Genomic DNA, 48,980 nt, shown 5'->3' on the forward strand with positions numbered 1-48,980 from the left:
GCGCGCGTCCTGCGGCCGCCGCCCGATCCGCCCCGCACCCGCGAGGGGCCCGGGCGGCCCGTGCCGCCCCGGCCGGGCCGCTCCGCCACGAGGGGGGGCCGTCCGCCTGCCTGCCTGCCCATGCGCCTCCGCTCCTGACCGGCCGGAGCCGGTACGCGAAACGCGGGGACCATACCGGTCCCGTGCGGGCTTGTCGAACGGCGAGCGACCCGGTCGGCATTTTCCTTCTGCCGAAGAAACAGGCATGTGCCCCGATTTGTGCATTTCCTCTGGGATTCTGCCGCAACTCCCCGTGCAGGTGGGGCGCTCCCGACTTGCCGCCGGGGCAGGCGGGGCGCCTTCTCGGCTCGACAGATCCCGGCAGGGCCGGCCGGGGGCGAGGGATTGCATGCAGGGGCCGCGAGGACAGGCCGAAAGGAAGGGGACGTGAAACTCATCATCGCAGCGATCAAGCCGTTCAAGCTCGAGGAGGTGCGCGAGGCGCTCACCGCCCAGGGCGTGCGCGGCATGATGGTGACGGAGATCAAGGGCTTCGGCGCGCAGTCGGGGCATACGGAAATCTACCGGGGCGCCGAATACGCCGTGGCCTTCGTGCCCAAGGTGAAGCTCGAGATCGTGGTGCCCGATGCCCTGGCCGAGGCGGTCGTGACGACCATCGCGCGCACGGCGCGCACCGACAAGATCGGCGACGGCAAGATCTTCGTGCTGGATGTCGAGTCGGCGCTGCGGGTGCGCACGGGAGAGACCGGAGAGGACGCGCTGTGATCGGGACATCAGGAGGACAGGGGATGAGGATGGGGCGGGGTGCGACCGTCGCGCTGGGCCTGGCGCTGGCGGCCTGGCTGCTGCCGGACACGGGCTGGGCTCAGGCCGTCGAGGGGGCGGTGGAGGGCGGTGCGATCGACCCCGCGGCCGTCGCCGCGGCGGAGCCCGCCGCGCCGGGCTTCGACGAGATCGGGCCCTTCATCATGACGACGCTGCTGTTCCTGATCGGCGGCTTTCTGGTCATGTGGATGGCGGCGGGCTTCGCCATGCTGGAGGCGGGCCTGGTGCGGTCCAAGAACGTGACCACGCAGCTGACCAAGAATGTCGGCCTGTTCGCCATCGCGGCCGTGATGTACTGGCTGCTGGGCTACAACCTGATGTATCCGGGCGACGGCTGGACGATCGGGGGCTGGCTCGGCTCGCTCTTCAGTCCCGCCGTGCTCGAGCCCGTGGGCCTCGCCCCGCAGGCGGCCGATCTGGGCTATGCGGCCAAGGCGTCGGATTTTTTCTTCCAGCTGATGTTCTGCGCCACCACCGCCTCCATCGTGTCGGGGGCGCTGGCCGAGCGCATCAAGCTGTGGCCGTTTCTCCTGTTCACCGTGGTGCTCACGGGGCTGATCTACCCGATCGAGGCGTCCTGGCAGTGGGGCGGCGGCTGGCTGTCGGAGGCGGGCTTCTCCGACTTTGCGGGCTCGACGCTGGTTCACGCGGCGGGAGGCTTTGCCGCGCTGGCCGGGGCGATCGTGCTCGGGCCGCGCCTCGGGCGCTATGTGGGCGGACGCGTGGTCCCCTATCCGGGCTCCAACCTCGCGCTCGCCACGCTGGGGACGTTCATCCTGTGGCTGGGCTGGTTCGGCTTCAACGGCGGCTCGCAGCTTGCGGCCGGGACGGTCGGCGACATCGCGGACGTGGCGCGCATCTTCGCCAACACCAACATGGCGGCCGCCGCAGGCGCGCTCGCGGCGATGATCCTGACGCAGGCCCTCTACGGCAAGGTGGACCTGACCATGGTGCTCAACGGCGCGCTGGGGGGGCTCGTCTCCATCACGGCCGGGCCGCTCGACCCGTCGCTGTTCGGCGCGCTGTGGATCGGCGCGGTGGGCGGCGTGCTGGTGGTCCTCGCCGTGCCGATGCTCGACCGGATGCGCATCGACGATGTGGTGGGCGCCATTCCCGTCCACCTCGTCTGCGGGTTCTGGGGGACGATGGTGGTGCCGGTCTACACGGCCGACGCCGCCTTCGGCACGCAGCTTCTGGGCTTCCTCGCGATCGGCGCCTTCGTCTTCGTGGCGAGCCTCCTCGTCTGGCTGCTGCTGCGCGCCACGGTGGGCCTGCGCGTGACCCCCGAGGCGGAGACGACGGGGCTGGATGCGACCGAACTCGGCATGGAGGCCTATCCCGAATTCGCCCGCGCCTGAGACGCGCCCGGGGGCGGGCCTCCTCCCCCCGCCCCCGGGCACCGGCGGCCCGCGCGGTCCTCCCCCGCGCGGGCCGATCCCGTTCTCAGAGCCCCGTCTCGACCATCGCGCGCGCGAGGACGGGGACGGTCGCGGGGTTGAGGCCCGCGATGTTCACGCGCCCGTCGCCCACCATGTAGATCCCGTGATCCTCGCGCATCCGCGCCACCTGCTCGGGCGTGGCGCCCAGCCGCGAGAACATCCCCCGGTGGCGGCGCAGGAAGTCGAACCGGTCGTCGTTGGTCAGCCGCCGCAGCTCGGCCGCGAGCGCGCTCCGCAGCGCGGCCATGCCGTCGCGGATCCCGGCCAGCTCCGCCTCCCACTCCGCGCGCAGGGCGGCGTCGCCGAGCACGGTCGAGACGATCCGCGCGCCATGGTCGGGCGGAAAGGAATAGGTCTGGCGGTTGAGATGGGCGAGCGCCCCCTGCGCGCGGCGCGCAGCCTCCCCGCTTGCGCCCACGGCCATCAGCAGGCCCGCGCGCTCGCGGTAGATGCCGAAGTTCTTGGAGCAGGACAGCGCGATCAGGCATTCGCCCGAGGCGGCAAGGCGGCGCGTGGCGGCGGCATCGGCCTCGAGACCCTCGCCGAAGCCGAGATAGGCCAGATCCACGAGCGGCAGGGCGCCGCGCCGCCGCAGCAGCGCGTCGATCTCGGCCCAGGTCTCCGCGTCCGGGTCCGCGCCGGTGGGGTTGTGGCAGCAGCCGTGCAGCAGCACCGCATCCCCCTCCGCCACCCCCCCGAGATCGGCGAGCATGCCCCCGGCATCCACGCCGCGCGTTTCCGGGTCGAAGTAGCGGAAGGGCCGGGCCGGGATGCCGAGATGGCGCAGGATCGACAGGTGGTTGGGCCAGGTCGGGTCCGGCACCCAGACCGTGAGATCCGGCCGGGCCATGCGCGCCAGTTCGAAGGCGAGGCGCACCGCCCCCGTGCCGCCGGGCGTCGCCGCCGCCGCGATGTGCGCGCGGGGCGCCGCCCCGTCCAGCACCAGCGGGATCAGCGCGTCGGCAAAGGCCGGATCGCCCGCGAGCGCGGTATAGGTCTTGGTCGTCTCGCCCTCCCAGATGCGCCGCTCGGCCTCGCGCACGGCACGCATGATGGGCGTTCGCCCCTCGGCGTCGCGATAGACCCCCACCCCGAGGTCGATCTTGTCCGCGCGCGGATCGGCGCGAAAGGCCGCCATGAGCGAGAGGATGGCGTCGGGGGGCTGCTCCGGCAGGCGGTCGAGCATGATGTCTCCTTCAGGGTCCGGTGGCCACGGGCCGGGCAGGGTCCGCGCCCCATTCCGCCCAGGACCCGTCATAGAGCGCGTGCGGCCGGCCCAGCCGCTCGAGCGCGAGCGCGAGGATCGCCGCCGTGATGCCCGAGCCGCAGGTCACCACGGCCTCCTGCCCCTCCCAGGGCGCGAGGAGCCGGGCCAGCGCCTCGGGCGGCTTCATCCGCCCGTCGGGGCCGAGAAGGGCGGCATAGTGGAGGTTCGCGGCACCCGGCATGTGGCCGGGGCGGATGCCGGGGCGCGGCTCGGCCTCCTCGCCGCGGAAGCGCGCGGGCGAGCGCGCGTCGAGCACGGCCCCCCCGGCGGCGAGGGTGCGGGCGACGTCCCCGGCCTCGGCGCGGCGCACGAGGGGGGCGCCCGCGCGAAAGGCGCCGGGCGCGACGGGGGCGGGATCGCCGCTTTCGACCGGACGCCCCCCGGCGCGCCAGAGCGGCAGGCCCCCGTCGAGCACGGCGACCCGCCGGTGGCCCATCAGGCGGAAGGTCCACCAGGCGCGCGCCGCCGAGAAGAGCCCGACGGAGTCGTAGCAGACCACCTGGGTCTCGGGGCCGAGGCCGGCCGCGCGGGCCCAGGCCTCGAACACGGCCGGGGGCGGGGCGGTGTGCGGCAGGGGCGAGGCCGGGTCGGCCACCGCATCGAGGTCGAGCCGCCGCGCGCCGGGGATGCGGGCCGCGCGGAACTCCGCCTCCGCGTCGCGCCCCGTCCCCGGCAGGTGCCAGGATGCGTCCACGGGCACCGCGCCGCCCAAGCCGAGCCGTGCGGCCAGCCAGTCGGGAGAGACGAGGGTCTGCGGGTCGTCCTGCATGGGCCCTCCCCTACGGTCGCCATCCGTCCGGCGCAAGCGCGGCAGGAACCCCGCCCCCCGGCTCGCGTTGGGGTCCGGCCAGAGCCCACCCGGCCAGCCGACGGGGAGATGCCCGATGAAGGACGGACGCGAGGCCCGCCAGAGGTCCGACACCCCCCATTACGAGCATCCCTCCGGCGGATGGGGCTCGCTGCGCGGCATCGCCTCGGTGCTGGCGGACGAGAGGCCCACGCCCGGCGCGCTGCGCACGCTGGCGCGGCAGAACAAGCCCGGCGGGCACATGTGCACCTCCTGCGCCTGGACCAAGCCCGCCCAGCCGCACCTGGCCGAGTTCTGCGAGAACGGCGCCAAGGCGACGATCTGGGACCTGACGGCGGCGCGCTGCGGACCGGACTTCTTTGCCGCCCACACGCTGGCCGAGCTGCGCGGCTGGTCGGACCACGAACTCGAGCGCGCCGGGCGGCTCACCCATCCGATGCGCTACGACGCCGGCAGCGACCGCTACGTGCCCTGCGCGTGGGAGGATGCCTTCCGCGAGATCGGCGCGATCCTGAAGCGCACTGACCCCAAGGCCACCGTGTTCTACACCTCGGGCCGCGCAAGCCTCGAGACCTCCTACCTGATCGCGCTGTTCGCGCGGGCCTTCGGGCACATCAACCTGCCCGACAGTTCCAACATGTGCCACGAGACCACGAGCGTCGGTCTCAAGAAGGTGACGGGCTCGCCCGTCGGAACCTGCGTGCACGAGGACTTCTCGCATTGCGACCTGATGCTGTTCTTCGGGCAGAACACGGGCACCAACTCGCCGCGCTTTCTCCACGACCTGCAGAAGGCCAAGAAGCGCGGCTGCCGGATCGTGACCTTCAATCCCATCCGCGAGCGCGGCCTCGTGGAGTTCACGAACCCCCAGAACCCGGCCGAGATGACCGTGGCCCCGCCCACGCCGATCTCGGACATCTATCTCCAGCTGCGCCCCGGCGGCGACGTGGCCGCCTTGTCGGGCCTGATCAAGCGCGTCCTCGAACTCGAGGCCGAGAAGGGCGGCGTGCTCGACCGCGTGTTCATCGCGGCGCACACGACCGGCTTCGAGGAGATGCGCGCGCGGATTGCGGCGCTGTCCTGGGACGACATCGAGCGCGAATCGGGCCTGCGCCGCCGCGAACTCGAGGAAGTGGCCGAGCTTTACGCCCGCTCCCGGCGCGTGATCGGCCTCTACGGCATGGGGCTCACCCAGCACGTCAAGGGCTGGCTCAACATCGCCATGCTGGTGAACCTGCTGCTGCTGCGCGGCAATATCGGGCGCAAGGGGACCGGCATCTCGCCCGTCCGCGGCCATTCCAACGTGCAGGGGCAGCGCACGGTGGGCATCACGGAAAAGCCCGAACTGGTCCCGAACGACAGGCTGCGCGACCTCTTCGGCATCGAGCCCCCCATGGAGGAGGGGATGACCACCGTGAAGGTGGTCGAGGGGGTGCTCGACGGCACGGTGAAGGCCTTTGTGGCCTTCGGCGGCAACTTCGCCCGGGCCATTCCCGACAACCGCCGGGCCGAGCCCGCCTGGGCGGGGCTCGATCTCAACGTGCAGATCGCGACCAAGCTCAACCGCTCGCACCTCCTGCCGGGGCGGGCGACCTGGCTGCTGCCCTGCCTCGTGCGGGCCGAGGAGGACCGGCAGGCAACGGGCCCGCAGGTCGTCACGATCGAGGATTCGCTGAGCTGCATCCACGGCTCTCTCGGCAAGCGGCGCCCGGCCTCCGAGCACCTGCGCTCGGAGGTGGCGATCGTCTGCGGGCTGGCCAAGGCCACGCTCGAGCCCAACCCGCGGCTCCGCTGGGACGAATGGACCGGCGATTACGGCCTGATCCGCGACCTGATCGAGCGGACCTACCCGGATCAGTTCCGCGACTTCAACGCGCGGCTCTTCGTGCCGGGGGGCTTCCACAAGGGCAATGCCGCGCGCGAACGCCGCTGGGAGACCGAGTCCGGCCGGGCCGAGTTCACGGCGCCCGACACGCTCTCGGCCTTGCCGGGGCCCCTGCCCGAGGAGGCGCTGACCCTGATCACGCTGCGCTCGAACGACCAGTTCAACACGACCGTGTACGGCTTCCGCGACCGGCTGCGGGGCCTGTCGGGGCCGCGCGACATCGTGCTCCTGAACCCCGAGGAGATCGCGCGGCGCGGCCTGCGCGAGGGGCAGAGCGTGCGCGTGGAATGCGCGACCGGGGACGGCGAGGACCGGGCGGTGGAGCTGCGCGTGACCGCCTACGACCTGCCCGACGGCTGCGCCGCGGCCTACTACCCCGAGGCCAATCCGCTGATCCCGCTCGGCCTCTATGACGAGCTGTCGCACACCCCGGCCTACAAGGGCGTGCCGGTCCGCATCCGGGCCTGACGCTCAGAGCGCGTCGAGCAGCGCCCGCGTGGGCCAGGCATCGGCGGGCAGGCCCAGCCGGGCCTGCTCGGCCTGGACGGCGTCGCGCGTGCGGGCCCCGAGGATGCCGTCGATGGCGCCCACGTCATGGCCGCGCGCGGCGAGCCGCTCCTGCAGGAGGCGCATCTCCTCGCCCGACAGGCCCGGTTCGGGCTCGCCGGCGAGATAGCGCGGCGCCCCCTCGATGCGGGTCGCGAAATAGGCGGCCGTCAGGACATAGGTCAGGCTCTGGTTCCAGGCGGTCAGGACCGGCAGGTTCGGATAGGCGAGAAAGGCCGGTCCCTTGCGGCCCACGGGCAGGAGCAGCGAGGCGGGCAGGTCCGGCAGGGTCCCTTCGCGCGGGCTGACGCCCATTGCGGCCCAGTCCGAGGCCGGCCGCTCGCGGCCCAGTCCAGTCAGGGACCAGTCGAGGTCCCCGGGCACGACGACCTCCTGCAGCCAGGGCTCGTCCGGGCGCCAGCCCAGGCCCCGCAGCATCTGCGCCGCCGAGAGCAGCGCATCGGGCGCCGAGCCCTTCAGATCCACCCGGCCGTCCCCGTCGCCGTCCGCGCCGAATTCGAGGATGTCGCGCGGCAGCATCTGGACCTGTCCGATCTCGCCCGCCCAGGCGCCGGTCACGTCCCGGTCCCATTCCCCCCGCGCGGCCAGTTCCATCGCGGCAAGGACCTGGGGCCGGAAGAGCTCGGGCCGGCGGCAATCGTGCGCGAGCGTCAGCAGCGCGTCCGTCGTGTCGAAATCGCCTTGGACGGCGCCGAAATCCGTCTCGAAGGCCCAGAAGGCCAGAAGGATGCCGCGCGGCACGCCCAGTTCCGCCTCGATGCGGTCGAAGAGGGCCCGGTGGCGCTCCTCCATCGCGGCGGCGCGGTTGACGCGATCCTGGCTGATGAGGCGTTGCGAGAAGGTCAGGAAATCCTGCTGGAGATGGGTCTGGCCGCGGTCGCGCGCGAGGACGCGCTCGTCCTGCCGGGCCCCGCGCAGCACCGCCTCGGCGGCCTCGGGCGGAATGCCGGCCGCGACGGCCTCGGCGCGCAGGCCCTCGAGGAAATCCCCCCAGGGGCCGCCGCAGGGCACCTCCTGCGCAGCGAGCGGCAGGGCGCAGACGGCGAGGGCGAGGGCCGGGAGGGCGCGGGGCACGAGGGGCATGGGGTCTCTCCGGGTCAGATGATGAGCTGCTGGCCGAGCTCGATCACGCGGTTCGTGGGCAGGCGGTAGAAGTCGGTGGCATTGGCGGCCGAACGCGACAGCGAGATGAACAGCGATTCCTGCCAGGCGGGCAGCCCCCTGGTCTTGGAGGGGCGGAAGGTCCGGCGGTTGAGGAAGAAGGAGGTGGACATGATGTCGAACTTCTCCCCCTGCTTGCGCGCCAGCGCGAGGGCCTTGGGCACGTTCGTCTCCTCCATGTAGCCGAAGCACAGGTCGATGCGCACGAACCGCTCGCTCAGCCGGTGGATCGTGATGCGCTCGGCATCCGGCACATAAGGCCGCGTCGCCACCGAGACGCAGACGATCATGTTGCGCTCGTGCAGGACATGGTTGTGCTTGATGTTGTGCATCAGCGCGGCCGGCGCGATCTCGGGGTCGGAGGTCAGGAACACGGCCGTCCCGGGAACCACCTGGATCGAGCGGGACTTCTCCAGCATGGCGATCAGCGCCTCGAGGGAGGTGGCGTTGCGCCGGGCCTGCGCCTGGACGTGCTGCGTGCCCCTCACCCAGGTCCACATCACCGTGACCGCTCCGGCCGCGAACAGGATGGGCACCCAGCCCCCCTGCGGCACCTTGAGCAGGTTGGCGGCGAAGAAGGCGATCTCGAAGGCGGCAAAGGGGAGCACCGCCAGCGCGACCAGGCCCGCCGGCCAGCGCCAGGTGAGCCGGAACACGAGCACCGCCAGCACCGTCGTGATGAGCATGACGCCCGACACGGCCACCCCGTAGACCGAGGCCAGGGCCGACGAGGACCCGAAGGCCAGCACGAGCACCACGACGCCCGCGAAATGGATGGCGTTCACGCGCGGCAGGTAGATCTGCCCCTCCTGCGACTCGGAGGTGTGCAGGATCTCGAGCCGCGGAAACAGCCCCATCCGCACGGCCTGCTTCATCGCCGAATAGGTGCCGGAGATGACCGCCTGCGAGGCGATCACGGTGGCCAGCGTGGCGAGGATCACGAAGGGCAGAAGAAGCGCGGGCGGCGCAAGCAGGAACAACGGGTTGACGGCCGCGGCGGGATTGGACAGCACGAGCGCCCCCTGGCCGAGATAGTTGAGCACGAGAGCCGGGAAGATGAAGCCGAACCAGGCGAGCCGCAGCGGCCGGCGGCCGAAATGGCCCAGATCGGCGTAGAGCGATTCGGCTCCCGTGACGGCCAGGAAGACCGAACCCAGGACGATCATCGACGCCCAGCCGTGGCTGACGAGAAAGCCCGCCGCATAGGCCGGGTTGAAGGCCCACAGGATGGACAGGTCGTCGAACAGGTGCCAGCCCCCCAGCGCGGCCAGCGTCACGAACCAGACGATCATGATCGGGCTGAACAGCCGCGACACCGCCCCCGTGCCCCAGCGCTGGAGCAGGAACAGCCCGGTGACGATGGCAAGGACCACGGGGATCACGAAGGGCTCGAAGGCCGGCGTCACGAGGCTCAGCGCCTCCACGGCCGAGAGCACCGAGATGGCCGGCGTGATCATCGCATCGCCCAGAAAGAGCGCCAGCCCCACCATGCCGAGCCCCAGAAGCCAGACCGGTCGGCGGTCGAGCGAGCCCTGGACCAGGGCCACGAGGCTGAGCGTGCCGCCCTCGCCGCGGTTGTCGGCCCTGAGCACGAGGGTGACGTACTTGAACGCCACCACCACGATCAGCGACCACAGCAGCAGCGAGATGACCCCGATCACCTCGTGGCGCTGCACGCCCGCCTCGGTCGCGTCGCTCAGGGCGTGCAGCGATTCGCGCATGGCATAGATGGGGGAGGTGCCGATGTCGCCATAGACCACGCCGACCGAGCCCAGCGCGAGGGCCCAGACGCTGGCGGTGCGGTGCTGCGAGGGCGCCGGGTGGGCCGGCATCTGCTGGGCCGCGGCCGCGCTTTCGGCGGGGGTCCGGCCGTCGGCCGGCGGCGGAGCGTTGCCGCCCGTCGCGCCCCGATCGCGCCTGTCGCCGTCGCTCATTGCCACGCCCCGGGGCTGCTTCCGACGGCGGGAGGCTTAGCGCGGGCCGGTCGGGGCCGCAACGCGCGCCCCTGGATCAGGGGGCCAGCAGCCGCCGGAACAGGGTCTCGAGAAAGGGTCCGGCCTCGGCATAGGGGTCGCGCCCGGCGCCCAGCACCGCCCGCACCTGGACGTCGAAATCCGCATAATGCTGCGTGAGCGCCCAGATCGAGAAGATCAGATGCTCGGGCGGCAGGCGCGCGAGGCGGCCCTGATCCATCCAGCCCCGGAGCACGGCCGCCTTGTCGGCCACCAGGGTGGCCAGCCGCCCGCCCAGCACGGGACCCAGATGCGGGGCGCCGCGCAGGATCTCGCCGGCGAACAGGCGGCTCTCGCGCGGGTAGTCGCGCGACAGGGCGAGCTTGCGGCGCAGGTAGAGCAGGACCTCCTCCACCGGGTCGCCCGCAGGGTCGAGCGCCACCAGCGGCGCGAGCCAGGCGTCGAGCAGGTTCTCGAGCAGCGCCAGATGCACCGCCTCCTTGGACGGGTAGTAGTAGAGCAGGTTCGGCTTGGAGAGCCGGGCCCGCCGCGCGATCTCCTCCAGCGTGGCGCCGCGGAAGCCCTTTTCGGAGAACACCTCGAGGCCCGCCTCCAGGATGGCCGCGCGGTTGCGCGTCTGAGTCCGCGTGCGTGGGGCCGCTCCTGCGTCCTGCGCCATGCCGTCCCTCCCGCGGCGGCCCTGCCGCCCTGCCTTCTTGACTGGCCTTGCTGCTTTGGTAGCGTGCCTTTGACCATCCGGTCAAATCGCGCAAGCCAAGGGACGGCCGGAGCACGGCCCCCGCCAGCAGGGAGACGACACGCATGGCCACCCCCGGGGCCAATCTCAGGGTTTCGTCCGACCGGCTGTGGGACAGCCTGATGGAGATGGCGCGGATCGGCCCCGGCGTGGCGGGCGGCAACAACCGCCAGGCGCTGACGGACGCGGACGGCGAGGGGCGCCACCTGTTCCGCCGCTGGTGCGAGGAGGCGGGCCTGTCCGTCGCCGTGGACCGCATGGGCACGATGTTCGCCACCCGGCCGGGCGAGGACCCGTCGCTGGCGCCCGTCTACATGGGCTCGCATCTCGACACCCAGCCCACGGGGGGCAAGTTCGACGGCGTCCTCGGCGTCCTCGGCGGGCTCGAGGTGGTGCGCACGCTCAACGATGCGGGCATCCGCACGCGCCGGCCCATCGTCGTGACCAACTGGACCAACGAGGAGGGCACCCGCTTCGCCCCGGCGATGCTGGCCTCGGGCGTGTTCGCGGGCGTGCACGATCTCGACTATGCCTATGCGCGGCAGGATGCCGAGGGGCGGCGCTTCGGCGACGAACTGGCCCGGATCGGCTGGGCAGGCGAGGAGGAGGTCGGTGCACGCCCGATCCACGCCATGTTCGAGCTCCACATCGAGCAGGGCCCCATCCTCGAGGCCGAGGGGGTGGAGATCGGCGTCGTCACGCACGGGCAGGGCCTGTGGTGGCTCGAGATGCGGCTCGAGGGGCGAGAGGCCCATACGGGCTCGACCCCGATGCCGATGCGGGTCGATGCGGGGCTGGGGGCCGCACGGATCGTCGAGGCGGTCCACCGGATCGCGATGGCCCATGCGCCCGACGCCGTGGGGGCGGTGGGCCACCTGGTGCAATGGCCCAACTCGCGCAACGTGATCGCGGGGCGCGCCGTGCTCACGGCCGACATCCGCTCGCCCGACCGGGCCGTGCTGGATGCGATGCGAGAGGCCGTCGAGCGCGAGGCACGGGCCATCGCGGAGGATCTGGGCCTCTCGCTCGCGATCGAGCCGGTGGGGCATTTCGATCCCGTGACCTTTGATGCGGATCTGGCCCGGTCGCTGCGGGCGGTCTGCGACCGGCTGGGCTATTCCCGGCGCGACATCGTCTCGGGCGCGGGGCACGACGCCTGCTGGATCGCCCGCGTGGCGCCGACGGTGATGATCATGGTGCCTTGCAAGGGCGGGCTGTCGCACAACGAGGCCGAGGACATCACGGCCGACTGGGCGCGCGCGGGCACCGACGTGCTCCTTCATGCCGTGCTCGAGGCGGCGGAGGTGGTCGCGTGAGCGCGCGGACGGAGGCCTGTCGTCCGGCGGCGGGCCGCGCTAGGCTCGGCGCCGCGGACCCGGTGCGGGTCTGTCAGACCGGAGGCTTCATGCGACCCGTCCTTGCCCTTTCGCTGCTGCCGCTTCTGGCGGCCTGCGCGGTTCCCCAGCAGGATGCGGACCCCCCCGCCGCACCCCTCCCGGCGCCGCTCGCGACCGCCTTTCCCACCCTGTTCCCGGAGCCCGAGCCGCCGGCACCCCCGCCCGTGCCGGCGCGGGTCCTGGCGGCGCTGCCGCCCGGCATTCCCGAATCCATCGTCCTGCGCAACACGGACGGCTGCTATCTCTACTCGGTCGAGGTGACGGACCCGCCCTCGGGCTATCCGGTGCGCGATGCGGCCGGCAATCCGATCTGCGACGAGGGGGCCGGGCCGCTTCCGGCGGCGGCGCCGCTGCCGGGTCCGGCAGCGGGTGCGCCGCCGCCGCCCCCGCCGGGCGGAGGCTCGATCGACATCACCCCCATCCTGACCGCGCCGCGCGACGGCAGCGCCGCGCCGGTCGCCCCGCCGCCCTCTCCGCCGCCCGCCGCGCCGGGGCGGCCGGTCGAGGGTTCCATCACGCCGCCTGCGCCCATCGTCCAGCCCTCGGGCGGCTGAGGGCGGGGCCGCCACACGAGGGAGACAGCCATGGCGAGCACGGTCATCAGGGGCGGCACGGTCGTCACGCACGACCTCACCTATCGCGCCGACATCCTCCTGGAGGGCGGCCGGATCGCCGAGATCGGCGAGGGGCTGCGGGGGGACCGGACGCTCGACGCCTCGGGCTGCCTCGTGATGCCGGGGGGAATCGACCCCCACACCCATCTCGAGATGCCCTTCATGGGCACCTATTCGGCCGACGACTTCGATTCGGGCACCCGCGCCGCGCTTGCGGGGGGGACGACCATGGTCGTGGACTTCGTCCTGCCCTCGCCGGGGCAGGGGCTGATCGACGGGCTGGGGATGTGGCACAACAAGTCCACCCGCGCCCATTGCGACTACTCGTTCCACATGGCCGTGACCTGGTGGGGCGAGCAGGTCTGGGACGAGATGCCCGCGGTGATCGACCGCGGCATCACGACCTTCAAGCACTTCATGGCCTACAAGGGCGCCCTGATGGTCAACGACGACGAGCTCTTCGCGTCGTTCACCCGGCTTGCGGAGCTGGGCGGCATCGCCCTTGTCCACGCCGAGAACGGCGACGTCGTGGCCGAGCTGCAGCGCAAGCTGCTCGAGGGGGGCAATACCGGCCCCGAGGCCCATGCCTATTCCCGCCCGCCCCAGGTCGAGGGCGAGGCCACCAACCGCGCCGTCATGATCGCCGACATGGCCGGCGTGCCGCTCTATGTGGTCCACGTCTCGTCCGAGGATGCGCACGAGGCGATCCGGCGCGCGCGCGCGGCGGGCAGGCGCGTCTGGGGCGAGCCGCTGATCCAGCACCTCGTGCTCGACGAGAGCGAATACCACCATCCCGACTGGGACCATGCCGCCCGCCGCGTCATGAGCCCACCCTTCCGCGACCGGCGCCACCAGGACAGCCTCTGGGCGGGGCTGCAATCGGGCTCCCTGTCGGTCGTGGCGACGGACCATTGCGCCTTCACCACCGAGCAGAAGCGGATGGGGCGGGGCGACTTCACCAAGATCCCGAACGGGACCGGGGGCCTCGAGGACCGGATGCCGCTCCTGTGGACCCACGGCGTGGGCACGGGCCGCCTGACGCCCGAGGAGTTCGTGGCCGTGACCTCGACCAACATCGCCAAGATCCTGGGCTGCTACCCGCGCAAGGGGGCGGTGGCGGTCGGGGCGGATGCGGACCTGGTCGTGTGGGACCCCGAGCGCGAAAAGACCATCAGCGCCGCCAGCCAGCAGAGCGCCATCGACTACAACGTGTTCGAGGGCCAGCGGGTGAAGGGCCTGCCGCGCTTCACGCTGACGCGCGGGCGCGTCGCCGTCGAGGAGGGCCGGGTCGAGGGGCAGGAGGGCTGGGGCGAGTTCGTCGCCCGCGACCGCCACCAGCCGGTGGCCAGGGCGCTCTCCACCTGGAAGGCCCTGACCGCGCCCAGGCCGGTGGAGCGGACCGGCATTCCGGCGAGCGGGGTGTGAGCATGAGGCCGGCGCCCGGACGGGGAGGGCGGCGATGACGGGGCGCGTGGCCGTGCTGACGGCCGCGGGCTCGGGGATCGGGGCCGCGGCGGCGCGCGAGCTGGCGCGGCAGGGCTGGGGCGTCGCGATCCTGTCGCCATCCGGCAAGGCCGAGGCGCTGGCGGCCGAGCTGGACGGGATCGGCGTCACGGGGTCCTACGAATCGGCCGACGACCTGGCGCGGCTGCGCGATGCGGCGCTGGCCCATTGGGGGCGGATCGATGCGCTGGTCTGCTCGGCCGGGCACGGGCCGAAGGGGGGCATGCTCGATCTCTCGGACGCGGACTGGCACCGCGCGTTCGAGGTGTATTTCCTGTCGGCGCTGCGCCCCATCCGCCTGATCGCGCCCCATCTGCCGCCGGGCGGCAGCATCGTCGCCGTCACCAGCTATGTCGCGCAGGAGCCGTCCGCGCTCTATCCCACATCTTCCGCGCTCCGGGCGGGGCTGCATGCGGCGCTCAAGCTCGTGGCCGACGAGCTGGGCCCCAGGGGCATCCGGGTCAACAGCGTCCTGCCCGGCTTCATCGATTCGATCCCGCAGCCGCCCGAGCGCTATGCGGGCGCGGCCCTCCGGCGGCAGGGTCGGGCAGAGGAGGCCGCGGCCGCCATCGCCTTTCTCTGTTCGGAGGCGGCCTCCTATGTGACCGGCACCACGCTGCGCGTGGATGGCGGCCTGTCGAGGCTGCCGTGAGACGGGCCCCGGCTCCCCCCCGCCTAGCGTCCCGCGAGGACGAGGCGGCCCGTGGCAGGGTCCCAGTCATGGGCGACGCGCGCCGCGGGCGCGAGCGCCGAGAGGTCCGGCGCGCTCCCATCGGCCCAGGGCGGCGCGGCGGCGGAGCCGAGCAGACGCTCGGCCAGGTGGCGGGCACGCTCCCCCGTGAGCGTGACCGTGACCGGCGCGCGCAATCCGGCGCGGCCGGAGGGTGTCGTCCCCATGGGAAGCCCCCGATCTTGGCGCGGTCGGCAGCCCGCGCGAATCACCTTCTAGCAGGCAAAGGTGAAGATTCGGTTAAGGCCGGAGGCGCCTCACGGCACCAGCGCGTCGAGATCGGGCAGGAGCACGACGCTTTCCTGCTCGTGCGGGTCCGTGCGCGCGATCACCGCGGTGCAGGGTTCGGGGCCGGGATTCCAGGGCAGGTGGGGCATGCCGGCCGGAATGTAGAGCATCTCGCCCGCGACGACCTCCAGCCGGTGCTGGAGCCGGTCGCCCCAGGCCATGACCGCGCGGCCCGACAGCACCAAGATGGCCGTCTCGTGCCCGTCATGACGGTGCGCGCGCGCCCGGCCGCCCGGCGGGATGGTCAGATGGTGCATGCAGAGCCCGCGGCTGCCCACGCTCTCGCGCGAGAGGCCCTCGTCGTAGGTGAAGCCCTGCCGGCCGCCATAGCGGACGAGACCGGGCGAGACCTTGCGGCAGGCCGGTTCCGCCGCCCCGTCCGTTGTCGCTGCGCATGAGGTCATGACATGTCTCCTGCTGCCGGAGCCGCGCTGATGGCCGACCATGCCGCCAGGATGCCACGCGCCGCCGCGCCCGTCATCGCCGCCGAGGGGCTCGACCTCGTCTACCGGACCGCCGACGGGCCGGTGCATGCGCTGCGCGACGTGACGCTCACCGTGAACCGGGGCGAGTTCGTGAGCTTCATCGGCCCTTCGGGCTGCGGCAAGACGACCTTCCTGCGCTGCGTCGCCGCGCTGGAGACGCCCACGGGCGGGCGGCTGTCGGTCAACGGGATGAGCCCGGACGAGGCGCGCCGCGCGCGCGCCTACGGCTATGTCTTCCAGGCCGCGGGCCTCTATCCGTGGCGCACGATCGAGGGCAACGTGCGGCTGCCGCTCGAGATCATGGGCTATCCGCGGGCCGAGGCGCGCGAGCGCGTGGCCCGGGTGCTCGATCTGGTGGAGCTGGGGGGGTTCGCGCGCAAGTATCCCTGGCAGCTCTCGGGGGGGATGCAGCAGCGCGCCTCCATCGCCCGCGCGCTCGCCTTCGATGCCGACATCCTGCTGATGGACGAGCCCTTCGGCGCGCTGGACGAGATCGTGCGCGACCGTCTCAACGAGGAGCTGCTGCGGCTGTGGGACCGGACGGGCAAGACGACGCTGTTCGTGACCCATTCGATCCCCGAGGCGGTCTATCTCTCCACCCGCATCGTGGTCATGTCGCCGCGGCCGGGCCGGATCACCGACGTGATCGAGAGCCCCCTGCCGCGCGAGCGCCCGCTGGAGATCCGCGAGAGCCCGGACTTCCTGGCCGTCGCCCATCGCGTGCGCGAGGGGCTGCGGGCCGGGCATGGGGACCTCTAGGATGGCCGCGCTGGCGGAGGCGGCAGCGGCCCCCCCGCGCGCCGGGGCGGGGCGGCTGCGCGCGGTGCTGCCGGTCCTGTCGGTGGTGCTGGCGCTGATGGCGGTCTGGTATCTGGCCGCGATCCCCATGAACGCGCGCGAGGCGCTGACGGCGGCCGAGCGGGCAGGGGCGGAGATCCGCGGAGGATCGGCGGCCGAGCGGGCGGGGCGCTCGGCGCTCGTGCTCGCCGCGCTCAATCCCGGACCGGCGGTCGCGGGGGCGTGGACGCAGGAGCGGCCCCGCCTGCCCGCCCCCCATCAGGTCCTGGCCGAGTTCTGGGCAAGCACGGTCGGCGAGGAGGTCTGGGGACGGCGGGGCCTGGTGCAATCGGGCAGCTTCTCGAACCGCAGCCTGATCTATCACGCGGGCATCACGCTGGGCGCGACCCTGGGCGGGTTCCTGATCGGCTCGGCGCTGGGCGTGCTGCTGGCGGCCGGGATCGTGCACAACCGCGCCATGGACCTGTCGGTGATGCCTTGGGCGATCGTGAGCCAGACCATCCCCATCGTCGCGCTGGCGCCGATGATCGTGGTGGTCATGAACTCGGTGGGGGTGGGGGGGTTCTGGCCCAAGGCGGTGATCTCGGCCTATCTGTCGTTCTTTCCGGTCGTGGTGGGCATGGTGAAGGGGTTCCGCACGCCGGACCGCGAGGGGCTCGACCTGATGCGGACCTGGAACGCGACGCGGGCGCAGGTGTTCTGGCGGCTGCGGGTGCCGTCCTCGGTGCCCTATCTCTTCGCCTCGCTGAAGATCGCGGTGGCGGCGGCGCTGGTGGGCACGATCGTGGGCGAGCTGCCGGTGCAGCGCGGTGGCCTCGGCGCGCGGATGCTGGCCGGCAGCTATTACGGCCAGACGGTGCAGATCTGGGCCGCGCTGCTGATGGCGGCGCTGCTGGCGGCGCTGCTGGTCTGGGCGATCGGCGCGCTGGAGCGGCGGGTGCTGCGGGCGATGGGGACGCGGCCGTGACGCTCGTGGCGCTGGCGGTGGCGGTCTGGCTGGGGGCCTGGGCGCTCAATGCCTGGCTGTCGGCGGGCGAGCGGGGGCGCAGCGCACCCGTCCGCGCGGCGGTGCCGCTGATCTTCGGGGCGACGATCCTGCTCGTCTGGGAGCTGGTCGTGCGCGGGCTTGCGGTGCCGCTCGCCATCCTGCCGCCGCCCTCGCGCATCGCCGCGACCTTTGCCGCGAACCTGCCGCTGCTCTGGGGCGATTTCGTGCAGACGATCGTGCGCGGCGCGCTGTCGGGCCTCGCGATCGGGGTGGCGGCGGCGCTGGTGGTGGCGGTGCTGGTGGACCGCTTCGACTGGCTGCGCCGGGGCCTGCTGCCGGTGGCGGGCTTCATGGCGGCGCTGCCCATCGTGGGCGTGGCGCCGATCATGGTGATGTGGTTCGGCTTTGGCCCCGCCTCCAAGGCGGCGGTCGTGGTGCTGATGGTGTTCTTTCCGATGCTGGTGAACGCGACCGCCGGGCTTCAGGACACCACGGCGATGCAGCGCGACCTGATGCGGACCTATGCGGCGGGCTACTGGCAGACGCTGTGGCGGCTGCGCCTGCCCGCGGCAATGCCCTTCCTGTTCAACGGGCTCAAGATCGCCTCCACGCTCGCCATGATCGGGGCCATCGTCGCCGAATTCTTCGGCAGCCCGACGCAAGGGGTGGGGTTCCGCATCTCGGCGGCCAACGGGGCGCTGCAGATGGACATGGTCTGGTCCGCGATCCTGGTGGGCGCCCTTGCGGGCAGCGCGATCTACGGCATGATCGCGCTGGCGGAGCGGGCGGCGACCTTCTGGCATCCCTCTCAACGTCGATAACAACAGGGAGACACCGAATGACGAGACATCTCTCCATGGCTTCGGCCCTGGCCGTGGTGCTGGCCGCCCCCGCCCTGGCGCAGGACCCGGTCACGCTGCAGCTCAAATGGGTGACGCAGGCGCAGTTCGCGGGCTATTACGCCGCGCTCGACCAGGGCTTCTACGAGGAGGAGGGGCTCGATGTCACGATCCTGCCCGGCGGGCCCGACATCGCGCCGCCGCAGGTGATCGCCGGCGGGGGGGCGGACGTGATCGTGGAATGGATGCCCGCCGCGCTGGCCGCGCGCGAGGCGGGCGTGCCGCTCGTCAACATCGCGCAGCCCTTCCAGAATTCGGGGATGCAGCTGACCTGCTGGGCCGACACGGGCATCCAGTCGCCCGAGGACCTGGCCAACCGCACGCTGGGCGTCTGGTTCTTCGGCAACGAATATCCGTTCCTGTCCTGGATGAGCCAGCTCGGCCTGTCGACCGACGGGCGCTCGGAGACGGGGGTGGAGGTCCTCAAGCAGGGCTTCAACGTGGACCCGCTCCTGCAGCGGCAGGCGGACTGCATCTCGACCATGACCTACAACGAGTACTGGCAGGTCATCGACGCGGGCGTGTCGCCCGAGGAACTCGTCAACTTCCGCTACGAGGACCAGGGCGTGGCCACGCTCGAGGACGGGCTCTATGTGCTCGAGCCCAACCTCGAGGACCCGGCCTTCGTGGACAAGATGGCCCGCTTCGTGCGCGCCTCCATGCGCGGCTGGCAATGGGCCATGGAGAACCCCGAGGAGGCGGCCGAGATCGTGCTCGAATACGACGAGACGGGCGCGCAGACGCTCGAGCATCAGGTGCGGATGATGGAGGAGGTGGCCAAGCTGATCGGCGAGTCGACCGGCGCGCTGGACCCCGCTGATGCCGAGCGCACGGTGGACACGCTGCTTGCGGGCGGGTCGGACCCGGTGATCACCGCCCGGCCGGAGGGGGCCTGGACCTCCGTCGTCACGGATGCGGCGCTGAACTGATCCCCCTCGCGGCGGCCTCCGGTCGGGGCCGCCGCGTCTGCTGCTGCGGGTGATGCCATGAATGTCCTGCTGGGGATCGATACCGGCGGGACCTATACGGATGCCGCGATCCTCGATGCCGCCGAGACGCGCGTCCTGGCCAAGGCCAAGGCGCTGACCACGCGGCCGGACCTGTCGGGCGGGGTGGGCGCGGCCATCGACGCGGCCCTGCGCGCGGCCGGCGTCGCGCCGGAGGCGGTGGGCATGGTCTCGCTCTCGACGACGCTGGCCACCAACGCGCTGGTCGAGGGGCAGGGGGGGTGCGCGGCGCTGGTGGCGATCGGCTTCGACGCGGGCGACCTCGGGCGGGACGGCCTGCCCGAGGCACTGGGCGCGGACCCGCTGATCGCGGTGGCGGGCGGGCACGACCATGCGGGGGCCGAGCGTGCGCCGCTCGACCGCGAGGGGCTGGCCGCGGCGCTGGCGCGGCTGCCCGCGGGGCTGACGGGGGTGGCGGTCGCGGCGCGCTTTGCCACGCGCAACCCCGCCCACGAGGAGGCCGCGCGCGAGATGGTGCGCGCGGCCACGGGCCTGCCCGTCACCTGCTCGCACGAGCTCTCGGCCTCGCTCGGGGGGCCGCGGCGGGCGCTGACGGCGCTGCTCAACGCGCGGCTCGTGGGGCTGATCGCGCGGCTGCTGCACGCCGTCGAGGGGCACATGGCCCGGCGCGGCATCCGCGCGCCGCTGATGGTGGTGCGCGGGGACGGCGCGCTGATGGCGGCCGCGGTCGCGCATGAGCGGCCCGTCGAGACGATCCTGTCGGGTCCTGCCGCCTCGGCCGCCGGCGCGGCCTGGCTCGCGCGCGAGCCGCTCGCGCTCGTCTCGGATATCGGCGGGACGACGACGGACATCTGCCTGCTGCGCGATGGCCGGCCGGCCATCGACCCCGAGGGGGCGCGGGTGGGCCCGTGGCGCACCATGGTCGAGGCGGTCGCCATGCGCACCCATGGCCTCGGCGGGGACAGCGAGGTGGGGGTGGAGGGGGGGCTCTCGGGCGCGCTGCGTCTGGGGCCGCGCCGCCTCGTGCCCGTGGCGCTGCTCGCGCGCGACCATCCGGGCCCGGTCCATGCGGCGCTCGACGCCGCACTTGCGCAGGCGGCCGTGCCGGACGGGGCGGGCCGCTTCGTCCTGCCGCTCTGGGAGGCGCCGCCCGAGGGGCTGGACCCGCGCGAGGCGGCCGTGGCGGCACGGCTGGGCGGGGGGCCCCTGCCGCTGGGGGAGGTGCTGCGCAGCCGCGCGGAGGCCCCGGCGCTGCGGCGGCTGGTGGCGCGCGGGCTCGTGGCCGAGGCGGGGGCGACGCCCACGGATGCCGCGCATGTGCTGGGCCTGCAGCGCGACTTCGACGCGGAGGCGGCCGGCAAGGCGCTGGCGCTTCTGGCGCGGCGGCGCGCGGGATCGGGCGAGGCCCTGGCCCCGGATGCCGGCGCGATGGCGCGCCGCATCCTGGACGCGCTGGCCGGGCGCAGCGCCGAGGCCCTGCTGGAAGCGGCCCTGGCCGAGGAGGGGGGCTGGGAGGAGCCCGCGGCGCTCGCGCGGCACCCGCTCGCGCAGGCGGGGCTGCGGGGGCACGAGGGGCTGGTGCGGGCGCGGCTCGCGCTCGGCGTGCCGGTGATCGCGCTGGGCGCCTCGGCTGGGACGCACTACCCGGCGGTGGGCGCGCGTCTGGGCACGCGGGCGGTCGTGCCCGAGCATGCCGAGGTCGCCAATGCCGTGGGCGCGGTGGTCGGGCGCGTGACCGCCGCGGCCGAGGGGACGGTGACGATCCCCGCGCCGGGCCTGGCGGTCGCGCACGGGCCCGGCGGCCCGCGCCGCTTCGCCGATCCCGAGGCGGCGCTGGCCGCGCTGCGCGAGGCGCTGCGGGCCGAGGCGCGGGCGCGCGCCGCGCGGGCCGGGGCGGAGGAGACGGAATTCCTCGAGACCGAGACGCGGCAGGAGGCCGAGGTGGAGGGGCGCCGCGTGCCGGTGGAGCTGCGGCTGCGGGTCGTGGCGCAGGGCCGCGCCCGGCTGGGCCGCGAGGCGGCGGGCTGAGACTGCGCGGGGGCTTGATCCCGCCGGGCCCCGGCCCGACAAGGCCGCGGGCCTGGCGGAGGGTTAGGATGCGGGTTCTGGTCACGGGCGGGGCAGGCTATCTGGGCAGCCACACGCTTCTGGAACTGCTGGGGCAGGGCCACGAGGCCCTCGTGGTGGACGATTTCCGCAACGCGAGTCCCGTCGCGCTCGAGCGCGTGCGCGCGCTGAGCAACGGCGGCGCCTTCGGGGTCGAGCGGCTCGACATCCGCGACGCGCCCCGCCTGGTCGAGGCCGCGCGCGCCTTCCGGCCCGAGGCGGCGATCCACTTCGCGGGGCTCAAGTCCGTGGGCGAGAGCGGGGCGCGCGCGCTCGACTACTGGGACGTGAACGTGGGCGGCACGGTGGCCCTGCTGCGGGCGCTCGAGGAGGCGGGCTGCGGCCTCGTGATCTTTTCCTCCTCGGCCACCGTCTATGGCGAGCCGGCCGAGCCGCGCCCCTTCCGCGAGGACGACCCCGTGCGCCCGGCCAACGTCTATGGCCGCACCAAGGCCGCGGCCGAGGCGGTGCTGCGCGACTGGGCGGCGGCGGCGCCGGGGCGGGCGGCGCTGCTGCTGCGCTACTTCAACCCGGTGGGGGCCCATGCCTCGGGCCGGATCGGCGAGGACCCGCGCGGCGTGCCCGAGAACCTGATGCCCTTTCTCGCGCAGGTGGCGACGGGGCGGCGGGCGGCCCTGCGCATCTGGGGCTCGGACTATCCGACCCCCGACGGGACGGGGGTGCGCGACTACATCCATGTGGAGGACCTGGCCGAGGCGCATGTGGCGGCGCTTGCGCGGGCCCGGCACCTGGCGGGCGCGGGCGGCGGGGCGGAGGCGTTCAACCTCGGGACCGGCAAGGGCACCAGCGTGCTCGAGATGCTCAGGGCCTTCGAGGCGGTGGTGGGCCGTCCGCTGCCCCACGAGATGGCGCCGCGCCGGTCCGGCGACGTGGCCGAGATGCGGGCCGATTGCAGCCGGGCGGCGGCGGATCTGGGCTGGCGGGCGCGGCGCGACCTGCGGGCGATGGTCGAGAGCCTGTGGCGCTGGCAGAGCGCCAATCCCGACGGCTACGGCACCGACGGCTGAGGGGTGGCAGAGGGCGTTGTGGCTCCGGGCGCCTGCGGGGGCGGCGGGGCGGGATCGGGGCTGCGGCGGAACGGGCGCAGTGCCGTGCGCGCCACGAGGCAGAGGTCGAGCCAGAGGCTCCAGCGGCGCTGGTAGAGCAGGTCGAGCCGCGCCTTGCGGGGGATGCAAAGCCGACGATAGACCGCCTCCGTCTCGTCCGGCGTGCGGCAGGCGGCCAGAAGCCGCTCCTCCTCCTCGTGGAAGACGAGGGTGGCGAGCCCTGTGATTCCCGGCCGGGCCTGCAGGACGCGCCCGTAGAGTTCGGGATAGGCCTCGACATAGCGGCGCAGGGGCGGGCGGGGTCCCACGAGGCTCATCTCGCCGCGCAGGACGTTCCAGAGCTGGGGCAGCTCGTCGGCGCGGGTGCGCCGCAGGAAGCGGTGGAGCCGCGACATCGCCGCGGCCTTGTCGCCCCCCGTCACGCCGCCCACGGCATCCGCGCCCACCGCCATGGTGCGGAACTTGATGAGCCGGAAGGGGCGGCCCGGCGCGGCCATCCGCTCGCTCATGTAGAGGATGGGGCGCCCTTCGGCCACCAGCAGGACCAGGGCCACCAGAAGCATGACCGGCCACAGCAGCAGAAGCAGCACGAGCGAGACCGACAGGTCGAAGGCCCGCTTGCCCCAGGGCATCCGGCCCGGCCGCGCGACGACCGGCGGTGCCGGGCGAGCGGTCCGAACGGCCGGACGGCCGCGGCGGGAGGAGTCCATCCCCGCGGGCGTGAAGGGGCGGGCCAAGGCGGTGTCGATCTTGGTCATGGCCCTGTCTAGGCCGATCGCCGACGGAGGATCAAGCGCTTGTGAGCCGTTCGCGACGGGAGTGTGGAGGACCGGCCGCCCCCCTCGGCGCCTTTGCGCCGACGGGCGTGCGTCCGGCCTAGTCCGCGAGCTTGGCGTGAACCTCCTCGAGGTCGATCGCCCGGCGCGGCTCGCGCCGGTCGGGATCGTCGAAGTCGTAGCCGAAGAGCTGGAAGTCCCGGCGGTAGATCTCCCACATCAGGTGGCGCGACAGGTCGTCGAAATAGGCCGAGACGGGATGGGCCCGCGGGGGGCCGTGCCCCTCGCTCTCGTTGAAGCGGGGAATCGCGCCCAGATCGACCGGATGGGGCGTCTGCGCCCGCCCGAGGACGCCTCCCATCCCCTCGTCGAAGCGTTCGGTGGGAAAGATGACGTCGTAGCGCCCGCCATTGACGATGAAGGTGGAGATGTGCCCCGACATCGCCGACCAGTGGATGTCGGGGTCCATCGGCTTGCGGAAGCGGATCGTGTCGCGCGCAAAGAGCAGGAACCGGCGAAAGGAGCGGATCTGGTCGAACTGCCAGCCGTCCTCGGGGCGTCCGACCTCCACGCCGTAGCGCTGGACCAGCATCGGCACGAGGTTGCCGCGATAGCGCCGGCCGTTGCGCTGGATGCCCGCGATCTTGTCGAGAAAGCACGACAGGATGCGCGCATAGGGGTTGCGCACCGCCGTGAAGGCCACGCCGCGCCGCGCGCGCACCGCTTCCTCGATGGGGCCCTGGCTGCCGGGAAGGGCCCATTTGTGCAGGCCCTCCTCGGCGTCGTGGATGTCGCCCGCGAAGAAGCGGCCGTGATCGGAGAAGAACATGATCTGCCCGATCGTGGAGCAGGCGCATTTGGGCACGACCCGGTAGATCAGGCTGCCGCTCTGCGTCATCCAGGTGCCCGGAAACCCCATCGGCCCTCTGCCCCCCGTTGTGCCGCCCCCCGGCCGGGGGCCCTGTGGCCGGCCGGACCTCCGGGCGGAGGAAGCGGCGGACCGGGCCTGTTTATTCATCCTTCGTTCACGCTATCAAGGCTAAACCCTGCGGGGACAGCCAGCGAGCCTCAGCCATGGCGCAGATCGCCTTTATCCTGCTCTGCCACAAGGACCCGGACGCGATCATCCAGCAGGCCATGCAGCTGACGGCGGCGGGCGATTGCGTCGCCATCCATTTCGACGCCCGCGCGCCCCGCGCGGCCTACGAGCGCATCCGCGCCGGCCTGGCCGGCAACCCGTCCGTCGTCTTTGCGCGCCGGCGCCTGCGCTGCGGCTGGGGCGAATGGAGCCTGGTGGCCGCCACGCTGCTGGCGGTGGAGGCGGCGGTGGCGGCCTTTCCGCGGGCCACGCATTTCTACATGCTGTCGGGCGACTGCATGGCCATCAAGTCCTCGGCCTATGCCCGCGCCTTCCTCGACGCGGAGGAATGCGACTATGTGGAGAGCTTCGACTTCTTCGAGTCGGACTGGATCAAGACCGGCCTCAAGGAGGAGCGCCTCCTCTACCGCTTCTTCTTCAACGAGCGCGCGCACAAGCGCCTGTTCTACCTCGCGCTGGACTGGCAGAAGCGGCTGGGGCTGGCGCGGCGCGTGCCGGCCGACATTCAGGTGATGATCGGCTCGCAATGGTGGTGCCTGCGGCGGCGGACGATCGAGGCGATCCTGCGCTTCGTGCGCGAGCGGCGCGACGTGGTGCGCTTCTTCCGCACGACCTGGATCCCGGACGAGACCTTCTTCCAGACCCTCGTGCGCCATCTGGTGCCAGAGCCGGAGATCCGCTCGCGCACGCTGACATTCCTGATGTTCACCGATTACGGAGTGCCGGTGACGTTCCACAACGACCATTACGACCTGCTGATCGCGCAGGACTACCTGTTCGCGCGCAAGATCAGCCCCGAGGCCGCGGAGCTCAAGCGGCGGCTGGGGCGGCTGTGGGCGTCCGGCCGGACCGATTTCCGCATCTCGGGCGAGGGGCGGCGCCTCTACCAGTTCCTCACGGGGCGCGGCCGGATCGGCCGGCGCTTCGCCCCGCGCTTCTGGGAGCGGGAGGCGAGCCTGGGTCCCGAGCACGAGCTTCTGATCGTGGCCTGCAAGAAGTGGCACGTGGCCAAGCGCCTGGTCGGCTCGATCAAGCACCACACCAACATTCCCGCGATCGACTACCTCTTCAACGAGGAGGACACGCCCCTGCCCGACCTGGGCGGCATCCAGACCACCCTGGCCAAGCGCACGCGCCACCGCCGCGCGCTGATGCGCATGCTGTTCGACTTCCACGAGACCGACCGGCTGGTGATCTGCCTCGACCCGGGCAGCATGGACCTGTTGCAGGACTTCTACGCCGACCGGGCGCTGACCCGGCTTCTGGAGGTCGAATGCCAGTTCACCGACGCCTATCTGGTCGGCCATGCGCAGCGGATCGGCCTGGCGGGCGAGCAGACCCCGCCCGAGACGATGGCGCAGATCCTGCCGGCCATCCGCTTCGACATCCGCCACGAGAGCGACCGGATCCGCGATGCGGGATTTCCCCGCCACGGGCGCATCTCCGAACTGCGCAGCCCCGAGGAGAATGCCGGGCCGATCGCCGCCTTCCTGTCCGTGAGCGCGGAAACCGCGCGCGGCATCGCCGAGACCCCCTATCTGTTCAGCGACTGAGAAAGGACCGCCCATGGCCACCGCCCCCTATGACGAGGGCAACGTCTTCGCCCGCATCCTGCGGGGCGAGATTCCCGCCGACATCGTCCACCAGACCGAGCACGCGATCGCCTTTCGCGACCTGCGCCCGCAGGCGCCCGTCCATGTACTGGTGATCCCGCGCGGGACCTATCGCGACCTTGCGGATTTCGCCGCCCATGCCTCCGCGGCCGAGCAGGCGGGCTTCATGGCCTGCGTGAGCGAGTGCGTGCGCCTGCTCGGCCTCGAGGAGGGGGGCTTTCGCGCCATCGCCAATGCGGGGCCGAACGCCCATCAGGAGGTGCCGCATTTCCACCTTCACCTTCTGGGGGGGCGTCCGCTGGGGCCCCTTCTGGCGCGGGCCTGACGGCCGCGCGGCCCTTTTCCCGGCGCGCGGCGCAGGCTAGACCGCGCCGCGACCCCTTGCGAGACCCCGATGACCGAGATCCGTCCGCTCCGCCGCACCGACCATCCCGATCCGACCGGCCTGCCGCCGCCGGAGGTCAAGATCGTCTCCGCCTGGCGCGTGTCCTGCGACGGCGGCCAGGGCGCGCTGGGCCATCCGCGCGTGTGGCTGTCGATCCCGCACGAGACGGGCTTCGTCGATTGCGGCTATTGCGACGCGCGCTTCGTGCACGCCTCGGCCGCGCCCGCCGCTGCAGGCGCGGCCGGTCCGGCCGACCACGTCCAGCCCGCCGACCGGGGCGCCCCCGTCCGGGGGCCCCAGCCGGGCTGAGGGGCCTTCAGCCGAACATGTCGGCCACGATGGCGTCGTACCAGTCGAGGCTTTCGCGATAGGTCGCGGCGCGCAGCTCCGCGTCCTCCCCCGTCTGGGACACGAAGTTCGAGCCCTCGACGGTGGCGATCTTCTCCTCCGTGGGCTCGTAGGTGGCGCCGATCTTGACGCCGTTCTCGGGGCCGAGCAGCGACCAGCAGGTATTGGCGTAGCGGGCCGGGAAGGCGCGCGATCCGGTCAGTTCGCTGCGCACGACCATGGCCGCGACCTTGGCCTGGCTGTTGGCGGCATAGGCCGACTTGGGCATGTCGCCCTGCTGGGCGCTGTCGCCCAGGACGAAGATCGCCTCGTCCTCGCGCGAGCGCATGTCGAAGGCCGAGACCGGCACCCAGCCCGCCTCGTTCACGAGGCCCGCGCGATGGGCGATCCGGCCGGCTTCCTGCGGGCCGATGATGTTGGCGGCATCGGCGCGGAAGGTCTCGGTCGCGGTGACGATCTCCATCGTCCCGGCGTCCACGCGCTCGACGGGCCCCACGAGATCGGTGGGCAGCCGGTCGATCATGCCCGGATAGAGGGTGCCCCAGGCCTCCTCGAAGAGGGCCTGCTTGGAGAACGTCTCCTTGGGGTCGATGAGGACGATCTTGGCCGTGGGATTGGTGCCGCTCAGCAGGTGGGCGATCATGGAGATGCGCTCGTAGGGGCCGGGCGGGCAGCGGTAGGGGTTGGGCGGAGCCACCATCACGAACAGCCCGCCCGGCGGCATGGCCTCGATCTGGGCGCGCAGCAGGGCGACCTGCGTGCCCCCGGTATAGGCGTGCGGCATCCGCGCCAGGGCCGCGATGTCCCAGCCCTCGATCGCGTCCTGCCGGAAGGCGATGCCCGGCGACAGGATCAGCCGGTCGTAGGGCACCGAGCCGCCGGAGGCGAGGCGCACCTCGCGCGCGTCGCGGTCGATCGCATCGGCCCAGTCGTGGACGACGTTGATCCCGTATTCGGTGGCCAGCCGCGCATAGGAATGCCCGAGGCTCTCCAGATCGCGGAAGCCCCCGATGTAGAGGTTGCCGAAATAGCAGGTGTCATAGCGGCGCGCGGGTTCGATCAGCGTGACGTCGATCGCGCCGGCGCCGTCGCGCGCCAGATAGCGCGCCGCCGTCGCCCCGCCCGATCCGCCGCCCACCACCACCGCGCGCGGCCGCGCCTGGCCGAGCACCGCCGGGGCCGCCAGCACCGCAAGCCCTGCCGCACCGGCTCCCAGGAAGCCGCGCCGTCCGATCCGTCTCATGGGTTCTCCTCCCTCCCTCATCCCGTGCGCACCAGGCCGCCCCTTTTCAGGGCGCGCGCGACTCGAAATAGACCGCAAGCGCCGCGATCTCCTCGTCCGACAGGCGTTGCGCCATCGTCCGCATCGTGGGGTTCTCCCCCAGCCCCGAGCGGTAGGCCGCAAGGCTGGTCGCGATCGCCTCGGCCGGCCAGCCGACGATGTCCGGGATGCCCTCGCCGCCTGCCCCCTCCCGGTGGCAGGCGGTGCAATCCCCTGACAGAAAGGCGCCCCATTCGGGGTCGGCCTCCGGTAGAAGGGCCAGCAGACGGTCCAGGTCCGCCTCGTCCGGACCGGCCGCGGCCGGGCTCGCTGCCGGCTCCTCCGCGACCGGACCGCCCGGCTCCTCCGCCAGGGCAGGACCTGCCAGCAGCAGAAGGCCGAGGATCGCTCCCCCGATGCGGACGGAATGGGGCGGGTGTCGCGTGTCTGCTGGGGCCATGGCCGCTCCGCTGCTCTCCTCCCTGCCGGGCCCCGGACGGGGGGTGCCGCCTGGGGGCACCCCTCTCGATCCGGCCCGCCGCGTCAGCGTGGACCGGGCGAACCCCTCGGCGCAAGGGGTTTGCGCGAAAGGGCGGCTCAGATCCCGTGGCGAAGGGCCTGCCCCGTCTCCGCGTCGAACAGGATCATGTCGGACGGGGCGAAGGTCAGGCCGATCCGCTGGCCCAGGAGAGACCGGTGCAGGCCCGGCAGGACGACGGACAGGACGGGCCCGGCTGCGGACCCGTCCAGCGGACCGCTCAGCACCGTCTCGGTCCCGAGATTCTCGGCCACCGCCACCCGGAGAGAGAGCGCGGCCCGCTCGCGCCGGGATCCTCGCTGCCACCCCGCCGGCCTGGTTCCGGCGACCGTGGGCCCGGCGGCTGACGGGAGCCGCGATGCTCGACCGCCTGACCGGCCGGAGCCCGCAGCATGCCCGTTGGGTCAGGGGTGCTGCCCGAAGGCTTGTCCAGGCCCGGGCGTCCCCCGTCCGGGATGGCCGGCCCGGGATGCGAGAGGCCAGCCCGCCCTTCGCTGCGGGCGCGGCGGTGCGGCGTCAGCCATGGGCCCAGCCTCCGTCGATCAGGAAGGCCTGGCCCGAGGCCATGCGCGACTGGTCGGAGGCCAGAAACAGCGCCATCGCCGCGACATCCTCCGGCATCACCCGCCCGCGGAGGGGCTGGTTGCGCTCGAGCCAGGCCTCCGTCTCGGGATTGAGCCAGAGCGCGACCTGCCGCTCGGTCATCACCCAGCCGGGGACGAGCGCGTTGACCCGCACCCCGTGCGGTCCCAGTTCGCGCGCCATGGCCCGCGTCAGCCCGTGCATGGCGGCCTTGGCGGTCTCGTAGACCGGGAGGCCGGGGCTCAGCACCATCCAGCTGATCGACCCCAGATTGATGATGGACCCGCCGCCCGCCTCGATCATGCCGGGCGCGACGGCCTGGATGGCGAAGAAGGCGTGCCGCAGGTTGACGGCCATGCGCGCCTCCCACTCGTCGGGCTCCACGCGGCGCCAGTCGTGCCGGCTGTCGTCGGCCGCGTTGTTGACGAGGCAGCGCACGGGCCCGGCCTGCCGCTGCAGGCGCCCGATCGCGGCGCGATAGGCGCCGAGATCCGTCACGTCGGCGGCGACGAACCGGCAAGCCGCCCCCAGTTCCGCAGCCAGCCGCTCGCCGCGGGCGGCGTCGCGATCCACGAAGGAGACCGCGGCGCCCTGCGCGGCGAAGGCGCGGACCATGGCCTCGCCGATGCCGCTGGCGCCGCCCGACACGAGGACATGGGCTTCCGCCAGGTCGGCATAGCGCACCCCGTTCCACAGATGGCTCGATGTCATCGGCTGCTCCTCCCCGGTTGACCGCCGACATCTGATATACTAGTCGTCAACGAAAGGGGAGGAGTCATGGACCAGCGACCGGCCGACAGGATCGCCACGGACGTGCTCGTGGTGGGCGGCGGAGCGGCCGGTGTGGCCGCCGCCGTCGCGGCCGCCGAGGCCGGGCTCCGGGTCACGCTCGTCGAGCGCGCGGGTTTCTGCGGCGGAGGCGCGGTGGCGGGCCTGTCGGGAACGGTCTGCGGCCTCTACACCGCGACCGAGGGCAACCGGCCCGAACAGGTCGTCTGGGGCTTCGCGGACCGCTTCGTGCGGGCGCTCGAGGCGCGCGGCGGCCTCGGACCCCCGGTCATTTACGGCAAGACGCTCACGCGCGTGCACGACCCGATCCGGTGGCGCGAGACGGCGGACGACCTGCTGGAGGAGGCCGGCGTGCGCGTCCTGTTCCATGCGCAGGCGACCGAGGCCCTCGTGGAGGGGGGCGAGCGGGTCGAGGGAGCGATCGTCGCCACCAAGGGCGGCCGGCTGCGGATCGACGCGCGCGTGACCGTGGACGCCTCGGGTGACGCGGATCTCGTGGCCATGGCGGGGTTGCCGTCCTTCGTGGGAGATGAAGGGCGCGTGCAGAACCCCACAATGATCTTCCGCATGGGCGGGGTGGATCTCGACGCCTTCCGGGCCGCCTGCGGCGAGGACACGATCATGCCCCCCTGGGTGTCGGCCATGATCGCCGAGGCCGACGAGGCCGGCGAGTTCCGCCTGCCGCGGCGCAAGATCTGGCTGTTTCCCACCACGCTGCCGGGCGTGGTGCTGTGCAACTGCACGCGCGTGATCGGCCGCGACGGCCGCGAGCTGCTGACCCTCGATCCCGACGACTTCACCGAGGCCGAGCGCGAGGGCCGCCGCCAGGCGCGCGAATATGCCCGCTTCTTCCGCGAGCGGCTGCCCGGCTTCGCGGAGGCGTTCCTGATCGACACCGGCACGCAGGTGGGCGTGCGGCAATCCCGTCAGGCCAGGGGCCGTGCGATGCTGGCCAACGCGGACGTCCTCGCCGGGCGCAAGAGCCCCGACGGGATCGTCCGCTCGCCCTGGCCCATCGAGCTGCACGCGGGCGAGAAGCCGCGCGTCGAATGGCTGCTCGACGACTGGTACGAGGTGCCCCTGGGCTGTCTCCAGCCCGAGCGCGGCACCGGGCTGCTGGTGGCCGGCCGCTGCCTGTCGGCCGAGCACGAGGCGGTGGCCTCGGCGCGCGTGACGGCCCAGTGCTTCGGCTACGGCGAGGCGGCGGGAACGGCCGCCGCCCAGGCGCTGCGCGAGGGGATCGCGACGGAGGCGGTCGTCGGCCGCGACCTGCGCAGGGAACTGAACGCACGGGGGGCGCGGCTCGATGACTAGGGAGAACGGCACGGGACCGGCCCGCCTGCGCAGCGACTTCCGCCCCGGCTCGACCCGCTGGGCCGTGCGGCGCGCGCAATGGCTCGCCATGGGGATCGCGGAGGAGGATTTCGCCAAGCCCAAGATCGCCGTGGTCAACTCCTCGTCCACGCTGTCGATCTGCTTCAGCCATCTCGATGCGGTGAGCCGCGTCGTGCAGGAGGCAATCCGCGCGGCCGGCGGCCTGCCCTTCGAGATCCGCACCGTCGCGCCGTCCGATTTCGTGACCAGCGCGGGCAAGCAGGGCCGCTACCTGATGCCGTCGCGCGATCTTCTCGTCAACGACGTGGAGGTGCAGGTCGAGGGCGCGGTGCTGGACGCCGTGGTGTTTCTGGCCTCCTGCGACAAGACCACGCCGGGCCAGCTCATGGCGGCAGGCCGGCTCGACCTGCCGGCGATCATCGTGCCCTGCGGCTACCAGCTCGGCGGGGCCTGCGGCGGGCGCGACGTGGACATCGAGGACCTCTACAAGGGCGTGGGCACGGTGCTGGCGGGCCGCATGACGCTCGAGGACCTCACCGAATGGTCGCGCGTGGCGATCCGCGGCCCCGGCGTCTGCGCAGGGCTGGGGACCGCCAATTCCATGCACATCCTCGCCGAGGCGCTGGGCATGACCCTGCCGGGCGCGGCCCCGGTGCGCGGCGGCAGCGAGGCGATGGCGCGCAACGCCGCCGCCTCGGGGCGCCGCATCCTTGAGCTTCTGGCCGCGGGCGTGACGGCGCGGCAGGTGCTGACCCCGGCCGCCTTCCGCAATGCGGTGCGCGTGGCCACGGCGCTCGGCCTGTCGGTCAACTGCGTGCGCCATCTGATTGCCGCCGCCATCGAGGCGGAGGCGGAGGTGGACATCCTGGCCGAGTTCCGTGCCGCCGCCGATCTGGTCCCGCTTCTGGCCGAGATCCGGCCGAACGGGCCGCGGCGGATCGAGGAGCTGGAGGCGGCCGGCGGGGCGCGGGGCGTGCTGCGCGCATTGCGGCCGCTCCTCGAGGACGGGCCGACGGTGGCGGGCTCGGTCATGGAGCGGCTCGAGGCCGCGCCCGAGCCCGACCCGGCCGTGATCGGCTCGCTCGACCGGCCCGTGCGGGCCGAGCCGGGGATCATCCTGATCCGCGGCAACCTCGCCCCGATCGGCGCGATCGTGAAGCTGGCCGCCGTGCCGCCCGACATCCGCCGCTTCGAAGGGCCGGCCCGCATCTTCGAGGACGAGGACGCGGCCATCGCCGCCCTGGGCGCGGGAGGGATCCGCCCCGGCGACGTCATCGTGCTGCGGATGCTCGGCCCCCTGGGCGGTCCGGGAACGGTGTTCGCGGCGAGCTTCATGGCCGCCCTGGTCGGCTCGGGCCTGGGCGAGCAGGTGGCGGTGGTGACCGACGGCGAGCTGTCCGGCCTCAACCGCGGCATCACCATCGGCCAGATCATGCCCGAGGCGGCCGAGGGCGGGCCGCTCGCCGTCGTGGAGGAGGGCGACCGCGTGCGCATCGACCTGTGCGCGCGCGAGATCGCGGTGGATCTGGACGACGGCATGCTGGCGGCCCGCCTGGCCGCCTGGAAGCCGCCGCCGCCCACGCGCGAGCGGGGATGGCTCCGGCAGTACCGCGCGCTCGTGCAGCCGCTCTCGCGCGGTGCCGTGCTCAGGGGAGGGGACTGACCCTGCGGGCCTTCGGCCCCGAACCGGTCCGAGACCAAGGGAGGAGGATGCAAGAATGAAAGCATGGATCGCAGCCCTGGCCGTGGCGGTGGCCCTGCCGGGACTGGCCGCGGCGCAGGAGGCCGAGGACCGCTCCGGCCAGCGCTACGTGATGGTGGTTCCGATCTCGGGCCACCCCTTCTGGGTCGCCATCCGCAACGGCGCGCAGGACGCGGCCGACCAGCTCGGCGTGCGCTTCGAGTTCACCGGCCCGGTCGAGTTCGACAACCGCGCCCAGCAGCAGCAGATCGAGCAGATCGCGGTGACGCGGCCCGCGGCCTTTCTCACCGGCGCGTTCGACCCCACGATGAGCGACACGATCGACCGCGTGACCGAGATGGGCATTCCGGTCGTCACCTTCGACAGCGATGCCCCCGACAGCCGGCGCATCAGCTTCATCGGTCCCGATCACTACAACATCGGCTGGGAATACGGCCGCAAGATGGTGGAGATGCTGCGCGAGCGCGGCCTCGAGGAGGGGCAGATCGGCCTGCTGACGGCCGTGGACCAGACCAACCTCCAGGTGCGCATCCGCGGGCTCGAGGACTATCTCGCGCAGAATGCCCCGACCTTCGAGGTCGTGGCCACGGAGGACAACCGGGGCGACGACCAGGTGACCGCCGACCGCGCCAAGGCCATGATGACCGCCAACCCGGACATCGACGGCCTGATCGTCATCAACGGCACCGGCAGCGGCATGGGCACGGCGATCAACGAACTGGGCCTCGCCGGACAGGTGACGGTGCTGACCTCGGACGTGTTCGACCCGATCCTGTGCGCCATCCTCGACGGTTCGGTGCAGACGACCTCCTCGGTCAACACCTATCTCGAGGGCTATCTGGCGCTGCTGTTCGCCTACCACTACGTCAACGGCCATCTCGACAACGTGCCGGGGGCCGATGTGGGCGTGAACAAGCTGCCGCCGGTGGTCGATCCGGGGCTGTTCTTCATCGACGCCTCCAACGCCGAGCAGTTCCTCACCGGCAGCTGCGGCTGACCGTCAGTCCGGCGCCCCCTCCGTGGCGGCGCCGGCCTTCCTCGGGGGAAGTCCTGATGACCGATTCGTCCGCCCTCGCGCGCCCTCCGGCGGGACTGCGCTGGAAGGCGCTGATCCGGCAGCGCGAAGTCGCCATTCTCCTGCTGATCCTGATCGTCGGCGCGGTGGCCAGCGTCCTGTCGCCCTTTTTCCTGACCTGGGCCAATCTCAGCAACGTCCTGATCGCCTGCTCGGTCGAGATGATCGTCGCGGCGGGACTCGCGATCGTGCTGATCTCGGGCGGCATCGACCTGTCGGTGGGCTCGATCATGGGGGTCTGCGCGATCGCCCTGGCGATCGTGCTCGACGCCGGCGCGCCGCTCTGGGCCGCCCTGTCGGTCTGCCTCCTGGCGGGGCTGGCCTTCGGCGTCGCCAACGGGACGCTGATCGCCTATGCGGGGCTCAATCCGCTCGTGCTGACGCTCGCCACCATGACCATCGGCCGCTCCGTGGTCTTCATCCTGTCGCAGGGCTACTCGTTCGCCTCCATCCCGCAGGGCTTCAAGTCGGCCTTCAACGCCACGCCGCTCTTCGGGCTGCCCAACCTGGTCTGGGTCTCGCTCGGGGTGACGGCGGCCCTGGGCGTGCTGCTGCAGCGCAACGTCTGGTTCCGGCGCTTCTATTTCCTGGGCGGCAGCGAGGTCGCGGCCATCCGGGCCGGGATCGACACGCGCCGGCTCAAGTTCATGGCCTATGTCATCGCGGCGCTGCTGGCCACGCTGGCGGCCATCGTGACGACGGCCCGGCTCGGCTCGGCCTTCCCCAATACCGGCAGCGGGCTCGAGCTGCGGGTCATCACGGCGGCGGTGATCGGCGGCTGCTCGATCTACGGCGGCAAGGGCACGATCCTGGGCGCGGCGCTGGGCGTCCTGCTGCTCAACCTCATCAACAACGTCCTCGTGATCCTCTCGCTGTCGGTCTACTGGCAGGGCGTGGCCGCCGGCCTGATCCTGATCCTGGCCATCCTCACCGACATCGCCAACCGCCGGGGAGTGCGTCGATGAGCGATCCCATTCTCGAGCTGTCGGGCATCACCATGCAGTTCGGCCCGGTGACGGCGCTCGACGACGTGCAGTTCCGCCTCGACCGGGGGGAGACGCTCGCGCTGCTGGGCGACAACGGCGCGGGCAAGAGCACGCTCATCAAGATCGTGTCGGGCTACTACCGCCCGACGGCGGGGCGCATCGTCCTCAACGGCCGTCCCGTGACCTTCCACGACCCCCAGGATGCGCGGCGCGCAGGGATCGAGACGATCTACCAGGACCTCGCGCTGTTCGACAACCTCGACGTGGCCGCCAACATCTTCGCCGGCCAGGAGCGCGTCGCCCCCGGCTGGCGGCGGCTCCTGGGCTTTGCCGACCGCCGCTCCATGGCGCGCGACGCCGAGGCGGCGGTGGCGGGCATGGCCGTGACGATCCCCGACACGCGCCGCGCGGTCGAGGATTTCTCGGGCGGGCAGCGCCAGTGCGTGGCCATCGCGCGTGCCGTGATGTGGGGGCGCGAGATCCTCATCATGGACGAGCCGACCGCCGCCCTCGGCGTGCGCGAGACGCAGCGCGTGCTCGATCTCATCCGCTCGCTCAAGGCGCGCGGCATGTCGGTCATCCTCATCATGCACAACATCGAGCATGTGATGCAGGTGGCCACGCGCGCCGTGGTGATGCGATCGGGGCGCAACCGGGGCGAGGTGGCTATCTCCGGCCCCGACGATGCCGAGGCCCATGCCGCCATCGTGCGGATGCTGATGTAGGGGGCGGGACGTGAACATCTACGACCTGACCGGCGCGGTGGCGGCGGTGACGGGGGGTGCGGCCGGGATCGGCCTCGGCGTGGCCCGCCGGCTGGCCGCTTCGGGCGCGCGCGTCACGCTGTGGGACCGCAACCCCGAGGCGCTGGCGCGCGCCGGGATCGAGGGGGCCCAGACCGACCGGGTGGACGTGGCCGACTGGGATGCGGTGCGCGCGGCGACCGACCGGCTGCGCGCGCGCGAGGGACGCATCGACGTGCTGGTGAACTGCGCGGGCATCGCCGGGCTGAACGTGCCGCTCGACGCCTATCCCCTGGACGAGTGGGACCGGGTGCTCCGCGTCAACCTCTACGGCACCTTCCATTGCTGCCGGGCGGTGGTGCCGGTGATGCGCGCGCAGGGATCGGGGCGGATCGTCAACTTCGCCTCCATGGCCGGCAAGGACGGCAACCCCAACGCCTCGGCCTACAGCGCCGCCAAGGCCGGCGTCATCGCCCTGACCAAGAGCCTCGGCAAGGAGCTTGCCCGGACGGGGATCACCGTCAACGTCGTCGCTCCGGCGGTGATCCGCACCGAGATGGCCGAAGCCGTCTCGCCCGAGCAGCTCGCCTACATGCTCGAGAAGATCCCCATGGGACGGATGGGCGAGGTCGAGGAGGCGGCCGCGCTGGTCGCCTGGCTCGCCTCGCCCGAGGCCTCCTTTTCCACCGGCGCCGTGTTCGACCTGTCGGGCGGGCGTGCCACCTACTGAACGGACCCTGGTCATGAAACTTCTCCGCGTCGGCCCGCCGGGCCGCGAGATCCCGGCGATGCTGGGCCCCGACGGACGCCCCCGCTCGCTGGCGGACCATCTCGACGACATCGAGGGCGAGGCCCTCTCGCCCGCCTCGCTCGACCGGCTGCGCGCGCTCGACCCCTCGGCCCTGCCGGCCCTGCCCGCGGGCGCACGGATCGGGCCCTGCGTGGCCAGACCCTCCAAGATCGTCTGCATCGGCCTCAACTACCGCGACCACGCGGCCGAATCGGGCCTGCCCGTCCCCGAGGAGCCGGTGGTGTTCCTCAAGGGCTGCCGGCCCACGGGACCCGACGACCCGGTGCCGATCCCGCCCGGCGCGACCAGGATGGACTGGGAGGTGGAACTGGCCGTGGTGATCGGGACGCGCGCCTGGCAGGTGGAGGAGGACGAGGCGCTGTCGCATGTCGCGGGCTATGCGGTGCTCAACGACATCAGCGAACGCGCCTTCCAGCACGAACGGGGGGGGCAGTGGACCAAGGGCAAGAGCGCGCCGGGCTTTGCGCCCCTCGGCCCCTGGCTCGTCGCCGCCGAGGCGGTGCCCGATCCGCAGCGCCTGCGCCTTTCGCTCGCGGTCAACGGCCGCCCGATGCAGGATGGCAGCACGGCCGACATGATCTTTCCGGTCCGCACCCTGATCAGCTATGTGAGCCGCTTCATGGAACTCCTGCCCGGCGACATCCTGTCCACCGGCACGCCGGCCGGGGTCGGCGCGGGCCTGCGGCCGCCGGTCTTTCTCGGGGAGGGCGACACGATGGTGCTCGAGATCGAGACGCTCGGCCGGCAGAGCCAGCGCGTCGTGGGGGGGACCCGCGCATGACCCGCCGCCTGCGCTCGCACGACTGGTTCGCGCGCAACGACAAGCTGGGCTTCACCGCCCGGGGCTGGATGAAGAACCAGGGCCATCCCGACAGCATGTTCGACGGGCGGCCCGTCATCGGCATCTGCAACACCTGGTCGCAGCTCACCCCCTGCAACGGCCATCTGCGCGACCTCGCCCAGCATGTCGCCCGCGGCGTCATCGAGGCGGGGGGCTTTCCGGTCGAGTTTCCCGTCACCTCGGCGGGCGAGACGCTGATGCGGCCCAACGCGATGATGTTCCGCAACCTCATCGCCATGGACGCGGAGGAAACGATCCGGGCCAATCCCGTCGACGGGGTCGTGCTGCTCGGCGGCTGCGACAAGACCACGCCCGCGATCGTCATGGGGGCGGCCTCCTGCGACGTGCCGGCCATCGTGGTCTCCGGCGGGCCGATGCTCAACGGCCGCTACCGCGGCACCCAGATCGGCTCGGGCACCGACGTCTGGCGCTTCTCGGACGAGGTCAAGCGCGGCCTCATCTCGCCCGAGGCCTTCATGGCGGCCGAGCGCGGGATGAACCGCTCGGCGGGGTCCTGCATGACGATGGGCACGGCCTCCACCATGGCCTCCATGATGGAGGCGCTGGGCCTCGCCCTGCCGGAGAACGCCGCCCTGCCGGCCGTGGACAGCCGCCGCCAGCTGCTCGCCAACCGATCGGGCTTCCGCATCGTCGGCATGGTGCACGAGGATCTGCGCATGTCGCGCATCCTGACGCGCGAGGCCTTCGAGAACGCGATCCGCGTCTGCGGCGCGATCGGGGGGTCCACCAACGCGGTGCTGCACCTCATCGCGCTGGCCGGACGGGTGGGGGTGCCGCTCGATCTGGACGACTGGGCGCGGCTCGGGCGCGACGTGCCCTGCCTGGTCAACCTGCGGCCGTCCGGCGAATACCTGATGGAGGAATTCGCCTATGCCGGCGGCCTTCCGGCCGTCATGAAGGAGATCGCTCCGCTGCTCCATCTCGACGCCCTGACCGTCACGGGCCGCCCCTTGCGCGACAGCATCGCCGGGGCGGAATGCTTCGACCGCCGCGTGATCCGCACTCTGGACGACCCGTTCAAGCCCGAAGGCGGCATCCGCGTGCTGCGCGGCAACCTCGCGCCCCGGGGTGCGGTGCTCAAGCCCTCGGCGGCGACGCCCGCGCTCCTGGTCCATCGCGGCCCCGCCGTAGTGTTCGAGGATTACGACGACTACCTGCGGCGCATCGACGACCCCTCCCTGGGCATCACCCCGGACCATGTGATGGTCGTCAAGAATTGCGGCCCCCGCGGCTATCCGGGCTTTCCCGAACTCGGCAACTTTCCCCTGCCGCGCAGCCTGCTCGAGCGGGGCATCACCGACATGATCCGCATCTCGGACGCGCGGATGTCCGGCACGGCCTACGGCACGGTGATCCTGCACGTCGCCCCCGAGGCGGCGCTCGGCGGCGCCTTTGCGGTCGTCCGCTCGGGCGACATGATCCGGGTCGATGCCGACAGGGGGGTGCTCGAGGTCGAGGTGCCCGAGGACGAACTGGCCCGGCGGCTCGAGGGCTGGCGCCCGCCGCCCCGCCGCATGGAAGGGGGGTATCACGGGCTTTACGTGGACCATGTGCTCCAGGCCGACCGGGGCGCCGATTTCGACTTCCTCGTGGGGTGCCGCGGAACGCCGCCGCCCCAGGACCCCTATTGAGGGCCGGCCATGGACAAGGCGGACGACAGGCCGACGATCCCCCCGTCCCGCTCCGAGGCCGAGGGCCAGGGCAGCGACGAGCTTCTGTCGGAGCGCGCCTTCCGCCATCTCGAGGAGGCCATCGTCACCATGCGTCTGGCGCCGGGGGCCCTGCTGTCGGAAACCGGCATCGCGCGCGAACTCGGCATCGGCCGCACCCCCGTGCGCGAGGCGCTCCAGCGGCTGCGTCTCGAGGGCCTGGTCCAGGTCCTGCCCAAGCGCGGGGTCCTCGTCTCCGACATCAACCCGCAGCAGCAGCTTCGCCTGCTCGAGCTGCGCCGGGCCGTCGAGGGCCTGATGGCGGGTCTGGCCGCCCAGCGGGCCACACCGGCCGAGCGCGCGGCCTTTGCCGATCTGGCCGACCGTTTTGCCGCTGCGCGCGACGGGGGGGGCGAGCTCGCCTTCATGCAGGCCGACCGCGAGTTCAACCTGCTTTTGTCCCAGGCCTGCCACAACGAGTATTGCGAGCGCGTCATGGCCTCGGTTCACGGCCTCTCGCGGCGGTTCTTCTTCAAGTACCGCGCGATCGCCAACCTGTCCGTGACGGCCGAGAACCACCGCCGCGTCGCCGAGGCCGTCGCAGCAGGCGATGCCGGCGCGGCCGCCGAGGCGATGGAACGCCTCATGGATCACAACGAGGATTTCACCCTGCGCTCGCTCCGGCACTGAGCGCCGGCGGCCATCCGGCCGTCGTCACCCCCCGCCGCATCGCGAAGGGGATGATGGTGCCCAGGAGAGGACTCGAACCTCCACGGCCTTTCAGCCACTGGTACCTGAAACCAGCGCGTCTACCAATTCCGCCACCTGGGCACGGAGCGGGGGCATAGAGGGAGGCGGAGGGGCTGTCAACGGGGGGTCGCCGGGCCGTGGGCCGCGCTTGCCCCTCCGCGCCCTCGCGGCTAGACGGGCGGGGGACGAAGGGGAGCGCAGGCATGGCGGGGCTGGTCACGATCTTCGGAGGCTCGGGCTTCCTCGGCCGCTACATCGCCCGCCGCCTCGCGCGCGAGGGCTGGCGCATCCGCGTCGCCGTGCGCCGCCCCGACGAGGCTCTCTTCGTGCGCACCTATGGCAGCGTGGGCCAGGTCGTCCCCGTGGCCTGCAACCTGCGCGACGACGCCTCCGTGCGCACCGCGCTGCGCGGGGCCGAGGCGGCGGTCAACTGCGTGGGCACCTTCGACCGCCGGGGCCGCAACGGGTTCGACGCGATCCATGTCGAGGGGGCGGGCCGCGCCGCCCGCCTCGCCCTGGGCGAGGGGGTCCGCCGCTTCGTCCATGTCTCGGCCATCGGGGCGGATGCCGCCGGGCCCAGCCTCTATGCCCGCTCCAAGGCGCGCGGCGAGGAGGCCGTCCTCGCCCAGATGCCCGACGCGACCATCCTGCGCCCGTCCATCCTGTTCGGCACCGAGGACCAGTTCTTCAACCGCTTCGCGCGCATGGCCACGCGCTCGCCCGTCCTGCCCGTGGTCGGTGCCCGGACCCGCTTCCAGCCGGTCTTCGTCGACGACGTGGCGCATGTGGCCGCGCTGGCCGCCGCGGGCACGATCCCCTCGGGCCTCTACGAGCTGGGCGGGCCGGAGGTGCTGACCTTCCGCGAGATGATGGAGCGGATGCTGCGCCACATCCGCCGCCGCCGGCTCATCGTGAACCTGCCCTTCGTCGTCGCCCGGCCGATGGGGTCGCTGTTCGACGCGCTCGCCCTCGCCACGGGCGGGCTGGTCAAGGGCCCGATCACCCGCGACCAGGTCGAAAGCCTCCGGGTGGACAATGTCGTCCCCCCCGGCGCGCGCGGCTTCGAGGCGCTGGGCCTCGTGCCCACGGCGCTCGATGCGGTGCTGCCCGACTATCTGTGGCGCTTCCGCCCGCGCGGCCAGTACGAGGCGCTGCGCGACTCCGCCCGCGGTCTCGATCCGCGATGACCTGGGAAGAGGCGGGCACCGCCGCAGCCCTCGGACTTCTCGAGGGGCTGACGGAATTCATCCCTGTCTCGTCCACGGGGCATCTGCTGCTGGCGGGCCACTTCCTCGGCTGGCAAAGCACCGCGCGGGTGTTCGAGGTGGCGATCCAGATGGGCGCGATCCTCGCCATCGTCTGGGTCTATGCGGCCAGGCTCGTCACCGTGCTGAGCACGGCGCATCGTGACCCCGTGCAGCGCCGCTTCGCCCTGTCGGTCCTGCTCGCCTTTCTGCCTGCGGCCGTCCTCGGCGTCGTGCTGCACCCCGTCATCAAGACCGTCCTGTTCGAGACGCCCACGCTGATCGCGGTGATGCTCATCCTCGGCGGCATCGTCCTTCTGGTGGTGGACCGCCGCGCCCCGATCCCCCGCCACCCCGAGGCCGACCGTCTGCCCTGGCGGACCTCGCTCGGCATCGGGCTCTTCCAGACGCTGGCGCTGGTGCCCGGCGTGTCGCGCTCGGGCGCCACGATCGTGGGCGCGCTGATGCTGCGCGTCGAGCGGCGCGCGGCGGCCGAGTTCTCGTTCTTTCTCTCGCTGCCGACCATGGCGGGCGCGGTGACCTTTGACCTGTGGCAGAACCGGGCGGCGCTGTCCCTCGACGATCTGGGCCTGATCGCGATCGGCTTCGTTGCGGCCTTCGCCTCGGGGCTGCTGGTGGTGCGCACGCTTCTGGCCTTCGTGGCGCGCCATGGCTTTGCGTTCTTCGGCTGGTGGCGGATCATCGTCGGCAGCCTCGCATTGCTGGCTCTCTCGGCGTAAGGTCAGTGTCGCTGACCATTCAGGCGCTTGGATATCCGGGCTTGGCGCGGAGCCACGGGAACAAATGCGCATAAAGGTCAGTCCTGCTGACTTTTCATCTGCCCCGCCCTCGCGTAAGTCGCCCCTGATCGCCCCGCCCCGAGGTTTGCCATGGCCGCCGACCGGATGCTCCGCTTCGTCTCCGTCCCCCGTGCCATGCCGGACAAGCGCACGGCCGAGGAGCGGCGCCGGGACTTCCTGGAGATCTACGCCGATTTCGCCCGCGACCGGGCGGCCGAACAGGCGGCGCGCTGCTCCCAGTGCGGCGTGCCCTATTGCCAGACCCACTGCCCGCTGCACAACAACATCCCCGACTGGCTGCGCATGACCGCCGAGGGCCGCCTCCAGGAGGCCTACGAGATCGCCCAGAGCACCAACACCTTTCCCGAGATCTGCGGCCGCATCTGCCCGCAGGACCGCCTGTGCGAGGGCAATTGCGTCATCGAGCAGTCGGGCCACGGCACCGTCACCATCGGCGCGGTCGAGCGCTTCATCACCGACACCGCCTGGGCCGAGGGCTGGGTCCGCCCCATCCGCCCCGCCGCCGAGCGCGGCGAGAGCGTGGGCATCGTCGGGGCGGGGCCGGCGGGGCTCGCGGCTGCGGACACGCTGCGCCGCGCGGGGCTTCAGGTCACCGTCTATGACCGCCACGACCGGGCAGGGGGCCTGCTGACCTACGGCATCCCCGGCTTCAAGCTCGAGAAGGAGGTGGTCCTGCGCCGCATCGACCAGCTCGCCGAGGGCGGCGTGGACTTCGTCCTCAACTGCCGCGTGGGAGAGGATGTCAGCTTCGACGCGATCCGCGGCCGCCACGATGCCGTCCTCGTGGCCACCGGCGTCTACCGCGCGCGCGAGATTCCCGGCGCTGCCGCCCAGGGCATCGTCCCCGCGCTCGACTACCTCATCGCCTCCAACCGCAAGGGCTTCGGCGACGAGGTGCCGGCCTTCGAATCGGGGCTGCTGAACGCGCGCGGCAAGCGCGTCGTGGTCATCGGCGGCGGCGACACGGCCATGGACTGCGTCCGCACCGCCATCCGCCAGGGCGCGGCCTCCGTCCGCTGCCTCTACCGGCGCGACCGCGCCAACATGCCCGGCTCCCAGCGCGAGGTGCAGAACGCCGAGGAGGAAGGCGTGGACTTCGTCTGGCTCGCCGCGCCGGCGGGTTTCGTGGGCGACCCGGTCCGGGCCGTCCGCGTCGAGCGGATGCGCCTCGGGCCCCCCGACATGACCGGCCGCCGCGCCCCCGAACCCTCGGGCGAGATCGTGGAGGAGCCCGCCGATCTGGTGGTCAAGGCGCTCGGCTTCGAGCCCGAGGACCTGCCGCGGCTCTGGGGCGCGCCCGGGCTGGAGGTCACGCGCTGGGGCACGGTGCGCGCCGAGTTCGGCACCGGCCGCACCGCGCTGCCGGGCGTCTATGCCGCGGGCGACATCGTGCGCGGCGCCTCGCTCGTGGTCTGGGCGATCCGCGACGGCCGCGAGGCCGCGGCGGCGATCCTTGCCGATCTGGCCCAGCCGGCGCGGATCGCCGCCGAATGAGCCTCGACAGGCGGGCCGGGGCCTGCGCTCATGCTCCCGCCCCCCGCTTCAGGAGTTCCCCCATGCGCGCCCTCCTCGCCCTCGCCCTTCTCGCCCCCGCGCCGTTGGCCGCGCAGGCCAGCCGCACCTTCCAGCCGCCCCAAGGCTGCGAGGCCTGGCTCACGATCCAGATGGCGTCCTGCACCGTGTCGCACCATTTCCGCTGCGAGGCCGACCCGGAGGACTGGCAGCGCCGGGTGGACATGGACGAGGGCGGCGTCACCTATTACGGCGCCATCGACGGCCAGACCCAGTGGGTCGAGAGCTTTCACCTCCTGTCGGGCCATTCCGAGCGTCTTGCGCCGGACAATCCCGATCCGGCCAGCCTCGACGAACTGCTCGCCACCGGCCTCGACACCTGGGACTTCACCACCCTGTCCGACGAGATCGGCCCCACCCGCTATGTCGGCCAGGACCGCCTGACGGGCGAGACCGAGACCATCGACGGCGTCACGCTCGAGCGCACCGAATACCGCATCGTCGCGCTCGATCCCGAGGGGCGCGAGATCTGGCGCGGCGAGGGGCGCGAATATGTCAGCCGCGACTGGCGCATGTTCCTGTCGGGTCAGAGCACCTACACCGCCGGGGGCGAGACCACCCAGACCGACGACCGGCCCGTGGAATTCATCCGCCCCGGCGAGCCGGGCTTCCTGTCCGCCTCGCCCAAGCATGGCTGCGGCGCCATGATGTCGGCGCTCTCGCCGGGCGGCTCCCATGGCTGAGCTGGTGGCGGGCGCCCTCGACGGCCGCTGCCTGTGCGGCGCCGTCGCCGTCCGCGTGAACGGGCTTCACGACCCGCGCATGGGCGCCTGCCATTGCCGTATGTGCCAGCGCTGGACGGGGGGCGTCTTTCTGGGCTTTTCCGCCGTGGCCGGGGCGGTGACGGTCACGGGCGAGACGCGCAGCTTCCGCTCCTCGCCCTTCTCCGAGCGTGGCTTCTGCCCGCGTTGCGGCTCGCATCTGTGGTTCCGCGAGGTGCACGAGGACGGCCGGCCCGGCGACTACGGTCTGGCCCCCGGCCTCTTCGACGCGGCCCGCGACTGGCCGCTGCGCTCGGAGATCTATGCCGACCGCCGCCTCGCCTGCCTCGACCTCGCGGGGGACCACCGCCGCGCGAGCCGCGCCGAGTACGAGGCCAAGAACCTCCACATCGAGGGAGACGACCCATGAGCCCGACCGATCCCTTCTGGCTGCCGGCCGAGGAAGCCCGGCGCGCCTTCATGGCCGAGCACTCCCTCTGGCGCCCCGAGGACGAGCGCGATGCCTGCGGCGTGGGCCTCGTCGTCGCGATCGACGGGACGCCCTCGCGCGCGGTGGTCGAAAAGGGCATCCAGGCGCTCAAGGCCGTCTGGCACCGGGGCGCGGTGGACGCCGACGGCAAGACCGGCGACGGCGCGGGCATCCACCTCCAGATCCCCGTGCCCTTCTTCTTCGACCAGGTCCGCCGCACCGGCCACGAGCCCGACCCCCACAAGCTGCTCGCCGTGGGCCAGGTCTTCCTGCCCCGCACCGACTTCGCCGCCCAGGAGCGCGCGCGCACCATCGTCGAGACCGAGGTGCTGCGCATGGGCCACTACATCTACGGCTGGCGGCACGTCCCCGTGGACATCTCCGTGCTCGGCGACAAGGCCAACGCTACCCGGCCCGAGATCGAGCAGATCCTGATCCGCGACGAGAAGGGGCTCGACCGGGAAGGCTTCGAGCGCGAGCTCTACATCATCCGCCGCCGCATCGAGAAGGCGGCGACGGCGGCGGGCATCCCCTCGCTCTATCTCGCCTCGCTCTCCTGCCGGTCCGTCATCTACAAGGGGATGATGCTGGCCGAGCAGGTCGCCACCTTCTACCCCGACCTCCAGGACCCGCGCTTCGAGTCGGCCTTCGCCATCTTCCACCAGCGCTACTCGACCAACACCTTCCCCCAATGGGCGCTGGCCCAGCCCTTCCGCATGCTCGCCCATAACGGCGAGATCAACACGCTCAAGGGCAACGTGAACTGGATGCGGAGCCACGAGATCCGCATGTCCTCGGACGCTTTCGGCGACATGGCCGAGGACATCAAGCCCATCGTGCCCGCCGGCACCTCCGATTCGGGCGCTCTCGATGCCGTGTTCGAGGTGCTGGTGCGCGCCGGCCGCTCCGCCCCCATGGCCAAGACCATGCTCGTCCCCGAGGCCTGGTCCAAGCAGACGGGCGAGATGCCGGCCGCCTGGGCCGACATGTACGCCTATTGCAATGCCGTCATGGAGCCCTGGGACGGGCCGGCCGCGCTCGCCATGACGGACGGGCGCTGGGTCTGCGGCGGGCTCGACCGCAACGGGCTCAGGCCCCTGCGCTATGTGGTCACGCGCGACGGGCTGCTGATCGCGGGCTCGGAGGCGGGCATGGTCCCGGTGGACGAAGCCGCCGTGATCGAGAAGGGCGCGCTCGGCCCCGGCCAGATGATCGCCGTGGACATGGAGGAGGGCCGCCTCTTCCACGACGCCGAGATCAAGGACCGCCTCGCCGCCGCCCAGCCCTTCGGCGAATGGATCGAGAAGGTCGTGGACCTCAACGCGCTCCTGCGCGACGTGCCCGAACGCGCGCTCTTTGCGGGCGAGGCTTTGCGCCGCCGCCAGATCGCCGCGGGCTACACGATCGAGGAGGTCGAGCAGGTCCTGGCGCCGATGGCCGAGGAGGGCAAGGAGATGGTCGCCTCCATGGGCGACGACACGCCCGTGGCGGTGCTCTCGTCCCAGTACCGGCCGCTGTCGCACTATTTCCGCCAGAACTTCTCCCAGGTCACCAACCCCCCCATCGACAGCTTGCGCGAGGGGCGGGTGATGTCGCTCAAGACCCGCTTCGGCAACCTCAAGAACGTCCTCGACGAGGACAGCTCCCAGACCGAGATCCTCGTCCTCGAGAGCCCCTTCGTCGCCAATGCCGAGTTCGAGGCGATGACGGCCCAGTTCGGCGGGGCGGTGGCCACGATCGACTGCACCTTCGAATCGGGCCCCGACGCGCTGCGCCGGGGGCTCGAGCGCATCCGCGCCGAGGCCGAGGATGCCGTGCGCTCGGGCGCCGCCCATCTGGTGCTGACCGACGAGCATCAGGACGCCCGGCGCGTCCCCATGCCCATGATCCTCGCCACCTCGGCCGTCCATTCCTGGCTCACGCGCAAGGGGCTCAGGACCTTTACCTCCCTCAACGTGCGCTCGGCCGAATGCATCGACCCGCACTACTTCGCCGTGCTGATCGGCTGCGGGGCCACGACCGTGAACCCCTATCTCGCCCAGGACACGATCGCCGAGCGCCTCTCGCGCGGTCTGCTCGAGGGGACGCTCGAGGATGCCATGCGCCGCTACCGCGCGGCCATCGACGCGGGCCTTCTCAAGATCATGTCCAAGATGGGCATCTCGGTCATCTCCTCCTACCGGGGCGGGCTCAACTTCGAGGCGGTGGGCCTCAGCCGCGCCATGGTGGCCGAATACTTCCCCGGCATGCCCTCGCGCATCTCCGGCATCGGTCTCATCGGCCTGCAGAAGAAGCAGGAGGAGATCCATGCCAGGGGCTGGACCGGCCAGCCGGGCCTTCTGCCCGTGGGCGGTTTCTACAAGGCCCGCCGCTCGGGCGAGCGGCACGCCTGGGAAGCCACCACCATGCATCTCCTCCAGACCGCCTGCGAGCGCGGCTCCTATGCGCTCTGGCAGCGCTATGCCGAGGCGATGCACGCCCGCCCGCCCATCCACCTGCGCGACCTTCTGGCCATCAAGCCCCTGGGCGAGCCCGTCCCCCTCGAGCAGGTCGAGTCGATCACCGCCATCCGCAAGCGCTTCGTCACGCCGGGGATGTCGCTCGGCGCGCTCAGCCCCGAGGCGCACAAGACCCTCAACGTCGCGATGAACCGCATCGGCGCCAAGAGCGACTCGGGCGAGGGCGGCGAGGACCCGGCCCATTTCGTTCCCGAACCCAACGGCGACAATCCCTCGGCCAAGATCAAGCAGGTCGCCTCGGGCCGGTTCGGCGTCACGGCCGAATACCTCAACGCCTGCGAGGAGCTCGAGATCAAGGTGGCCCAGGGCGCCAAGCCCGGCGAGGGCGGCCAGCTTCCGGGCATGAAGGTCACGGCGCTCATCGCGCGGCTGCGCCATTCCACGCCCGGCGTGACGCTGATCTCGCCGCCGCCGCATCACGACATCTACTCGATCGAGGACCTCGCCCAGCTCATCTACGACCTCAAGCAGATCAACCCCGTCGCGCGCGTCTGCGTGAAGCTGGTCGCGGCCTCGGGCGTGGGCACGATCGCGGCCGGCGTGGCCAAGGCCAAGGCCGACGTGATCCTCATCTCGGGCCATAACGGCGGCACCGGGGCCTCGCCCGGCACCTCCATCAAGTATGCCGGCCTGCCCTGGGAGATGGGCCTGACCGAGGCGCACCAGGTCCTCAGCATGAACAACCTGCGCACGCGCGTCACGCTGCGGACCGACGGGGGCCTGCGCACCGGGCGCGACATCGTCATGGCCGCCATGATGGGGGCCGAGGAATTCGGCATCGGCACCGCGGCGCTGATCGCCATGGGCTGCATCATGGTCCGCCAGTGCCAGTCCAACACCTGCCCCGTCGGGGTCTGCACCCAGGACGAACGTCTGCGCGCCAAGTTCACCGGCACCGCCGACAAGGTGGTCAACCTCATCACCTTCTACGCTCAGGAGGTGCGGGAGATCCTCGCCTCCATCGGCGCGCGCTCGCTCGACGAGGTGATCGGCCGCGCCGACCTGCTCACCCAGGTCAGCCGCGGCTCGTCGCATCTGGACGATCTCGACCTCAACCCGCTGCTCATCACCGTGGACGGGGCCCAGCGGCCGGCCTTCGACCGCAACCGCCCGCGCAATCCCGTCCCCGACACGCTCGATGCCCAGATCGTCCGCGACGCCGCCCGCTTTCTCGAGGACGGCGAGAAGATGCAGCTCGCCTATGCGGTGCGCAACACGGACCGGACCATCGGCACGCGGCTCAGCTCGCACATCGTGCGCCGCTTCGGGATGCGCAACACGCTCCAGCCCGACCACCTCACGCTCAAGCTCCAGGGCTCGGCCGGCCAGTCGCTCGGCGCCTTCGCCGCGCCCGGCCTCAAGATCGAGCTCGAGGGCGAGGCCAACGACTATGTGGGCAAGGGCCTCTCTGGCGGCACGATCGTGGTGCGTCCCCCCATGGGCAGCCCGCTCGACGCGGCCGAGAACACGATCATCGGCAACACCGTCCTTTATGGCGCCACGGGCGGGTTCCTGTTCGCCTCGGGGCGCGCCGGCGAACGCTTTGCCGTGCGCAACTCGGGCGCGCGCGTGGTGGTGGAGGGCTGCGGCTCGAACGGCTGCGAATACATGACGGGCGGGGTGGCCGTGATCCTCGGGCGGATCGGGGCCAATTTCGGCGCCGGCATGACGGGCGGCATGGCCTATGTCTGGGATGCCGACGGCCGCGCGCTCGCCATGATGAACCGCGACACGCTCGTGACCGGACCCGTTCTCGTGGCCGAGTGGGAGGAGGAGCTGCGCACCCTCGTGGAGCGCCATGCGGCGGAGACGGGGTCGCGGCGGG

Annotated in this window: 43 protein-coding genes, 1 tRNA gene and 1 pseudogene; 31 read left to right on the forward strand and 14 right to left on the reverse strand. The window is 72.2% G+C overall.

All coding sequences use genetic code 11. The features are described from left to right. The first annotated feature begins 426 nt into the window (after nucleotides 1–426). A complete protein-coding gene (locus GT358_RS12655) occupies nucleotides 427–765 on the forward strand; it encodes a P-II family nitrogen regulator (RefSeq protein ID WP_166583000.1) in 339 nt (112 codons plus the stop codon). 23 nt (nucleotides 766–788) lie between these two features. After that, nucleotides 789–2,183, forward strand: a complete 1,395-nt coding sequence (amt, locus tag GT358_RS12660; protein WP_243730879.1) for an ammonium transporter — start codon at nucleotides 789–791, stop codon at nucleotides 2,181–2,183. Between the two features lie 85 nt (nucleotides 2,184–2,268). On the opposite strand, the gene GT358_RS12665 is transcribed toward amt, so the two are convergent. Together GT358_RS12665 and GT358_RS12670 are read right to left on the reverse strand one after the other, a co-directional pair. Beyond that, nucleotides 2,269–3,450: an amino acid aminotransferase gene (locus GT358_RS12665; RefSeq protein WP_166583001.1), complete on the reverse strand. Its 1,182-nt coding sequence runs from the start codon at nucleotides 3,448–3,450 to the stop codon at nucleotides 2,269–2,271. A gap of 10 nt (nucleotides 3,451–3,460) precedes the next feature. Continuing rightward, nucleotides 3,461–4,300, reverse strand: coding sequence for a sulfurtransferase (locus GT358_RS12670; protein WP_166583002.1), 840 nt, complete (start codon nucleotides 4,298–4,300; stop codon nucleotides 3,461–3,463). Nucleotides 4,301–4,415: 115 nt separating this feature from the next. Between GT358_RS12670 and GT358_RS12675 the strand changes: the two genes are divergently transcribed. Next, complete coding sequence (locus GT358_RS12675) at nucleotides 4,416–6,692, forward strand: FdhF/YdeP family oxidoreductase (protein ID WP_166583003.1); 2,277 nt, start codon at nucleotides 4,416–4,418, stop codon at nucleotides 6,690–6,692. A 3-nt stretch (nucleotides 6,693–6,695) separates the two neighbouring features. On the opposite strand, the gene GT358_RS12680 is transcribed toward GT358_RS12675, so the two are convergent. The 3 genes from GT358_RS12680 to GT358_RS12690 all read right to left on the reverse strand — a co-directional run bounded on the left by GT358_RS12680 (nucleotide 6,696) and on the right by GT358_RS12690 (nucleotide 10,583). Continuing rightward, nucleotides 6,696–7,874 (reverse strand): lytic murein transglycosylase, encoded by a 1,179-nt coding sequence (locus GT358_RS12680; RefSeq protein WP_166583004.1) that lies wholly within the window; start codon nucleotides 7,872–7,874, stop codon nucleotides 6,696–6,698. Nucleotides 7,875–7,888: 14 nt separating this feature from the next. Next, on the reverse strand, nucleotides 7,889–9,886 hold the full coding sequence (locus GT358_RS12685; protein WP_243730880.1) for a potassium transporter Kup: 1,998 nt from the start codon (nucleotides 9,884–9,886) through the stop codon (nucleotides 7,889–7,891). Between the two features lie 76 nt (nucleotides 9,887–9,962). Then, complete coding sequence (locus GT358_RS12690; protein ID WP_166583005.1) at nucleotides 9,963–10,583, reverse strand: TetR family transcriptional regulator C-terminal domain-containing protein; 621 nt, start codon at nucleotides 10,581–10,583, stop codon at nucleotides 9,963–9,965. A 143-nt stretch (nucleotides 10,584–10,726) separates the two neighbouring features. Here GT358_RS12690 and GT358_RS12695 point away from each other — a divergent pair, with 143 nt between their 5' ends. From GT358_RS12695 to GT358_RS12710, 4 genes are all read left to right on the forward strand, one after another. Further along, on the forward strand, nucleotides 10,727–11,977 hold the full coding sequence (locus GT358_RS12695; RefSeq protein ID WP_166583006.1) for a Zn-dependent hydrolase: 1,251 nt from the start codon (nucleotides 10,727–10,729) through the stop codon (nucleotides 11,975–11,977). Between the two features lie 89 nt (nucleotides 11,978–12,066). Continuing rightward, a complete protein-coding gene (locus tag GT358_RS12700) occupies nucleotides 12,067–12,612 on the forward strand; it encodes a hypothetical protein (RefSeq protein ID WP_166582999.1) in 546 nt (181 codons plus the stop codon). Nucleotides 12,613–12,642: 30 nt separating this feature from the next. Then, nucleotides 12,643–14,097 (forward strand): dihydropyrimidinase, encoded by a 1,455-nt coding sequence (gene hydA, locus GT358_RS12705; RefSeq protein ID WP_166583007.1) that lies wholly within the window; start codon nucleotides 12,643–12,645, stop codon nucleotides 14,095–14,097. Between the two features lie 34 nt (nucleotides 14,098–14,131). Then, nucleotides 14,132–14,827 (forward strand): SDR family oxidoreductase, encoded by a 696-nt coding sequence (locus GT358_RS12710; RefSeq protein ID WP_166583008.1) that lies wholly within the window; start codon nucleotides 14,132–14,134, stop codon nucleotides 14,825–14,827. Nucleotides 14,828–14,850: 23 nt separating this feature from the next. Here the strand turns inward: GT358_RS12710 and GT358_RS12715 are convergent, their stop codons facing one another. Together GT358_RS12715 and GT358_RS12720 are read right to left on the reverse strand one after the other, a co-directional pair. Further along, a complete protein-coding gene (locus GT358_RS12715; protein ID WP_166583009.1) occupies nucleotides 14,851–15,072 on the reverse strand; it encodes a hypothetical protein in 222 nt (73 codons plus the stop codon). 90 nt (nucleotides 15,073–15,162) lie between these two features. After that, complete coding sequence (locus GT358_RS12720; RefSeq protein ID WP_166583010.1) at nucleotides 15,163–15,597, reverse strand: cupin domain-containing protein; 435 nt, start codon at nucleotides 15,595–15,597, stop codon at nucleotides 15,163–15,165. A 51-nt stretch (nucleotides 15,598–15,648) separates the two neighbouring features. Between GT358_RS12720 and GT358_RS12725 the strand changes: the two genes are divergently transcribed. The 6 genes from GT358_RS12725 (at nucleotide 15,649) to galE (ending at nucleotide 22,465) form a co-directional block, all read left to right on the forward strand. Beyond that, nucleotides 15,649–16,437: an ABC transporter ATP-binding protein gene (locus tag GT358_RS12725; RefSeq protein ID WP_166583039.1), complete on the forward strand. Its 789-nt coding sequence runs from the start codon at nucleotides 15,649–15,651 to the stop codon at nucleotides 16,435–16,437. Between the two features lie 55 nt (nucleotides 16,438–16,492). Then, nucleotides 16,493–17,443, forward strand: a complete 951-nt coding sequence (locus tag GT358_RS12730; protein ID WP_166583040.1) for an ABC transporter permease — start codon at nucleotides 16,493–16,495, stop codon at nucleotides 17,441–17,443. After that, nucleotides 17,440–18,285, forward strand: coding sequence for an ABC transporter permease (locus tag GT358_RS12735; protein WP_166583011.1), 846 nt, complete (start codon nucleotides 17,440–17,442; stop codon nucleotides 18,283–18,285). The genes GT358_RS12730 and GT358_RS12735 overlap by 4 nt, the downstream gene beginning before the upstream one ends. Nucleotides 18,286–18,302: 17 nt before the next feature. After that, a complete protein-coding gene (locus GT358_RS12740; protein WP_166583012.1) occupies nucleotides 18,303–19,292 on the forward strand; it encodes an ABC transporter substrate-binding protein in 990 nt (329 codons plus the stop codon). A 57-nt stretch (nucleotides 19,293–19,349) separates the two neighbouring features. Then, entirely contained in the window at nucleotides 19,350–21,359 is a 2,010-nt protein-coding gene (locus tag GT358_RS12745) for a hydantoinase/oxoprolinase N-terminal domain-containing protein (RefSeq protein WP_166583013.1), read from the forward strand. Between the two features lie 68 nt (nucleotides 21,360–21,427). After that, nucleotides 21,428–22,465: a UDP-glucose 4-epimerase GalE gene (gene galE / locus GT358_RS12750; RefSeq protein ID WP_166583014.1), complete on the forward strand. Its 1,038-nt coding sequence runs from the start codon at nucleotides 21,428–21,430 to the stop codon at nucleotides 22,463–22,465. Here the strand turns inward: galE and GT358_RS12755 are convergent. Beyond that, nucleotides 22,447–23,262, reverse strand: a complete 816-nt coding sequence (locus tag GT358_RS12755; RefSeq protein ID WP_371416290.1) for a sugar transferase — start codon at nucleotides 23,260–23,262, stop codon at nucleotides 22,447–22,449. The genes galE and GT358_RS12755 overlap by 19 nt on opposite strands. Nucleotides 23,263–23,380: 118 nt before the next feature. Further along, a complete protein-coding gene (locus GT358_RS12760; RefSeq protein WP_166583015.1) occupies nucleotides 23,381–24,199 on the reverse strand; it encodes a sulfotransferase family protein in 819 nt (272 codons plus the stop codon). Nucleotides 24,200–24,354: 155 nt separating this feature from the next. Here GT358_RS12760 and GT358_RS12765 point away from each other — a divergent pair, with 155 nt between their 5' ends. From GT358_RS12765 to GT358_RS12775, 3 genes and pseudogenes are all read left to right on the forward strand, one after another. Continuing rightward, a complete protein-coding gene (locus GT358_RS12765; protein WP_166583016.1) occupies nucleotides 24,355–25,932 on the forward strand; it encodes a DUF5928 domain-containing protein in 1,578 nt (525 codons plus the stop codon). Between the two features lie 13 nt (nucleotides 25,933–25,945). Further along, nucleotides 25,946–26,317 carry an HIT domain-containing protein gene (locus tag GT358_RS12770; protein ID WP_166583017.1) on the forward strand — a complete coding sequence of 124 codons (372 nt, stop codon included), beginning with the start codon at nucleotides 25,946–25,948 and terminating at the stop codon, nucleotides 26,315–26,317. Between the two features lie 69 nt (nucleotides 26,318–26,386). After that, a pseudogene (locus GT358_RS12775) lies at nucleotides 26,387–26,605 on the forward strand (zinc-finger domain-containing protein); the annotation flags it as partial. A gap of 88 nt (nucleotides 26,606–26,693) precedes the next feature. Here GT358_RS12775 and GT358_RS12780 read toward each other — a convergent pair. The 4 genes from GT358_RS12780 to GT358_RS12795 all read right to left on the reverse strand — a co-directional run bounded on the left by GT358_RS12780 (nucleotide 26,694) and on the right by GT358_RS12795 (nucleotide 29,817). Then, a complete protein-coding gene (locus GT358_RS12780) occupies nucleotides 26,694–27,968 on the reverse strand; it encodes an NAD(P)/FAD-dependent oxidoreductase (RefSeq protein ID WP_166583019.1) in 1,275 nt (424 codons plus the stop codon). Nucleotides 27,969–28,014: 46 nt separating this feature from the next. After that, nucleotides 28,015–28,446, reverse strand: a complete 432-nt coding sequence (locus GT358_RS12785) for a c-type cytochrome (protein ID WP_166583020.1) — start codon at nucleotides 28,444–28,446, stop codon at nucleotides 28,015–28,017. A gap of 137 nt (nucleotides 28,447–28,583) precedes the next feature. Further along, the gene (locus tag GT358_RS12790; protein ID WP_166583021.1) at nucleotides 28,584–28,778 is read right to left on the reverse strand and encodes a hypothetical protein; all 195 of its coding nucleotides are present in this window, start codon (nucleotides 28,776–28,778) and stop codon (nucleotides 28,584–28,586) included. A gap of 262 nt (nucleotides 28,779–29,040) precedes the next feature. Continuing rightward, nucleotides 29,041–29,817, reverse strand: coding sequence for an SDR family NAD(P)-dependent oxidoreductase (locus tag GT358_RS12795; protein ID WP_166583022.1), 777 nt, complete (start codon nucleotides 29,815–29,817; stop codon nucleotides 29,041–29,043). A 66-nt stretch (nucleotides 29,818–29,883) separates the two neighbouring features. On the opposite strand from GT358_RS12795, the gene GT358_RS12800 reads away from it, so the two are divergent. From GT358_RS12800 to GT358_RS12840, 9 genes are read left to right on the forward strand one after another with little or no spacing between them, the layout of a single operon-like run. Continuing rightward, a complete protein-coding gene (locus tag GT358_RS12800; RefSeq protein WP_166583023.1) occupies nucleotides 29,884–31,209 on the forward strand; it encodes an FAD-dependent oxidoreductase in 1,326 nt (441 codons plus the stop codon). Beyond that, nucleotides 31,202–32,893 (forward strand): dihydroxy-acid dehydratase, encoded by a 1,692-nt coding sequence (locus GT358_RS12805; RefSeq protein WP_208103517.1) that lies wholly within the window; start codon nucleotides 31,202–31,204, stop codon nucleotides 32,891–32,893. Before GT358_RS12800 ends, GT358_RS12805 begins: the two co-directional genes overlap by 8 nt. A gap of 55 nt (nucleotides 32,894–32,948) precedes the next feature. Next, nucleotides 32,949–33,929 carry a substrate-binding domain-containing protein gene (locus GT358_RS12810; protein WP_166583024.1) on the forward strand — a complete coding sequence of 327 codons (981 nt, stop codon included), beginning with the start codon at nucleotides 32,949–32,951 and terminating at the stop codon, nucleotides 33,927–33,929. A gap of 56 nt (nucleotides 33,930–33,985) precedes the next feature. Then, nucleotides 33,986–34,972 (forward strand): ABC transporter permease, encoded by a 987-nt coding sequence (locus GT358_RS12815; RefSeq protein WP_166583025.1) that lies wholly within the window; start codon nucleotides 33,986–33,988, stop codon nucleotides 34,970–34,972. Next, complete coding sequence (locus GT358_RS12820) at nucleotides 34,969–35,718, forward strand: ATP-binding cassette domain-containing protein (protein ID WP_166583026.1); 750 nt, start codon at nucleotides 34,969–34,971, stop codon at nucleotides 35,716–35,718. The genes GT358_RS12815 and GT358_RS12820 overlap by 4 nt, the downstream gene beginning before the upstream one ends. Nucleotides 35,719–35,728: 10 nt before the next feature. Next, nucleotides 35,729–36,466 (forward strand): SDR family NAD(P)-dependent oxidoreductase, encoded by a 738-nt coding sequence (locus tag GT358_RS12825; RefSeq protein WP_166583027.1) that lies wholly within the window; start codon nucleotides 35,729–35,731, stop codon nucleotides 36,464–36,466. Between the two features lie 13 nt (nucleotides 36,467–36,479). Next, on the forward strand, nucleotides 36,480–37,328 hold the full coding sequence (locus GT358_RS12830) for a fumarylacetoacetate hydrolase family protein (RefSeq protein WP_166583028.1): 849 nt from the start codon (nucleotides 36,480–36,482) through the stop codon (nucleotides 37,326–37,328). Next, nucleotides 37,325–39,040: an IlvD/Edd family dehydratase gene (locus tag GT358_RS12835; RefSeq protein ID WP_166583029.1), complete on the forward strand. Its 1,716-nt coding sequence runs from the start codon at nucleotides 37,325–37,327 to the stop codon at nucleotides 39,038–39,040. Before GT358_RS12830 ends, GT358_RS12835 begins: the two co-directional genes overlap by 4 nt. A gap of 9 nt (nucleotides 39,041–39,049) precedes the next feature. Then, nucleotides 39,050–39,748 (forward strand): GntR family transcriptional regulator, encoded by a 699-nt coding sequence (locus tag GT358_RS12840; RefSeq protein ID WP_166583030.1) that lies wholly within the window; start codon nucleotides 39,050–39,052, stop codon nucleotides 39,746–39,748. 54 nt (nucleotides 39,749–39,802) lie between these two features. Here the strand turns inward: GT358_RS12840 and GT358_RS12845 are convergent. Then, nucleotides 39,803–39,889 (reverse strand) — tRNA-Leu (locus GT358_RS12845). A 122-nt stretch (nucleotides 39,890–40,011) separates the two neighbouring features. Here GT358_RS12845 and GT358_RS12850 point away from each other — a divergent pair. The 6 genes from GT358_RS12850 to gltB form a co-directional block, all read left to right on the forward strand. Next, nucleotides 40,012–40,995, forward strand: coding sequence for a complex I NDUFA9 subunit family protein (locus tag GT358_RS12850; protein ID WP_166583031.1), 984 nt, complete (start codon nucleotides 40,012–40,014; stop codon nucleotides 40,993–40,995). Beyond that, the gene (locus GT358_RS12855; protein WP_166583032.1) at nucleotides 40,992–41,792 is read left to right on the forward strand and encodes an undecaprenyl-diphosphate phosphatase; all 801 of its coding nucleotides are present in this window, start codon (nucleotides 40,992–40,994) and stop codon (nucleotides 41,790–41,792) included. The genes GT358_RS12850 and GT358_RS12855 overlap by 4 nt, the downstream gene beginning before the upstream one ends. Before the next feature lie 150 nt (nucleotides 41,793–41,942). After that, a complete protein-coding gene (locus GT358_RS12860; protein WP_166583033.1) occupies nucleotides 41,943–43,367 on the forward strand; it encodes an NAD(P)-dependent oxidoreductase in 1,425 nt (474 codons plus the stop codon). A 62-nt stretch (nucleotides 43,368–43,429) separates the two neighbouring features. Then, nucleotides 43,430–44,128: a hypothetical protein gene (locus GT358_RS12865; RefSeq protein WP_166583034.1), complete on the forward strand. Its 699-nt coding sequence runs from the start codon at nucleotides 43,430–43,432 to the stop codon at nucleotides 44,126–44,128. Continuing rightward, nucleotides 44,121–44,576, forward strand: coding sequence for a GFA family protein (locus GT358_RS12870; RefSeq protein WP_166583035.1), 456 nt, complete (start codon nucleotides 44,121–44,123; stop codon nucleotides 44,574–44,576). The genes GT358_RS12865 and GT358_RS12870 overlap by 8 nt, the downstream gene beginning before the upstream one ends. Next, on the forward strand, nucleotides 44,573–48,980 hold a 4,408-nt coding region (gene gltB / locus GT358_RS12875; RefSeq protein WP_166583036.1), incomplete at its 3' end, for a glutamate synthase large subunit. The genes GT358_RS12870 and gltB, both read left to right, overlap by 4 nt.

The organism is Rubellimicrobium sp. CFH 75288, from assembly GCF_009904055.1.
Lineage (GTDB): Bacteria > Pseudomonadota > Alphaproteobacteria > Rhodobacterales > Rhodobacteraceae > Rubellimicrobium.

What these genes read in the sequence shown, in the direction of transcription:
- amt (WP_243730879.1), top strand. Translation starts at nt 789, where the DNA reads ATGAGGATGGGGCGGGGTGCGACCGTCGCGCTGGGCCTGGCGCTGGCG.
- GT358_RS12665 (WP_166583001.1), bottom strand. Translation starts at nt 3,450, where the DNA reads ATGCTCGACCGCCTGCCGGAGCAGCCCCCCGACGCCATCCTCTCGCTC.
- GT358_RS12670 (WP_166583002.1), bottom strand. Translation starts at nt 4,300, where the DNA reads ATGCAGGACGACCCGCAGACCCTCGTCTCTCCCGACTGGCTGGCCGCA.
- GT358_RS12675 (WP_166583003.1), top strand. Translation starts at nt 4,416, where the DNA reads ATGAAGGACGGACGCGAGGCCCGCCAGAGGTCCGACACCCCCCATTAC.
- GT358_RS12680 (WP_166583004.1), bottom strand. Translation starts at nt 7,874, where the DNA reads ATGCCCCTCGTGCCCCGCGCCCTCCCGGCCCTCGCCCTCGCCGTCTGC.
- GT358_RS12685 (WP_243730880.1), bottom strand. Translation starts at nt 9,886, where the DNA reads ATGAGCGACGGCGACAGGCGCGATCGGGGCGCGACGGGCGGCAACGCT.
- GT358_RS12690 (WP_166583005.1), bottom strand. Translation starts at nt 10,583, where the DNA reads ATGGCGCAGGACGCAGGAGCGGCCCCACGCACGCGGACTCAGACGCGC.
- GT358_RS12695 (WP_166583006.1), top strand. Translation starts at nt 10,727, where the DNA reads ATGGCCACCCCCGGGGCCAATCTCAGGGTTTCGTCCGACCGGCTGTGG.
- GT358_RS12700 (WP_166582999.1), top strand. Translation starts at nt 12,067, where the DNA reads ATGCGACCCGTCCTTGCCCTTTCGCTGCTGCCGCTTCTGGCGGCCTGC.
- hydA (WP_166583007.1), top strand. Translation starts at nt 12,643, where the DNA reads ATGGCGAGCACGGTCATCAGGGGCGGCACGGTCGTCACGCACGACCTC.
- GT358_RS12710 (WP_166583008.1), top strand. Translation starts at nt 14,132, where the DNA reads ATGACGGGGCGCGTGGCCGTGCTGACGGCCGCGGGCTCGGGGATCGGG.
- GT358_RS12715 (WP_166583009.1), bottom strand. Translation starts at nt 15,072, where the DNA reads ATGGGGACGACACCCTCCGGCCGCGCCGGATTGCGCGCGCCGGTCACG.
- GT358_RS12720 (WP_166583010.1), bottom strand. Translation starts at nt 15,597, where the DNA reads ATGACCTCATGCGCAGCGACAACGGACGGGGCGGCGGAACCGGCCTGC.
- GT358_RS12725 (WP_166583039.1), top strand. Translation starts at nt 15,649, where the DNA reads ATGCCACGCGCCGCCGCGCCCGTCATCGCCGCCGAGGGGCTCGACCTC.
- GT358_RS12740 (WP_166583012.1), top strand. Translation starts at nt 18,303, where the DNA reads ATGACGAGACATCTCTCCATGGCTTCGGCCCTGGCCGTGGTGCTGGCC.
- GT358_RS12745 (WP_166583013.1), top strand. Translation starts at nt 19,350, where the DNA reads ATGAATGTCCTGCTGGGGATCGATACCGGCGGGACCTATACGGATGCC.
- galE (WP_166583014.1), top strand. Translation starts at nt 21,428, where the DNA reads ATGCGGGTTCTGGTCACGGGCGGGGCAGGCTATCTGGGCAGCCACACG.
- GT358_RS12755 (WP_371416290.1), bottom strand. Translation starts at nt 23,262, where the DNA reads ATGACCAAGATCGACACCGCCTTGGCCCGCCCCTTCACGCCCGCGGGG.
- GT358_RS12760 (WP_166583015.1), bottom strand. Translation starts at nt 24,199, where the DNA reads ATGGGGTTTCCGGGCACCTGGATGACGCAGAGCGGCAGCCTGATCTAC.
- GT358_RS12765 (WP_166583016.1), top strand. Translation starts at nt 24,355, where the DNA reads ATGGCGCAGATCGCCTTTATCCTGCTCTGCCACAAGGACCCGGACGCG.
- GT358_RS12770 (WP_166583017.1), top strand. Translation starts at nt 25,946, where the DNA reads ATGGCCACCGCCCCCTATGACGAGGGCAACGTCTTCGCCCGCATCCTG.
- GT358_RS12780 (WP_166583019.1), bottom strand. Translation starts at nt 27,968, where the DNA reads ATGAGACGGATCGGACGGCGCGGCTTCCTGGGAGCCGGTGCGGCAGGG.
- GT358_RS12785 (WP_166583020.1), bottom strand. Translation starts at nt 28,446, where the DNA reads ATGGCCCCAGCAGACACGCGACACCCGCCCCATTCCGTCCGCATCGGG.
- GT358_RS12795 (WP_166583022.1), bottom strand. Translation starts at nt 29,817, where the DNA reads ATGACATCGAGCCATCTGTGGAACGGGGTGCGCTATGCCGACCTGGCG.
- GT358_RS12800 (WP_166583023.1), top strand. Translation starts at nt 29,884, where the DNA reads ATGGACCAGCGACCGGCCGACAGGATCGCCACGGACGTGCTCGTGGTG.
- GT358_RS12805 (WP_208103517.1), top strand. Translation starts at nt 31,202, where the DNA reads ATGACTAGGGAGAACGGCACGGGACCGGCCCGCCTGCGCAGCGACTTC.
- GT358_RS12810 (WP_166583024.1), top strand. Translation starts at nt 32,949, where the DNA reads ATGAAAGCATGGATCGCAGCCCTGGCCGTGGCGGTGGCCCTGCCGGGA.
- GT358_RS12815 (WP_166583025.1), top strand. Translation starts at nt 33,986, where the DNA reads ATGACCGATTCGTCCGCCCTCGCGCGCCCTCCGGCGGGACTGCGCTGG.
- GT358_RS12820 (WP_166583026.1), top strand. Translation starts at nt 34,969, where the DNA reads ATGAGCGATCCCATTCTCGAGCTGTCGGGCATCACCATGCAGTTCGGC.
- GT358_RS12830 (WP_166583028.1), top strand. Translation starts at nt 36,480, where the DNA reads ATGAAACTTCTCCGCGTCGGCCCGCCGGGCCGCGAGATCCCGGCGATG.
- GT358_RS12835 (WP_166583029.1), top strand. Translation starts at nt 37,325, where the DNA reads ATGACCCGCCGCCTGCGCTCGCACGACTGGTTCGCGCGCAACGACAAG.
- GT358_RS12840 (WP_166583030.1), top strand. Translation starts at nt 39,050, where the DNA reads ATGGACAAGGCGGACGACAGGCCGACGATCCCCCCGTCCCGCTCCGAG.
- GT358_RS12850 (WP_166583031.1), top strand. Translation starts at nt 40,012, where the DNA reads ATGGCGGGGCTGGTCACGATCTTCGGAGGCTCGGGCTTCCTCGGCCGC.
- GT358_RS12855 (WP_166583032.1), top strand. Translation starts at nt 40,992, where the DNA reads ATGACCTGGGAAGAGGCGGGCACCGCCGCAGCCCTCGGACTTCTCGAG.
- GT358_RS12860 (WP_166583033.1), top strand. Translation starts at nt 41,943, where the DNA reads ATGGCCGCCGACCGGATGCTCCGCTTCGTCTCCGTCCCCCGTGCCATG.
- GT358_RS12865 (WP_166583034.1), top strand. Translation starts at nt 43,430, where the DNA reads ATGCGCGCCCTCCTCGCCCTCGCCCTTCTCGCCCCCGCGCCGTTGGCC.
- GT358_RS12870 (WP_166583035.1), top strand. Translation starts at nt 44,121, where the DNA reads ATGGCTGAGCTGGTGGCGGGCGCCCTCGACGGCCGCTGCCTGTGCGGC.